The sequence below is a fragment of the Pararhizobium sp. LjRoot255 genome, assembly GCF_964252905.1.
GTDB lineage: Bacteria > Pseudomonadota > Alphaproteobacteria > Rhizobiales > Rhizobiaceae > Pararhizobium.
The window spans coordinates 1-41351 of sequence record NZ_CAXUPQ020000005.1 but is presented as its reverse complement, the minus strand read 5'-3'; the positions used below and the strand labels follow the sequence as shown (position 1 = coordinate 41351).

The 41351-nt window shown below is 57.0% G+C and carries 32 protein-coding genes and 2 pseudogenes; 10 read left to right on the top strand and 24 right to left on the bottom strand.

Features of this window, described 5'->3' with window-relative positions:
- Positions 1-586: 586 nt before the first annotated feature.
- The 7 genes from ACSQ2W_RS27030 to ACSQ2W_RS27000 form a co-directional block, all read right to left on the bottom strand.
- Positions 587-1519 (bottom strand): MurR/RpiR family transcriptional regulator, encoded by a 933-nt coding sequence (locus ACSQ2W_RS27030; RefSeq protein ID WP_436089246.1) that lies wholly within the window; start codon positions 1517-1519, stop codon positions 587-589.
- Between the two features lie 159 nt (positions 1520-1678).
- Positions 1679-2566: a fumarylacetoacetate hydrolase family protein gene (locus ACSQ2W_RS27025; RefSeq protein WP_436089245.1), complete on the bottom strand. Its 888-nt coding sequence runs from the start codon at positions 2564-2566 to the stop codon at positions 1679-1681.
- Between the two features lie 133 nt (positions 2567-2699).
- Positions 2700-4286 (bottom strand): GMC family oxidoreductase, encoded by a 1587-nt coding sequence (locus tag ACSQ2W_RS27020; RefSeq protein ID WP_436089244.1) that lies wholly within the window; start codon positions 4284-4286, stop codon positions 2700-2702.
- Between the two features lie 80 nt (positions 4287-4366).
- Entirely contained in the window at positions 4367-4786 is a 420-nt protein-coding gene (locus ACSQ2W_RS27015) for a nuclear transport factor 2 family protein (protein WP_436089243.1), read from the bottom strand.
- 57 nt (positions 4787-4843) lie between these two features.
- Entirely contained in the window at positions 4844-6583 is a 1740-nt protein-coding gene (locus tag ACSQ2W_RS27010) for a hydantoinase B/oxoprolinase family protein (RefSeq protein WP_436089242.1), read from the bottom strand.
- Positions 6584-6695: 112 nt separating this feature from the next.
- Positions 6696-8771, bottom strand: a complete 2076-nt coding sequence (locus ACSQ2W_RS27005) for a hydantoinase/oxoprolinase family protein (protein WP_436089241.1) — start codon at positions 8769-8771, stop codon at positions 6696-6698.
- Between the two features lie 71 nt (positions 8772-8842).
- Positions 8843-10282 carry an aspartate aminotransferase family protein gene (locus tag ACSQ2W_RS27000; RefSeq protein ID WP_436089240.1) on the bottom strand — a complete coding sequence of 480 codons (1440 nt, stop codon included), beginning with the start codon at positions 10280-10282 and terminating at the stop codon, positions 8843-8845.
- Between the two features lie 990 nt (positions 10283-11272).
- Here ACSQ2W_RS27000 and ACSQ2W_RS26995 point away from each other — a divergent pair.
- Both ACSQ2W_RS26995 and ACSQ2W_RS26990 read left to right on the top strand, forming a co-directional pair.
- Positions 11273-12931: a GMC family oxidoreductase gene (locus ACSQ2W_RS26995; protein ID WP_436089239.1), complete on the top strand. Its 1659-nt coding sequence runs from the start codon at positions 11273-11275 to the stop codon at positions 12929-12931.
- Positions 12932-12934: 3 nt separating this feature from the next.
- Positions 12935-13369 (top strand): hypothetical protein, encoded by a 435-nt coding sequence (locus tag ACSQ2W_RS26990; protein WP_436089238.1) that lies wholly within the window; start codon positions 12935-12937, stop codon positions 13367-13369.
- Positions 13370-14025: 656 nt separating this feature from the next.
- Here the strand turns inward: ACSQ2W_RS26990 and ACSQ2W_RS26985 are convergent.
- The 3 genes from ACSQ2W_RS26985 to gloA all read right to left on the bottom strand — a co-directional run bounded on the left by ACSQ2W_RS26985 (position 14026) and on the right by gloA (position 17152).
- Positions 14026-15435: an FAD-binding oxidoreductase gene (locus tag ACSQ2W_RS26985; RefSeq protein ID WP_436089237.1), complete on the bottom strand. Its 1410-nt coding sequence runs from the start codon at positions 15433-15435 to the stop codon at positions 14026-14028.
- A 235-nt stretch (positions 15436-15670) separates the two neighbouring features.
- On the bottom strand, positions 15671-16624 hold the full coding sequence (locus ACSQ2W_RS26980) for a C-terminal binding protein (protein WP_436089236.1): 954 nt from the start codon (positions 16622-16624) through the stop codon (positions 15671-15673).
- A 117-nt stretch (positions 16625-16741) separates the two neighbouring features.
- Positions 16742-17152, bottom strand: coding sequence for a lactoylglutathione lyase (gene gloA / locus ACSQ2W_RS26975; RefSeq protein WP_436089235.1), 411 nt, complete (start codon positions 17150-17152; stop codon positions 16742-16744).
- Between the two features lie 825 nt (positions 17153-17977).
- On the opposite strand from gloA, the gene ACSQ2W_RS26970 reads away from it, so the two are divergent.
- From ACSQ2W_RS26970 to ACSQ2W_RS26955, 4 genes are read left to right on the top strand one after another with little or no spacing between them, the layout of a single operon-like run.
- The gene (locus tag ACSQ2W_RS26970) at positions 17978-19090 is read left to right on the top strand and encodes an ABC transporter ATP-binding protein (protein ID WP_436089234.1); all 1113 of its coding nucleotides are present in this window, start codon (positions 17978-17980) and stop codon (positions 19088-19090) included.
- A gap of 34 nt (positions 19091-19124) precedes the next feature.
- Positions 19125-20624, top strand: a complete 1500-nt coding sequence (locus ACSQ2W_RS26965; protein WP_436089233.1) for an ABC transporter substrate-binding protein — start codon at positions 19125-19127, stop codon at positions 20622-20624.
- Between the two features lie 14 nt (positions 20625-20638).
- Complete coding sequence (locus tag ACSQ2W_RS26960) at positions 20639-21586, top strand: carbohydrate ABC transporter permease (protein WP_436089232.1); 948 nt, start codon at positions 20639-20641, stop codon at positions 21584-21586.
- 48 nt (positions 21587-21634) lie between these two features.
- Positions 21635-22504, top strand: a complete 870-nt coding sequence (locus ACSQ2W_RS26955) for a carbohydrate ABC transporter permease (protein WP_436089231.1) — start codon at positions 21635-21637, stop codon at positions 22502-22504.
- A gap of 1 nt (position 22505) precedes the next feature.
- On the opposite strand, the pseudogene ACSQ2W_RS26950 reads toward ACSQ2W_RS26955, so the two are convergent.
- A pseudogene (locus ACSQ2W_RS26950) lies at positions 22506-22833 on the bottom strand (UPF0149 family protein); the annotation flags it as partial.
- A 10-nt stretch (positions 22834-22843) separates the two neighbouring features.
- On the opposite strand from ACSQ2W_RS26950, the pseudogene ACSQ2W_RS26945 reads away from it, so the two are divergent.
- Together ACSQ2W_RS26945 and ACSQ2W_RS26940 are read left to right on the top strand one after the other, a co-directional pair.
- Positions 22844-23079, top strand: a pseudogene (locus ACSQ2W_RS26945) (IS3 family transposase); the annotation flags it as partial.
- A 243-nt stretch (positions 23080-23322) separates the two neighbouring features.
- Positions 23323-24282: a MurR/RpiR family transcriptional regulator gene (locus ACSQ2W_RS26940; RefSeq protein WP_436089230.1), complete on the top strand. Its 960-nt coding sequence runs from the start codon at positions 23323-23325 to the stop codon at positions 24280-24282.
- Positions 24283-24384: 102 nt separating this feature from the next.
- Here ACSQ2W_RS26940 and ACSQ2W_RS26935 read toward each other — a convergent pair whose 3' ends face one another.
- Positions 24385-24687, bottom strand: a complete 303-nt coding sequence (locus ACSQ2W_RS26935) for a hypothetical protein (protein WP_436089229.1) — start codon at positions 24685-24687, stop codon at positions 24385-24387.
- Positions 24688-24809: 122 nt separating this feature from the next.
- On the opposite strand from ACSQ2W_RS26935, the gene ACSQ2W_RS26930 reads away from it, so the two are divergent.
- Complete coding sequence (locus ACSQ2W_RS26930; RefSeq protein ID WP_436089228.1) at positions 24810-25826, top strand: glycosyltransferase family 2 protein; 1017 nt, start codon at positions 24810-24812, stop codon at positions 25824-25826.
- Positions 25827-26221: 395 nt separating this feature from the next.
- Here the strand turns inward: ACSQ2W_RS26930 and ACSQ2W_RS26925 are convergent, their stop codons facing one another.
- From ACSQ2W_RS26925 to bhcA, 5 genes are all read right to left on the bottom strand, one after another.
- Complete coding sequence (locus ACSQ2W_RS26925) at positions 26222-26755, bottom strand: VOC family protein (protein WP_436089227.1); 534 nt, start codon at positions 26753-26755, stop codon at positions 26222-26224.
- Between the two features lie 113 nt (positions 26756-26868).
- Complete coding sequence (bhcD, locus tag ACSQ2W_RS26920; RefSeq protein WP_436089226.1) at positions 26869-27834, bottom strand: iminosuccinate reductase BhcD; 966 nt, start codon at positions 27832-27834, stop codon at positions 26869-26871.
- Positions 27835-27852: 18 nt separating this feature from the next.
- Complete coding sequence (bhcC, locus tag ACSQ2W_RS26915) at positions 27853-29016, bottom strand: 3-hydroxy-D-aspartate aldolase BhcC (protein WP_436089225.1); 1164 nt, start codon at positions 29014-29016, stop codon at positions 27853-27855.
- Positions 29017-29028: 12 nt separating this feature from the next.
- Positions 29029-29976 (bottom strand): beta-hydroxyaspartate dehydratase BhcB, encoded by a 948-nt coding sequence (bhcB, locus tag ACSQ2W_RS26910; protein ID WP_436089224.1) that lies wholly within the window; start codon positions 29974-29976, stop codon positions 29029-29031.
- Between the two features lie 12 nt (positions 29977-29988).
- Positions 29989-31179, bottom strand: a complete 1191-nt coding sequence (gene bhcA / locus ACSQ2W_RS26905) for an L-aspartate--glyoxylate aminotransferase BhcA (protein ID WP_436089223.1) — start codon at positions 31177-31179, stop codon at positions 29989-29991.
- Positions 31180-31367: 188 nt separating this feature from the next.
- Here bhcA and bhcR point away from each other — a divergent pair, with 188 nt between their 5' ends.
- Entirely contained in the window at positions 31368-32177 is an 810-nt protein-coding gene (gene bhcR, locus ACSQ2W_RS26900) for an HTH-type transcriptional regulator BhcR (protein ID WP_436089222.1), read from the top strand.
- Between the two features lie 24 nt (positions 32178-32201).
- Here the strand turns inward: bhcR and glcF are convergent, their stop codons facing one another.
- The 7 genes from glcF to ACSQ2W_RS26865 are packed head-to-tail and all read right to left on the bottom strand — an operon-like array spanning position 32202 to position 41254.
- Entirely contained in the window at positions 32202-33509 is a 1308-nt protein-coding gene (gene glcF, locus ACSQ2W_RS26895) for a glycolate oxidase subunit GlcF (protein ID WP_436089221.1), read from the bottom strand.
- Position 33510: 1 nt separating this feature from the next.
- Complete coding sequence (locus tag ACSQ2W_RS26890; protein ID WP_436089220.1) at positions 33511-34668, bottom strand: FAD-binding protein; 1158 nt, start codon at positions 34666-34668, stop codon at positions 33511-33513.
- Positions 34665-36119: an FAD-linked oxidase C-terminal domain-containing protein gene (locus tag ACSQ2W_RS26885; protein ID WP_436089219.1), complete on the bottom strand. Its 1455-nt coding sequence runs from the start codon at positions 36117-36119 to the stop codon at positions 34665-34667. The genes ACSQ2W_RS26890 and ACSQ2W_RS26885 overlap by 4 nt, the downstream gene beginning before the upstream one ends.
- Before the next feature lie 31 nt (positions 36120-36150).
- Positions 36151-37170, bottom strand: a complete 1020-nt coding sequence (gene lipA / locus ACSQ2W_RS26880) for a lipoyl synthase (RefSeq protein ID WP_436089218.1) — start codon at positions 37168-37170, stop codon at positions 36151-36153.
- Between the two features lie 19 nt (positions 37171-37189).
- Positions 37190-38899 carry an acetyl/propionyl/methylcrotonyl-CoA carboxylase subunit alpha gene (locus ACSQ2W_RS26875; protein ID WP_436089217.1) on the bottom strand — a complete coding sequence of 570 codons (1710 nt, stop codon included), beginning with the start codon at positions 38897-38899 and terminating at the stop codon, positions 37190-37192.
- The gene (locus tag ACSQ2W_RS26870; protein WP_436089216.1) at positions 38896-40488 is read right to left on the bottom strand and encodes a 5-oxoprolinase/urea amidolyase family protein; all 1593 of its coding nucleotides are present in this window, start codon (positions 40486-40488) and stop codon (positions 38896-38898) included. The genes ACSQ2W_RS26875 and ACSQ2W_RS26870 overlap by 4 nt, the downstream gene beginning before the upstream one ends.
- A complete protein-coding gene (locus ACSQ2W_RS26865) occupies positions 40481-41254 on the bottom strand; it encodes a LamB/YcsF family protein (protein WP_436089247.1) in 774 nt (257 codons plus the stop codon). The genes ACSQ2W_RS26870 and ACSQ2W_RS26865 overlap by 8 nt, the downstream gene beginning before the upstream one ends.
- Positions 41255-41351: the final 97 nt, after the last annotated feature.

The window sequence follows — 41351 nt, the reverse complement described above, 5'->3', positions numbered from 1 at the left end:
GCCATCCGGCTTGACCCGGATCTTCACGTTGTAGTCGACGACCCGTTTGACGGTGACCAGAACTTTCATGCGCCCATCCTCTCTACCACGCCAGAACCGCCGTCTCGTGCGGCAGCCTTGAAATCCCGAGGCCAGTTGGTCGGGTCAGACCGCTTGACGGACGCCAGGGATCAGCACTCGGTTCGCGCTCACGCCCGGGGATTCGTTAGCCATCATGGCCATTTTTACCGTTTAAGTGTCGCTTGTCCTTGATACGGACCATGCGAAAACAGCCATTGTTTACTTGCAAACGAACATTGTTTCGGGAGCGGCGCGAAGTCGAAGCTTTCCCGCACTCGATCCGCTGTCTTACGCAAAGATTGAACAGATGATCCGTGAGAATGTCAAGTGGATCACATGATCCAGCTGTATTTTTGTGATTTCGGTCAAGCCTATCCCGCATCTTGCCAGTGCCGTCATGCGCTAAGGAGCGTCCCAATCGAGTCCACAATCCGAGACGGGCGCCTCATTGCCTGGTCCGAGCGGCGAGCCACCACTTTCTTCCAAAGGTTCGCCTCAAAGGCGCAAGCCCCCGAAGCAATGTGTTTCAGCTACGATTTTCCTGGCGGAAGCTCTTGATGCCGCCGGACAAGAGATATTCGCCGGAGTCCACCAAGAAGTGTTCGTTGTCGCGAATTCTGTGTTGTGCCGCCTCGCCAAGCCTGCTGATGGTCAAGGCGGCGAGAATGTTGGCGATCGCGATTGCTCCGAGCGTGGATTCGGGAAATGCCCGGCCGGACGACTGCGCCACGAAATGCAGCGGCCCCGCAAACTTGCTGATGGGCGCCGCGAAGCTGTCAGTGATCGCGATAATCTTCGCTCCTGAAAGCGACGCCTTTTCAGTCAATCGATGCACCAGGCGGTTGAATGGCGCGAAGGTAACCGCGACAAAGGCATCGCCGGGCCGGATATCATCCAAAGCGCCCTCCGGCGCACCTCCGGGAGTGTCCAGCAGGACGATGTTCGGACGCGCCTTCCGCAGGGTGTAGGCGAGGGTATAGGCAGGCGTGAACGCCGTTCGCCGGCCGACGATATAGACTTTCGGGGCGCGGGCCAGCAGTTCGATGGCACTTTCAAGTCTGTCCTCTGACAGATGCGCTCTTGCCTGGGCAACGACGGCCCGCTCGGTCGCAAAGAAGGAATCGACGAAAGCCTTCAGTCCGGAGCTTTTGCCCATTTCGGTGATGAGCGTCTGCGCGCTCAACTCGTTTCGGTGTATGGACTGGCGATCCCGTTGACTGCCTTCCGGTGTCGTGTCGATGAACTGTTGCCGCAGATCGCCATAACCCGACAAACCCAACTTTTGAGCCAGCCTGACAAGGCTTACGGGCTGAACATTCGCGCGTCGCGCGATCTCCCGCATCGAGTAAAATGGAATTTCATCCGCATTGTTGATGATATAGTGCGCCGCATCCACGGTCTGTCCCGACAGTTCGACGCATATCACCTTAATTCGCTCGATCAGATCTAGCTTATCCATTGCTCTCTCTGGAAGATCGACTGTTGGTTGCGGCTTTGAATGCTATCCGGTCGCCGGGGATAGCCCGGCGACCTAACGAATGATTCCTATATTTCGCGATCCTGCGGCCGCGACCGCTTGAGTCGGATCGAGCACTAGATAGCCACAACCAAATGTTCGTCAGCGCACAACGTTGCGCAGGATGCCCACATTCTCAAGCTCCACCTCTACGGTGTCGCCCGGCTTCAACCACATCGGCGGCTGCCGCTTTGCACCAATGCCCTGGGGGGTGCCTGTCGTAATGATATCGCCGGGAGAAAGAGCCAGGAAATAAGAAACATAGCTTACCAAATGGCGAACCGGAAAAATCATGAGATGTGTATTGGAGGATTGGACCTGCGAACCGTTGACGCGGGTCTGGATATCGAGGTGCTGAATGTCCCCGACTTCATCCAGTGTCACAAGTGCTGGACCACATGGCGTCGAACCATCCACAGCCTTGCCTGCCAGCCACTGCGTTCCGCGATACTGAAGATCACGTGCCGTGATGTCATTCAAGACGGTCACACCGGCTACGAAATCCAGGGCGTCCTCTGCAGAGACGGAGCGGCATTCCTTTCCGATTACGATTGCGAGCTCGCCTTCAAAATCCAGGTTCGGTGTGATGTTGGAGCAGCATATCTCGTCGAAAGGACCGATGAGAGAGCTCGCGAATTTCGCGAAAATGTCGGGGTGCGACGGTAACGCGCGCCCGGTCTCCGCGACATGATCGTTATAGTTGAGGCCGATGCAAAGGATTTTGGACGGATCCGTAACCGGCGGGCCAAGCCGCACCTTGTTAAACGGCCCCACCTCAGCTTTCGGATTCTTCCGGGCTGCCGCGGTAAGCCGCACCGACAGCTCTGACAGCGCTCCTCCGTGTTCCCGCAGCAATTCACGGACCGATAAGGCCGGTCTCGCGTTCTCACCGTGTTCGCTTTTAAGCAGCGTATCCACGTCGAAGATCGACGCATCCACCACAACACCTGCTCGCCAAGAGCCAGCTGAGTCATAGGTAACGAGTTTCATTGGTCCTCCCGCACCATGTTGGTGCTTTCGTGAAATTAACAATATTCAACCATCGGGCGAGGACCGCAGCTTGAAACCTATCCGTCCACTGCTGAAAACTGGTCGACCTATGGAGGCTGCACATAGCTGGTATTTAGATCCGGTTCCCTTTCATAAAGTCGGCAGCACGCTCACCGATCATGATCGCCGGAGCATTTAGATTGCTCGATGAGACGAACGGCATAACGGAGGTATCGGCGACCCGAAGACCGTCGATGCCATGGACGCGCAACTGGGGATCGACGACGGCCATCTCGTCCGTTCCGATCTTGCAGGCACCGCTCAGATGATATGCTCCCTGCGTGTGCTTCCTGACGAAAGCCTCGAACTCTGCGCGGCTTTTCAACGGTTTGGCAGGCAAATGTGACTCGCTGACGAACTTCTTCAACGATGGCTGTTCCATGATCTCCTGTCCAAGCCGGATCCCGTCGACAAGCCGATCTACGTCATACTGATGACTGAGATAGTTAGGGTCTACAATCGGCGGAACACTCGGATCCGACGAGCGAAGAGCAATACGGCCGCGCGATTTTGGCCGGCAGGCATACACGTTAAGGGTGCATCCGCTGCCGCTGGCCGTCGTTTCCACACCTTCCTCAATGCCGGCGCCGGCCAGGAAGTGATATTGGAGATCCGGTGTGGGATCTGTTTGATCGCCCCACCAGAAGGCTCCGCCCTCGCAGATATTTGACGTAATTGGCCCGGTTCCAAAAAGCGCATACTGAGCCGCTGCGGCCAGCTGCCACCGCAGCTTTTTGTACTTGTCGTAGCTCGTGTTCGACTTCAGGTTATAGATCAGGAAGCAATCGGTATGGTCTTGCAGGTTCTGCCCAACGCCAGGAAGGTCGTGAATCACCTGAACGCCTGCGCGCTGAAGCTCGGCGGCAGGCCCTATCCCTGAAAGCAAAAGGAGACGCGGAGATCCCACCGCTCCGGAGGATATAACGACTTCGCGTTCCGCCCGCATCGTTTCAACGCGGCCATTCTCCACGTACTCAACGCCGACGGCGCGACCGCCCTCAAGCAGAATCTTCGTGACCTGCTTGTCGGTTACAATGCTCAGGTTCCGGCGCTTTCGGGCCGGGCGAAGATAAGCGTCGGCCGAACTGCACCGCCGACCATTCTTCGTGGTCAGCTGGTAAAGCCCCGCTCCTTTCAGCTCACCAGAATTGAAATCCGGATTGTAGGGTATTCCCGCCTCTTGGCAGGCCTTTACCCAGGCTTTGGTCAGCGGCAACGTATACTGCTGGTTCGACACGCTTAATGGCCCGTCCTGGCCATGAACGTCGTTCGAATACACTTCGTTGTTTTCTGCCTTGCGGAAGTAGGGGAGTACATCCTTGTAGCCCCAACCTTCTGCTCCATGATCGACCCAACGGTCGTAGTCCGATGGCGCGCCCCTCATATAAATCATGGCGTTGAGCGAGCTGCCACCGCCTAAAACGCGCGCTTGTCCGACTTGTGGCTCGGTATCGTATTGATGCTTTAGCTTTTCGACCTTGTACCAGTGAAGCAAAGAGCTTTTGAAGGATTTGTAGAATGTTACCGGAAAGCGGATCCAGAGGCTGCTGTCCCTGGGTCCGGCCTCAAACAGCGTGACCGATACATCCGGATCCTCGCTCAGCCGGCCCGCAATAGCGCATCCCGCGGATCCCCCACCTACCACAATAAAATCGGGCATCACACTATCCTAATTTGAATATATACCGCAAACGGCCCGCACACTGATGCGTGCGGGCGCTGAGCAGTCTTTTTCGGCGCTTATCGGACACCAGCGAAGAACGCATCAACTTCGGCCTGACGCATGTCGCAGAACCAGCACTCCACGATCTGCTCGTTTTCGAAACGATAAGCTGCGAGGCGGTCAGTACGAACCTGCTTGTCACCACGCGTCCAAATCTCATGGACCATGATCAGGATCGCCTCATCCGACTCTGCGATGAGCTCGTCATGTCCCGCCTCACCGCCGACGATCCACTTGTCGGTGTAGGCTGCGACCTTGTTTACCCAGCCTTCGACGAAGCCGTTGGCGCCGTGGAAATCGCCGGAAAGGACGGGGTGCGTGCCCCCCATGTGCACGACGAGATTGTCTGCATAGTAGCTGCAGCCCTTTTCAACGTCGCCGCTCGACCAAGCTTCGTGATATTCACGAAGAATGTCCTTCGCACGTTTCTTACTCATGTTAGCTCCCTCAATCGTTATACGGGAATTTCATCGATTTGAACCGTAAGGTGAAACTCACGCCGCCTTTTGTCTTGCCTCGGTCGAGAGAATGGATTTTCCATCGGCCGAGATCGCGACCCCATAAGTCGCGAGTGCTGCCTCTCGAGATACGACACCGTCGCGGACATCGCGCAGGACGGACGCGGGGTCGCGCTGGTGAGGATGCCCCCAGCCACCGCCAGCCGTAGCCTCAATCACCAGGTGAAATGGCTTGACCTCTTCGACGCCATAAGGCGGGCAGTAAAGCTCTTCACCGGTAGCCAGATCGAAAGCCTTGATCGATCCCTTCTCACCCCAATGTCCGCCATTGACGCCTGCACCGCTTTTTTTGCGGGCGCCCTCACCTCGCAGCAGATGCTCGCCACCAACCAAAACATCGACCACATAGTCGACGCCGGTTCCACCCCGGTACTGGCCCGCCCCCCCGGTATCGCAGCGCATCTGGTAGCGGTGCACGCGGATCGGATAGGATTGCTCATAGGTTTCCACGTTCGGAATGAACATGCCGCCGAGCGTCATCTGGTGACTGGATGTGGCAAAGCCATCTCGCCCTTTCACTGCGCCGCCACCAGAGCTGCCGTGCCAATGGTAGAGAACAAAGACACCCCCGTCAGGTTTCGTGCCTGACGAAATGCCAAATACCGATTTGCCCCAACCTGCGCAGGCGCGTTCGGGGTCGGCTTGGGCCAGTGCACCCCAGCACGCATTCATGATGTCGATCGCCGGGAATACCGTATTCATCGTCATCGGCGCCGGCGCCAAGGCGTTCACGACAGTTCCTTCGGGCGCTATGATCTTGACACAACGGTAGGTGCCTTCGTTGTGCGGAATTGCGGGGTCCAGAAAAGCGGAAAGAGCGCAATAGACGGCCGAATGCGTGTTGGCTATCCCGCTGTTCTTAAAGCCTTTGATTTGCGGCGACGTACCGGTAAAATCAAAGGTGATCTTGTCTTCGTCGATGGTCATCTTTATGCGCGTTTCGATGTCGACAAGATCAAAGCAGTCGGTATCGCTGAAGTCCGAGGCATGCCATACGCCGTTCGGAAGTTCGGAGATGGCTTGGCGCATCCGCCGCTCGCCGTAGTCGAGAAGAGCGTCGAGGTAAGCGCGGCCCTTCTTGACACCCAGTTGGGCGATGACGTCAGCCAACCGCTGGCCGCCGATCCGTGTCGAGCCGATCATCGCACCAAGATCGCCTTCCAGCAGGTCCGGGCAGCGCGAGTTCAGGAGCAGCATGCGCCACAGGTCGTCGCGCAGCTGGCCTTTTTCGATCAGCTTGAGAACAGGCAGGCGAATTCCCTCGTGGAAAATCTCGGTAGCCTTCGCATTGTAGGTACCGGCTGCGCCTCCACCGATATCGGACTGATGCGCACGGTTGCTGCAGAAGCCGACCAGCTCGCCGTCCACGAAAACCGGGCGAATAAGGGTCCAGTCAGGCAGGTGATTGCCGCCGGCCGCATAGGGATCGCTCAGAATAAAGACGTCTTCCGGCTCAATGCGCCCGGCGAAATCCCTAAGGACCGCACGCACGGCAAATCCGCCACTGCCGGAGTGGATCGGCAGACCATCCGCCTGTGCGATCGTCTCACCATCGGCATTGCTCAAGAAGCAGGAAAAATCATGACTCTGGCTGAAGATCGGACTGCGCGCCGTCCGAGTCATGATGGTTCCCATCTGCAGACTGATATGATCCAGCTGTCGCTGCAGAATTGCAATAAGAACCGGATCGTTTTCGGGAGACAAAACAGTGCTCATAGTTTGACCTCATCAATTCTTGCAATAAACAACCGGCCTTGTGGGGAATTTGACTGCCGTCGCGCCAACGATGCGGCGGTTTTCAAATAGTGCCAAAGGATGCTTCGCTTGTTCATGCTGCCTCGCCCTGCAGGATGTCGACATGATAGTTGCCGGCATCAGTCATTGTGAGCTCGTCGCCGGCACCAAGAATGAGTGTGGTAGTGGCTTCCTCGATGATGGCAGGCCCAGTCAACCGCTGGCGGGGGGTTAGAACCCTACCATCGTAAACGGGCGTTTCAACAAAGCCCATCTCCTTGTTGATCCATACCGGCCGGCGTGCAATCGCCACTGGATCGGAAACTGCAGCGGAAGCCGTGGCAACTTCCAATGCATCCAGCTTGCCAATCGCCGCTAATCGCAGATTGACTATTTCAATTGCACCAGCGGGCTGCACGTAACCGAAAAGCCGTTGATAGACCTGTTCAAACGCTGCCCGTATCGTCGCGGCATCCGTCGAGGAACATTCCACGGGGATGGTCCATTGCTGGCCGAAATAACGAAGGTCGTAGGCACGCTTTAGAAGCGCCTTGTCCCCCGTGAATCCTTCGCGCGCCAGAACATCACTCGCTTCCGCCTGCATCTCGACATAAGCGGCTTCGAGCTGACTCGGTCCCGAGGTCTCCGCATTGTCCAGCTCTTTGAGCCAGCTTCGCACATAGTCATGGCGAAGGTCGGAATTGCACATCCCAAATGCGCAGAATACGCCCGCAAGCCGCGGAATATAAAGGCTTGAGCAGCCGAGCAACCTTGCCGTCGAAGGGCCGTGCAAGGGACCCGCTCCACCGCAGGCTACGAGCGTAAACGCCCGCGGATTGTAACCTTTCTCAAGCGAGGCTTGCTCCACTGCGTGAAGAATATTTTGTTCGACGAGCTGAATGATGCCAGCCGCCGCATCCGTGACGCTGAGACCAAGAGGTTTGGCGACATGCGTCTCAATTGCCTCGACCGCCTTTTCGAGGCTCAAGGTGATCACTCCGCCGGCATATGGACCCGGCTTGAGCCGGCCGAGCACGAGCTGCGCGTCGGTAACAGTCGGCCGTGTGCCGCCGCGGCCATAGCTTGCCGGTCCGGGCGTGGAGCCCGCACCCTCCGGCCCAGCCTTCAGAAGGCCGGCACCGTCCACGGATGCGATCGTACCTCCGCCTGCACCTACGGTGTGAATATCGACAGACGGAATGTTCAAATGGTAACCGTCGACCACGATCTGGTCGGTCATTGAAACCATACCGTGCTCCATCAGTGTAACGTCGCAGCTCGTTCCACCGACCTCGATCGACATCAGTTGCTCGGACCCGGTGTCCTGGCCGAAGAACTTCAAGGAACCGACGCCGGCAGCCGGGCCCGATAGAACCAGACTGGCGGGCGCGTGACCGATCTCATCGATGGAAATCGCTCCGCCGTTCGACTGGATCATCAACAGCTTGCGCTGCAAGCCGAGCGAGGCGAGCCGTTTTGAGAGGCTTTCAAGATAAGGGACAACACGGCGCGCAACATATGCGTTGACGACGGTCGTCGACGTGCGTTCATATTCACCGATCGTTGGGGCGATTTCCGACGAAGCGGTGACCCAGACATTTGGAAGAAGCTTCTTCAGCTCTGCCTTGGCCGCCCGTTCGTGAGCCGGATTCGCGTAGGAATGCAGGAAGCAGATCGCAACGGCCTCAACACCCTCCTCCTCGAAGACGCGCGCTGCGGCCGCGACGGAAGCGGGATCGAAAGGTATCCTCACCGTGCCATCCTGCTCCAGGCGTTCGACGATAGGGAGGCGCAGATAGCGGGGAACCAGGACTTCCGGAAACGGCTTTCGATGGTCCCACACGTACTCACGCATGGAGCGCCTGATCTCCAGCGAGTCCCGGAACCCGTCCGTGACTAGGAGTCCAACCTTTGCGCCCTTCTTTTCAAGCAGCGTGTTTGTAGCAATGGTCGAGCCATGGACAAACAGCTCAGTATTGGAAAGTAAGGCTTCTATGTCGATTGCCAAGGCACCGGCCGCCAGTCGGATCGCCGAAAGTACGCCTTCGGTTGGATCGGAAGGCACTGAAGGAGCTTTGAACGCGCGCACGGCTCCTCTGGAGTCAACCATCACCAGGTCGGTAAAGGTACCACCGATATCAACTCCGACGCGGTAGGGTGCAATTAACATCGGCTGTCCACTCATCGTTGCTCACCATATCCTTCTATCTTCTGTCAGAGGTTCAACTGAACTCTCCGGCCTCAAGCTGCCGAGCCTTGATGAGCGCCGAACTCCCTTTCGACGACGCGCACCAGTTTGTCTGCTATCGAAAACACTTCGACTTCGGTCATCGGACTGGAAAGCGACCCCGAGCAATTGGGCGTCAGGAGCACGTTTTCGTCCAACATGGCCAATTGAATCCGACGGATGAGCTTTGCGGCCTCTGCAGTCGGAAATGCGCTCCGATAACCAGTGACTTTGCCCGCTCCGATATGAAGCCGGAACAGCGATCCCATTCCGGTTACCGTCGCCGCCACGCCAGCTTCCGCAAGCCCTTTGCTGATTTTCTCGCGCAGGGTGTGTCCGAGTTTGTTGAGCCGGTCTACCACCGGCCGCGAGTAATGCTCCAGAGAGGTCAAGCCCGCAGCCATGCTAAGAGGGTTGGCACTGAACGTACCTCCCATAGATACTTTTGGCTTGCCGGCAGAGTGGTCGAAGACCGACATGCAATCGGCGCGCCCGGATACCGCGCCAATCGGCAGTCCGCCGCCAATGATCTTGGCTGTCGTGATCAGGTCCGGCTCGAGACCGAAAAGAGGAGAAGCCCCTTCATAGGACAGACGGAAGCTGATCACTTCGTCGGCAATGAGAATGATGCCATCGCGGCGGCAGGCCTCTTGTATGATCGCAGCCGTTTCCCTTGACATTGGCACCGTGCCGGCCCGCGAGGCATTCGGATCAACGATAACAGCCGCCAGCGAAGCTCCTTCACGGCGCAGGATATCGGCGCAACGCTGTGGATCATCGTAGGGAAGCACCACCACCTCTTGCAATACCGAGTCCGGCGTACCCGCATTGCAGCGGACAGATGCGGGATTGCCATTCTCGTCGTCCCAATTGGAGGGCGTCGGATCAAGGCTCACCTCCACCCAATCATAGGCTCCGTGATAGCAGCCCTCGAACTTGGCAATTCGGTGCCGGCCGGTCAGACCGCGCGCACCTTTGATTGCGGCCAGCACCGCCTCGGTTCCCGAGTTGCAGAAACGGGTCTGCTCCATCCGCGGGTTTCTGGCAGCCAGCGCTTCGGCCAGAAGGATTTCGCCCTCGGTCGGCATACCGAACGCTGTTCCCCTGGTCATTGCGTCGCTCACCGCGTCCAGAACAGGGCCAAATGCATGGCCATGAATGAGCGAGAAGAAGTTGTTCGCGCAATCAAGAAGCCGCCGTTCATCAATGTCGATGACCCAGCAACCTTCACCACGCGCTGCATAGGGCGGATGCGGCTGAAACCACGACGCCGCGCGCATCGAGCCCCCTGGAACCACTTTCCGCTCTCGCGAGAACGCGGCTTCGGAGCGCTTGCCGATAACGGAACCTGTTCCACCGCTGTTGTGCCCTAAGCTGAGTTTCATTTCATTCTCCATCCAGTCTTGAGTGAGTGCAATAAACACCATGATCCAGCAAGATGTCAACAGGATCATGTGATCCAGCGCTTTTTGCTACGCGGCAGCTCTGGAGGCATCCAAAACACTGGAGTCGCCGAAGTGGTTGCTGGCCGCCTAAGCCATTGCGGCCGGGCATATCTGAGGATCATTGTGTAAGATGAACGCAAATCTGCCGACGATTGACTGCTGATTTTCGCTGTCTGACGTGGCGTGGCCAAGTTGGTTCGAGCGCACGATCTGAACCGACGTTGCTGCGCGCTATCATGCTCGGAGTTCAACATCGTCACACGAGAGACTGAATGAGCGAGTTCGATAATCCGATGTGCCACGCCGAAACAGGCCAGATCTAGCTACCGTTTCGCCCGATACGTTGCGCCTTTTCGCAGGCAGGCTCTCATTGCTGAGCGATCACCGTCCATCCCCGCCCCAGCAGACCCACACTGCAAGCGCTCCGCACGGAACGGTGAGCCATGTGGGTGGGCAACCCACGAGTTGTTCTTGAAGATTTTGCCTCGTGGGGCACTGGGACCTTTCTCCGACCAGGTAATCAAGCCGGTGCGGGGCGGACAAAATTTCACTCGGATCACTTGATCCACTTGACACGCATCAGGATCATGATGTTGACTGTGGTGGATCAGGCTCGCGTGGAGATATTTGCGGAGGACTTGGATTCGGCCGTGAAAATAGGATCCCATGCGTGCCCAGGGAGATGAACCTATTATGAGCGGCGACAAAAGTGGAGGTCTTCGCTCTTAACGGACAAATACCGCCCGGAGCTACAAGAAACGCCGTTATCACTGGTCCCAGTCGTCCGAGAAGCAACAAGATTTGAAGCGCAGCTGACCCCAGGGCGTAAAAGTAGGTCGCGAGGAGAATTCCGAGGACTTGTTGATGCCATCGCTCTGGGATGTGCAGATTTGCCTGGTGTCCAAATCGGACCAATCCGCGGCAACTGCGAAGAGACGACACTCGGCAGGAAATCCCGCCGCCGCACAGGCACTGCGTAAAATTTAAGGAGTCAGTTAGATGACCAATGAAAGCCAAACGACTGTTTATGACGTTGTGATTGTTGGCGCCGGGCCGTCCGGGGCAGTGGCAGCAAAACGCCTTGCAGAAGAGGGAATGTCTGTCATCTGTCTGGAACAGGGCAGCTACCCTGACTACACGAAGCTTCGCCACTCCGGTCTAGAGTTCGAACTGACGAAAGCCCAGCATTTTTCTTCAAATCCGAATAGGCGGAAGTCACCGTCCGATTATCCCATTAACGTCACAGATTCAGACATCGAGCCGTTAATGTGGAATGGCGTAGGCGGGAGCTCGATCATCTATACGGCTGCTTGGCATCGGTTGAAACCGAGTGATTTCCGAGTGCGCACGGTGGATGGCATCGCGGACGACTGGCCCCTGAGTTACGCCGATCTTGAACCATTTTATGCGCGTGTTGAGAACGATTTTGCCGTTTCTGGTGTCGGGGGTGATCCAGCGTACCCTCCGGGATTTGATATACCGCTTCCACCCTTTCCTTTAGGAAAGATGGAAAAGAAACTTGCCGAGGCACATGACCGGCTTGGATGGCACTGGTGGCCCGGCAGCAATTCAATAGCGACAGTGAAACACAACGGGCTATTGCCTTGCGTGCGTCGCGGGGCGTGTGCCTGGGGTTGCTTCGACGGCGCCAAGGCGTCAGTCGACAGAACGCACTGGCCCACATGTGTTAGGCTCGGGGTTAAACTCGTTCAAAATGCACGTGTATTGCGCGTTGAGACTGGATCTGATGGTCTTGCAACGGGCGTAACCTATGTGGATCGCGAGACAGGGGCTACGCATTTTCAGCCGGGGCGCATCGTGATTGTTTCAGCCAACGGTGTCGGCACACCCCGGCTGCTCCTTAATTCAACTTCGAATGACCATCCCAACGGATTGGCGAATTCCTCGGGCCTGGTCGGCAAGCGGTTAATGATGCACCCTTACGGGACCGTGAGCGGCCTGTTCGACGACTTCTTCGAAAATTGGCAAGGACCCTACGGCCAGCGCGCCTACTCCCTCGAATTTGCAGAGACCCGCAAAGATACGAATTTCTACCGAGGAGCAAAATGGCAACTCATGGGAATGGGCGGCCCTCTGGCATCGGTTGGCAGTTGGCCATGGGGCAACAACGGCGACGTCTGGGGCGAGAATTTTCATGCAACGGTGCAGAAACGGTTCGGTCGTTCAGCCTATTGGGGGATTATGGCCGAGGATCTACCGAGTGAGGAGAACATGGTAGCTCTCGATCCCGATGTGACCGATGGTCAAGGCATGCCTGCCGTGAAAGTGACGTACAAGGCATCGCAAAACACAATGGATCTGTTGGACTTTAACCTGTTGCGCGCCGCGGAGTCCATGAAGGAAGCGGGTGCATATGAAGTCTCGGGAACACCATTAATGCGAGAAACCGGCTGGCACATACTCGGAACAGTCCGTATGGGCAACGATCCGCGCACCTCAGTCGTTGACTCGTTTGGCCGCTCGCACGACGTGCCAAACGTCTTCATCATGGACGGGAGCGTAATGCCCACCTCGGGTGCAGTTAATCCAACTGGCACCGTTACCGCGCTGGCACTGCGAAACTCCGAATCCATCATTGAAAACAGGCGCTCACAGCCGGTCAGCCGGGCTGCCGAAGCGCGAAAGGTTGGACTCTAAGCCATGACCTACAACATCGAGGACTTTCAAACCAGGATCGCATGGGTCGCCGATACCCTAATCCCGTCAGACGCGAAATTCGACATGCCCTCTGCCACGGAAGCCGGCATGCTGGAACGTCTCTTACCCCGTGCTTTAAAGGAGCGTGACGATATGGCGCCGTCATTCTTTGAGGCAATTTCGCGCCTGCCTGAGACCCGTCCAAATGATCCCATGGACGCAATCCGCGCTCTGGGCACCGATGGCTTCTATGTGATTTCGTTCCTGATCGCGGGCGCCTATTTCTTGGACGAGGCGGTATGCCGAAAATTGCGCTATCCAGGGCAGGAAGCCTTGTACGAAACGCCGGATTACGACGAGATAATGGAGACGATAGAGCGGGTGCAGTCAAGGGGAGCGGTTTACCTGGACGTGCCGGATGGGTCGGAATCTGTCTAGGTCGAAGCGGCAGAAATCGTGGGTGCCCCGTTGGGCGTAGGCGAGGCAAACCTGGCCTACTTCCTGGTTGCAATCAAAGGAGCTTCTCAGCAGAGCGATTTACGCGATGCATGATATCAACGTGAAAATCACGGGCTGGTGACGATTCATGAGCTCTCGCTTACTCGGCAAGGTAACGGCCGAGATTTTTGTCACGAGCCGATCTGCCATTCGCACAGAGTTTAGGCGCTTTTTTTCATGTATCTCGGTGACTTGGGCATATGTCCGTCTTGTGGGTTGAGGTGGCTCTTGCCGCCCCCCCCGGCGGTGGGAGGATAGAGCCGGGGCGGGCGAAACCGAAAATGGTATCTCTGTTGAGCGACGGCTGGAAAGTGAAAGCGACGCCGGTCAGGTCTTGATGGCGGCAATCCTACTCATCCTAGCTGCGGTCTTGATGCCACTTCTCTCGCGCAAGGCTCTACGTCGCGCAGTTATGCCTGCTGAGGTCGGTTATCGACAACAAATAGGAGCTGATGCTTGTTTCCGGTTTCCGTTCAGTATGCTGACGGGCGGGAAGAAGCGGCAGCCCGAAGGAGCAAGCCCTTGTGACGGATGGCAGGGCCGAGACAATGATGGGGGTCATTTACGTGCCTCAAGTTTCTCCCCGCGCACGACTATCAAGGAACGACCTTGCCGGGGTTGAGCAACCCGTGCGGATCGATCGCCGTCTTTATCCGCTTCATCAAGTCGACTTTCCCTTTCGCGCCATAGCGCTGAAGCAAGTCAAGCTTGACGCGCCCTATCCCATATTCAGCGCTGAATGTCCCCCCCATTTCGAACGCCAGCCTGTAGATTTCGGGGGAAATGTCCTGCTCCACACTGCGTTTGAAAATTGCCTTGTCCGTCCCGTCAGGGGGGACAATGTTAAAGTGGACGTTGCCATCGCCGACATGGCCGTAGACCGAAAGAATGGCATCACTCCGATACTTGCGAACAAGTTGACACGCCGATTCGATAAAAGCAGCAAGGCGGGAGGTTCGCACCGCAATATCATGCTTGACCGATCCGCCATGGTGCACTTCAGCCTCGGGTATGTTTTCGCGCAAATGCCACAGGTCTGCCCGTTGCTGCTCGCTTGCGGCTATTGTGCCATCGCTGATCAACGCAGATTCGTAGAGCTCGGCAAGAAGCGCGCTCATACATTCTTCGAGGTTTAGTACGGGAGAGGCGGTCGCGGCCTCCAGAATAACATAGTGTTCGCTTTCCTGCTCAAGGGGATGCCGAAGATGGCCCTTTGCACCGAGGAGCAGATTCAAAGACACTCCCGAAATGTATTCGAATGACGTAATCGCCTCTCCACTTTGTGTTTGGGCGGCATCTAGGATGGTAGCAAGCGAAACGATGTCGCGTACCGCCAGAAACGCTGTAATCGTCTGGCGCGGTCTCCTCACCAGCTTAAGGGAAACGCCGGTGACAACGCCCAGGGTTCCTTCCGCCCCAATGAAAAGCTGCTTCACGTCATAGCCTGAATTGTTTTTCCTAAGCGGGTTCAATTCGCTAAACAGCGAGCCATCCGGTAATACGGCTTCAAGTCCGAGCACTAGATCGCGCGTCATGCCGTATCGGACGACATTGATTCCGCCGGCATTGGTCGAGAGGTTGCCGCCAATGCGACAAGATTGTTGTGAGCCGAGTGCGAGCGGTAGCATCAGGCCCACATCAGCAGCGGCCCTTTGCAAATCGCTGAGTATCATGCCTGCTTCTGCGGTGACGGAGAGATTTTCAGCGTCAAGCTCGCGGAGCCTGTTCATTCTCTCCAGGCTAACGAGCAATTCCTGCCCGTCGGCGCTTGGCGTTGCCGCCGTGCAATAGCTCGTGTTGCCGCCCTGGGGAACGAGACCAACCTTGTGCTTTGCGCATGCACGGATAATCGCCTGAACTTCAGCCGTATTGCGTGGACGCAACAGGGCGGCAGTCGCTCCGACGTACTGGCGACGAAAATCTGTGACGTAGGAAGATATGATATCCTGATCTTTCGTCACCACCCCCTCAGGCAGATCCAAAAGCACGCTGTCGATACATTGCATCGCTCAATGTTCCGTTTGTCGAAGGCAGACCTTGCGCCTTGTTTCCACTTACACGCTTGCGACAATCGCAAGCCGTAGCATGCACCCTTCAAACAGTTTGCCCGCATTGAGGCGCCACCCACCAGTGGCGGCCGCACTTTTGGTCTATTGCCCGCAAAGCGTTGGCGCTTGAGCCAAGGCTGTCTTCTCGATCAAGGTGAATCTGCGGATCAACTATTCATGAGCGGCGAGCACATCACCGGGTTACGAGATCCGGAAGGGCCTCTCCCTGCAGTGCGCGACGCGCCCTTTCGACTGCTTGTTCTTGCAATGCATCCAATGAAGTGTTGGAGCGCCAGGCAACATGAGGCGTGAACACCGTATTTGGTGCTTCGCGGAGCGGATGGCCAGCGGGCAAGGGTTCCTGCGCGAATGTATCGAGCCCTGCGCCTGCTATGCTTCCTGCGCGAAGAGCAGCGGCAAGCGCTTCCTCATCGATTAGCCCACCGCGCGAAACGTTTACAATCACCGCATTGCGCCGCATGCGCTCAAGTGCCTCGGCCGAGATGATGTGGCGGGTTTCCTCAGTGAGAGGCAAATGAAGCGAGACAACATCCGACTCCTCCAACACCAGCTTCAGGGTTGCCGCGGGGACGTCTGAAAAAGTTGAGATCGGGTCAAAAGCATGGACCTTCGCGCCAATAGCGGTCCACCATTTCGCGACCAGTCGTCCGATGCGACCCATTCCAACTACGCCAACCTGCAGGTTCGATAGTTTGGGCGTATCCAGACCAATCACTCCCGCCCACTCGCCCGCGCGGATGGCTGCTTGCCCCTGCGGAATGCGACGAGCCAGGTTTAGCCCCATCGCCAATGCATGTGATGCGACTTCCTCGGAAGCCGTATCGGGAACAATAGTCACGGGCACGCCCACTCTGTTGGCCGCCGCCACATCAATGTTGTCGTAGCCGACGCCATAGCGCACGACTGCCTTGCAGCGCCGCAACATCCCGAACTCCTCCGCCGTCATCTTGGCGTAGGGCGTGACCATTACGACCTCCGCCTCAGCCATGCGACTGCGGAATGACGCCTGATCCTCAGCAACCACGATCTCTCGGCCGAAGCGTTCAGCTAATGCACGTTCCCTGTTTACGTTCGGGAAGCGGTGGGGCGCGACCAGGATAATCCCCGCCTCGTTTGCCATAGTCATCTTATCAGTTCTCCACATTTGACATGAAATCGGTGGACGCAATCGGTTGCGTGTCGCAATCGATGTCCAAGGTTCGCATCACGATCGTCGGAAAGTCGCAGGGCTTCTTGACGACCCTCAGCTCATTGTGTCGAGGTCGATCAGCTCGATCTTGTACCCATCGGGATCCTCGACAAAGGCAATCGCGGTCGTACCGTGCTTCATGGGTCCTGCGGGTCGGGGTATCCGAGCTCCGTTCGCCGCCAACTCATCGCAGATGTTGTAGATATTCCTGACGCCGAGTGCGATGTGCCCGTAGCCGGTGCCGAGATCATAGTCGGTTTCTTGATCCCAGTTGTGGGTCAGCTCGATGACCGCATTGGATTCTTCCGGGCCGTAGCCCACGAAGGCGAGCGTGAACTTGCCTTCGGGGTAGTCCAACTTGCGCAGCAACTTCATTCCCAGGAGCCGCGTGTAGAAATCGATCGACCTGTCGAGGTCTTTCACCCGCACCATTGTATGCATTACCCGAAATTTTGGCTCACTCATCCGTCTTTCCCTCTCGATTGTCCGTCTCGTAGCTAGCGCCCGATGGCTTACTTGGGCTTGCCGGCAAAAAGGCCTGTTTCCAGCGCCCGTCTTGGCGACGCCCTTGCGCGCATCTCAGTGTAGGCAGGCGGGTCTGGTCGGTTCTTGTCTCTATGGCACCTGGCCACAGGCCGCTGACAGCAGTGGTCCACCAATCTTCACCATTCTTTGCATATGCCAGGTCCGCCCGGAAAATAGTGGATACACATCTCATGAATTGCCAAGCCGCTGACGATACCGCGCCTGCGCTGAAACCCAATTTCCGCTTCGCTCCACACCCAGTTCTTGACGTCAGTGAACACTATGATCCAGAGATATGTCAATAGGATCATGTGATCCAGATCATTTTTCTCTCCCGTTGTCGCCGAAGGCATGTGGGAAGCGACCGGTGACGTCGCGAAGTCCCGTCTCTTTTGGAACGGCATCACGAAGGGGCAAAGCCTTCGACGTCGTTGCCATGATTGGCCTCGCTCCAGCCGTGGATGAGTATGCCATGGCCCCCTCCTCTAAGTGGCGTCTCGCTCGCACGCGTCACGCTGGCACCTCCCGACGTGGAGGTGACCGCGCGCAGATGGAATGACAAAAAAACAGCGTGGATCACATGATCCTATTGACATGTATCTGGATCATGATGTTCACTACAGTCAATAAGAAGGGGATCGAGGGCTAGAGAAGTTTCTGCGCCTTATAGCGATTTAGCACGGTACGTATCCGCGAGCGCTCCGAAGGCAATTGCCTGTCGGCTCATTCAGTTTCACCAGCAAGACGCCCTCTGAAGGAGAGCTTATGACTTCCGTCACTTTTGCAAATGTCTGGAAGCAATTTGGTACGCACACGGCCATCGAAGACCTCAATCTTGAAATCAAAGATGGTGAGTTCATGGTGTTCGTCGGGCCCTCCGGATGCGGAAAGACGACCACCCTTCGAATGCTTGCGGGCCTGGAAACCCCGACATACGGCAAAATCCTGCTCGGGAATGAAGATGTCACGCTAACGCAGCCCGGGCGCCGTAACATCTCGATGGTTTTCCAAAGCTATGCGCTCTACCCGCACATGACTGTTCGTCAGAATCTAGCATTTGGCCCCGAAATCCGACATGAAAAAAAATCTGACATTTCCGCTGGTATCGACAGGGTCGCGAACCTTGTCGGGCTTCAGGCGCTGTTGAACCGCTTTCCAAGCGAGCTTTCGGGCGGGCAGCGCCAGCGAGTGGCTCTCGCGCGCTCGATGATCCGTCGCCCGCGCATTTTCCTTCTCGATGAACCTCTATCAAATCTGGATGCCAGCTTACGAACCCACATGCGCACCGAGATTGCCGAGTTGCAGCGCCAGTTGGGTGTCACCGCGGTTTATGTCACGCATGACCAAGTTGAAGCGATGACAATGGGGCATAGGATTGCGGTGTTTGATCATGGCCGCATTCTTCAGGTTGCAACGCCGGCGGAACTGTATCAAGCACCAGCCAACAAAGTTGTCGGCATGTTCATCGGTTCCCCCCGAATGAACATCCTACCTGCCACGGTTAGCCTTGATGGCGGTACGGTGACGGTTCGCTGCTTTGGCACGGCCTTCTCCATGGAGGGACGACACTTTGCCATGGATCGTTTTTCGGACAAGGTCGAATTGGGCATTCGGCCAGACGAGATCCAATGGGTGAAGGATGCCCCTTCAAGATGCACCCAAAAAATCACGGGCACTGTGACATCACTTGAGACGACGGGATCTGACACCTTCGTCCTGGTTGATGTCGAGGGAACGGAAGTGAACTCCAAATTTCCAAGCTTTGCTCCTGTAAGGCGCGGAGACACGGTCGATTTGGTCTTTGATCCAGCAGACCTGCATTTTTTTGATGCAGGGACTGGGGCGAGCCTGAAGGTCACTTTGACCAACTATCACTAACCGGAAACGCATTCTAAACTGGGAGAAAGAGTTTATGTTGACATACCGAGTTGGATACACTTCCTACGCGACGCCGAATCATGAATCTGACGATTGCGCGCAAGCCAATCACGACAGGAGTTCATCGCGGCTTCGCTCAAACCGCTTGACAATCGCGAAAGCCTTCAATCGGGCATTCCGCAACTATTCTTTGGCCGCCACCCTAATGGCCACAACGGTTTTTTCAACCGCATATGTGGACGTCGCCCAGGCTGCAAATGTGAAGGTAGCCTTCAGTCTGAACTGGACCTTCGCTGATCCCAAGCTCGCTCAAAAATGGTTCGCCGACGTCAAGGCTCAATTTGAGGCGAAGCATCCCGGGGACACGATGGAACTCATCCCCGTCCCCGGCACCTATGACGACTTCATCACCAAACTAAGCCTCCTTTACAACTCGCCGGACACCAAGCCGGATGTGGTCCAGTATTTCGATATCAACGTCGGACAATTCGCTGCCAGCGAACTTCTCTCGCCGCTCGACGAGAAGATTGCGAACGCACCTTGGTGGCAGGACACTCCGGAAGCCGTAAAGGAGTCAGGAAAATACGATGGCCATGTTTATTCAGCAGCCCAAGGGATCAATACCTACGGCATCCTTTTTGACCGTACTCTGACCGAAAAGGCCGGGATGCCGAAGGATTGGGAGCCGAAAAGCTGGAATGAAATCCTTGACGCCGCGCGGGCGATCAAGAAGACGTCCCCCGACGCTTCGCCGCTCTACATCATAACAGGCACGTCGCAGGGCACCTTCGGCGTGGTGGCGGGACCGGGCTTATTACTGTCCGCATCCAGCACGCCGACGATCTATGACACAGCTACCAAGAAATGGGTGGTTGACAGCAAGGGCATCAGGGAAGTTCTCAACTTCTACAAGACTGCGGCAGCGGAAGGTCTTCTCGCGCCCACCTCGCAGATCATGGATCCCAACGGCGCAACTCATCCCGCGCAGGCTCTGCACGATCATAAATTCGGTATCACGTTTGCAGGAAATTGGATCCCGGTCTTCTGGGGCAAGGATATATGCGCCCCCTGCTGGGATGATAAGGAAGAAACGATCGGTTTCGCCAAGGTGCCGACGTCTGAAGGCCAGACACCGGGAACGGGAGCGAGCTTTAACGGCGTTGTCCTGTCCATGTCCAAAGACCCGTCGAATCCTGATCTCGCCTGGTCTGCAATCGATATCATGCAGCAAAAGCAAAATATGCTGAATATTGCAGCCTGGGTAGCGGTTGCTCCGTCCACGGCTTCCTTGAAGGCCGATCCAAATTATGTTTCCCTCAGCCGTCCGCCTTTCCAAGAAGCATTTGCCGAGTTGGGTTCAACCTCGAGAAGCATGCCTTCGCAGGCCGAGTTTCCGATCTGGGGCAATGCGTTCCAGCAAGCTACTCAGGCAATGGTGCTGAAGCCAGAGACTACGATTGACGAAGGTGTCGAGATCCTCCGATCGAACATGGCAACCCAGGTGGGCGAGGACAACTTGGAGACCTTGCCTTGAATTCGAAGCACTCAATGAGCGCCAACCAGGGGCCGGTCGCCACAACCGGCCCCCAGGGTGGAAGCAATACGGGTAACCAGGCTCGCGCACGCGTGCGCCTGGATGAGCCTCGAGTGAATCCAATCAGCTTTGTTTTGCTTGCTCCGGCTGCGTTGCTTCTTGGTACGCTGTTTCTGGGGCCGGTACTATACGCAATCTATCTTGGGTTCACCAATCTACAATTGATCGGCATCCACGCCATCAACTACAGATTTACCGGGTTGAGCAATGTCGCGTTTCTTCTAAACGACGCGATCTTTTATAAATCCCTGTGGCTTACGGTCATTTTCGTTGTCGGATCGGGTGCAATCGCAACGACCTTGCTTGGGCTTATCTTGGCTCTGGCGCTGCAGAACTGTGTGGCGCCGATAAGATGGATCACCAGCGCTACCGCTATCCTGGCCTGGACACTGCCCCCAACAACAATAGCTTTTCTATGGATGGCGACGAGTACGCAATCTGGACTTATCGCTCTCCTGGCAGGCAATCAGCGCCTTGATCTTCTGTACCAGCACGCCATGCTGGTCGTCTCGACCGCAAATGCTTGGTCATTGGCCGGCCTCGCAATGACAATGTTCTCGGCAGCCCTTCGCAACATACCAGGCGATCTAATGGAGGCCGCCCAGTTGGAAGGTGCCACCTCGGTTCAGTCGTTGATGCGGATAACGCTGCCAATGCTGAAGCCAACGATAGTAACGTGCGCTCTGCTGATGATGTTGATGACGTTCGGCAATTTTACCTTGATATATCTGATGACAGGTGGAGGACCGGGCAACGATACGAATATTCTACCCGTTTATACATACCAACAGGGCTTCAAGTTCCACAACCTCGGCTATGCCGCTTTGTTGGGCAATGTCATGGTGCTGTTGTCGGCGTTTCTCGGCGGTCTATTCGTTTGGGCAACCACCTCTCGTCGCTAGGCGTACCCCAATAAAGGCCCGTCGATACTCCAACGAAAGGTGACTGTAATGCAGACAACCTCAGTCGAGCGCACTTCAAGCCCACCACCAGGGCAGAAGGCAAACAAACGGAACAAGATTACTGCGGATCGGGTTGTCAGTAATTCCGCTGCACTGGTTCTGGCAGCGTTCTTCGCATTGCCCATGCTGTGGATGGTGCTCGCTTCAGTCGATCACGGTGCGACGAATCAGCTAAGGGCCCCGGACTTGACGGCCGAGCACTACTGGGTTGCTGTCCAAGCGGACAATCTTGCGGCGCTCGGAAATAGCCTTCTTATATCGACAGTCGCCACCGTGGTTGGTACGGCTGTCGCGTTCATCGCCGCTTACGTATTTTCGAAGCACAACATTCCGTTCAAAAATCCCCTTTTGCTAACCGTACTGTTCCTCTCCGGCGTACCGATCTCGATTTTGATCGTTCCCGTCTACAAAATGTTTGCAACACTGGGGTGGCTGTCCATTATCCCCACGGGGATCTTGCTCGGGGTAACCGCTATTCCCTTCCAAATTTACCAGCTGAAGAACTTCGTAGATGCGGTACCGCCAGAGCTTGAGGAGGCAGCCGCACTTGAGCAAGCCAGTACGCTTCAAATATTGTTCCGTGTGATCCTGCCCCTGACCAAACCAGGTCTCGCTTCTGCTGCGATTTTCGGTTTCGTCAACGCATGGGGCAACTTTCTGATGCCAGTGGTTCTTATCAACAGCCTGGCTGATCAACCGGCACCCGTGCACCTTTTCGGATTCATGGGCTCAAACTCGATCAATTATGGTGTCATAGCCGCCTATTCCATCGTCTATTCGTTCCCGCTAATCATTCTATTTCTGGGAATGTCCCACCAATTCAAAGCAGGCTTCTCTCTCGGTGGCGCTGTAAAATAGCCGCGCCCCCACTACTTTCAACTGACGACGCGGATGATATCGTGATATCGCCGGTAACGGCATGACCGCGAATGACGGGTCGCCAATGCATTTCGGCGAAGTCAGTGCCCATCAGGAAACTGATGGGCCAATTGATACTGTCAAATCGACCTGGCTGATGCAGTCGCTGTTTTCCGGGTGATTCCGCAATGCTCGCCGATATCCGGTTCCGCAACGATGGTTTGCACGGCCTGGTGTTCGGTTGTTTCCATCGGCGCGTTTAGGGCTTCAGCGCCGGTGAGCAGCGGGATCCACTCGCGCGGGTCGATGATCATGGCAGTGAGATAACCTACACGCTGACAATCGCTGCTGCTGGACATCGGGATAGAGCCTTGTTCGGCGCCGGTTCGAGACCCGCCAATGGATAAGCCTTCGTCAAAACCTTCAAGCGCGGCTAGCTCTCGGTCAATCCCATGCCAGATGTCGAAACGGTCATCGCCTGACTGCCATTGTGGTTCGAGCACTAAACTACGCTTCACAAGACATTGGGCTATCGGTCGCCGCGTGGGTTCTTAAACCGTCAAACAGAAATCTGATCCTCCGGATTTTATGAGGCAACTCCAGCCATTCTGCCGTTGACCGCTCGAAACGCGCCGTTATCGTTATTGTCAACGAGCCGAATGCTACGTACACCATCTCAGCCGAGGATGAGGGCCCTGCTAACCAATGATTACAGACAGAGATCGAAAGATGGCTATCATTAGTGACTTCTCCCGGCCGATCGCCGACAACACGTCCGCCTCATATACGCGTAAGTCCTCGATGTTCCAGAGGGTCGTATGACCAGACCGGACCTGATAGAAAAAGTTAAGAAGGTATGCGTCGAACTTTCCGGGCAGATGGTAGACGCGGCCCATTACGTCATCAACAATCCCGACGAGATTCCATTTTACTCGATGCGGGAGATCGCGCGACGCGCGAATGTTCAGCCCGTAAACCTTGTCCGGCTGGCTCAAAAGTTGGGTTTGTCGGGTTATGGCGATCTGCGGCAACAGTTCATCGACACGACACCGGAAGGCCGTCAACGGGATCGCCAGTCCATACACCGCAACGAGTTGAGCGCCCAGACGCTCATCACCGAAATGGGCAAAAGCTCTGGACTGAAGGCTTTCGTCGATTCCTTCTTTGCGACCGAGCAAGGCGTCGTTGCCCAGGCAAGAGCGCATCTGTCAGAGGACAGACTTGAAAGTGCCGTCAAACTGCTGGCCCGCGCCCCGAAAGTCTATGTCATCGGCCGGCGAACGGCGTTCACGCCTGCCTATACCCTCGCCTACACCCTGCAGAAAGCGCGTCCGAACATAGTCCTGCTGGACACTCCAGGCGGTGCGCCGGAGGGCGCTTTGGATGATATCCGGCCCGGCGATGCCTTTGTCGCGGTCACCTTTGCGCCATTCAACCGCCTGGTGCATCGATTGACTGAAAAGGCGTCGCTTTCAGGAGCGAAGATTATCGCGATCACTGACAGCTTCGCGGCGCCCATCAGCAAGTTTGCGGGGCCGCTGCATTTCGTGGCGCAGTCGTCCGGCCGGGCATTTCCCGAATCCACGCTCGGAGCAATCGCGATCGCCAACATTCTCGCCGCCTTGACCATCAGCAGGCTTGGCGAGGCGGCACAACGTAGAATTCGCGACAACGAGCACTTCTTGGTGGACTCCGGCGAATATCTCTTGTCCGGCGACATCAAGACCTCGCGACGGCGCCCGAAGACAGGTGATGCAACGCCACTCGAAGAAGGATGAACGAATACGGTCTTGGCAGCGCAGGTCCTCACGGACTGCCGGAAAATGGAGCAATGGCTTTCGCCGATCATCCTACCGCGAACAATAAGTCTCTGATACGGTTCATACCAAAAGAGGTTCGTCGCCGGGGCGGCGACTTAAGTGCTGCTGCATTTGTTCATTTTCACTGAGAATGACGGAGTGGATGCCCCTCCCGGCGGCATCGCAATGTGCCAGAGCGATGTTCGCCAGAAAGTCACTTAGCCGAGTATGAAGGAAGTTGAGACCTGTGCGCGGGCAGTTTATCGGTTGATACTGCCGTATTTTTTGGCGATATGAGCGGCTTCGAACAAAACGTTGCGCGTTGTCGCCAAGATGATGTTGCGCCACCCACACCACGTGCCGGGACACGATCGGTTTGGCCACTGAAAATTCCAAGGCGACGTGCTGACGACATAATTGTCCAGCAACCTCATGCCACATTTGATAGCGCAGAATCGCTAACCGCCAGCACAGGACTGCGTCGATGGGGAACGCTGGCAGTTTAGTTGGAGATCGATTTGGCAAAAAATTCCTTGAACGACGTTTGTGTCATAATTGCCGCCAAAAATGCCGCCACCACAATTGCAAAGTCTGTTAGGTCTGCCCTTGCTCAGCCTGAGGCAGCTGAGGTTGTTGTCGTGGATGATGGCTCAGACGATGCGACGGAGGCAGTTGCTCGCAGCATGGATGACGGTACCGGTCGTCTAACGGTGGCCCGATTTAAGGAGAACCGAGGCCCATCTGCCGCGCGTAATTATGCATTGTCGATAACGAGCTCTCCTATTTTGGGGGTGTTGGATGCCGACGATTTTCTATTACCGGGTCGTCTACAACGGCTGCTTTCCGAGGATAGCTGGGACCTGATCGCTGACAACGTAGCTTTCATCGATGCTGAACAATCCTCAACGATCGAGCATGAGATTCGTTACTTCGATCCGGATCCCCAGTTGCTTGACTTCATCTCCTTCATAGAAGGAAATATATCGCGACGACATGCGCGACGAGCCGAAATCGGGTTCCTTAAACCACTGATGCGGCGAGAATTCCTCCAGCGCCACAGGCTTCAATACAACGAGACTTTGCGGCTGGGTGAAGACTACGATCTGTATGCGCGTGCGCTTGCGGCGGGGGCCCGCTATAAAATTCTTCGAAGCTGTGGCTACGCCGCCGTAGTGCGCGGCAACTCCCTCAGTGGCAGTCATCGTACGATCGATTTGAAACGGCTGTATGAGGCCGACCAGGCCATTTTGGCTGAAAATACGCTACCCGCCGCAGCGGCAGCTACGTTAGCTCGCCACGCTCGCCATATTCGGGACCGCTATGAGCTACGCCGCTTTCTCGATATCAAAAATCATGAGGGGTTGGCAAATGCGCTCAGGTATTTGCTGACCCACCCGTCCAGCATACGTCCCGCTATTAGCGGTGTTATCAGGGACAAAATCGAAGTGTTCGCAAGCAAGCCGTCGTCCGCTCCAACTTCACTGGGTGGTACTGGTGGTATCCGTTACCTTCTAGGGGAATGAATTCTCGAGCAGCAGGTTTGCTCCAGCCAAGGTGAGCGCCCACCATCGAGTTACCTGCAAGTTGGATCTCAAGATGCATCCCTTGGCAGTGCGTCTTGAGATGGTATTCGCTAATTCTTGTTAGCGGATTTTGTCGATGTCGGAAGGCATGACCAGCACGAGAGAATTCAGACCGAGGAAGGCTGCGGTGTCTCAAGTGAACAACAACGCTTCAATGGGAACCGAACCCAAAAAGTCGCTCTCAATTGCGAAATGGCGCAGGAGTGAGCTGCGCGAGCTACAACGGTGGGCGAGCGTTATATTCACAGATGAGACAGCACGAAAAATCGCTGTGATCGCCGCGCCCATCGGAGCCTTACCGAGGTCTCGTCGCAGATCGGTCCACTTCGGTCAGATCATGTGGGGCGCGGGTCCCAAAGCCGGGCTTGTGTATCGGCCTCATAGGCCTTCCCATTCGGATAATGGATTAGTTCCATCTGAAGGCCCCAAGGTGCCAGGAAATAGAACCAGGTGACACCTAGGTCCGGTCCTTCTGATTCAACAACCGGCTTGCCCAGCAGGGAGACATTGTGGCTGCGGAGATGTTCAACGGCCTTTTCCATATCGTCCACGTAGAACGCAATGTGGTGCCCGCCAATATCACTGTTTTTGGGTGGCGCATCATTCTGGTCGGGAGAACTGTACTCGAAAAGTTCGAAGTTCGAGTTGTTCCAGCACCGCAGGAACGCCACGCCACGAATATGCGAACGCGGATGGACATTCAATTGATCCTTCATGAATGTGCCTTCGTCATCACCAAACGACGCCGTTGTGCGATAGACGAGCTCGCATCCGATCACATCACAAAAGAATACGATTGCCTCGTCAAGATTTGGCACGGTAATACCGACGTGATCGGTGCCGCGAAATCCGGGTAGTCCCCTGCTCATCGAAAACCTCCTTCTCTAGGTAATCATCTAGTATAGCAGGCAAAACACGAAGGTCGTCTAGCCAGGAGGCCCGCGGCGTCCAACCCGGATAGCAACGATCCAATGGGAACGAATCAAAAATCGACCTCAATCGCCACACCTTGCGAAATGGCCAAATCTACAACGGCGGATGCCACGGCGAGATCCTGCAGTCCGACGCCTGTCCCGTCAAACAGAGTGATCTCCTGGGGCGAGAGACGCCCCTTTGCATCACCAGCGATAACCGCGCCAAGTTGAATGATATCTTCTTCTGCAATGAGCCCTTCCGCGATAGCGTGCTGGCACTCGCCAATTGTTATTGCCTGGCCCACTTCGTCGGTGAAGAGCGCGGACGCAGCAACCAGTTTCGCTTCAACCTCCTGCTTGCCCTTGGTATCGGTCCCCATGCAGGCGAGGTGAGTGCCCGGACGGACCTGCGATGCCTTCAAGATCGGGCTGAATGACGACGTAATAGATATGATCACATCGGCCTCCGTGCCGAGTCGGTCCAGGTCTACGGTCTCGAATGGCAAGCCGATTTCTCTTGAGACCTGCTCAAGTCGACCCAGCATTTCCGGGTGATAGTTCCAGGCGACAACCTTCTCGAAGGCTCTTTGCTGGACAGCGGCTCGCAGTTGAAAGGTCGATTGATGGCCGGCACCGATCATCCCCAGAACCTTTGCGTCTTCACGAGCAAGGTATTTGATCGAAATAGCTGACGCCGCTGCGGTGCGCAGCGCAGTCAGGAGATTGCCGCCCACCATAGCGCGGCACCGCCCGGTATCCGCGTCGAAGAGGAATACGGTCGACTGGTGATTGGTCAGTCCCTTTTTCGCGTTGTTCGGCCAAAATCCTCCCGCTTTCAGGCCGAGAGTGAGGCTCTCGCGGTCAAAACCCGATTTGAAACCGTAGAGCGCGTCGGCATATCCAATCGATTCCCGGACAACGGGGAAATTATAGGCTGAATTTCTCGCCATGGAGGCGAAGACCTGTTCAACCGCGGTGAAGCATGCTGCCGAACTGATCAAGTCCGCAATTGCCCTCTCCGGAACAACAATCATATCAGATATCCTAGGTTATCAGTACGCCTTGCCTCTGGCCGAAACCGGCCAAAGTGTTTCGACTTTGCCGTTACGTACACCGACATACCAGTCATGGACATTGCAGGTCGGATCGCAGTGGCCAGGAACAAGACGAAGTTTTTCATTTATCTTCAGGATCCCATCCGGATCTTCAATGACGCCATGTTCGTCGGAGCACTTGACGTATTTGACATCGGTGCGACCATAGATGAACGGCAGACCAGAATCGACGGACTGTGCCTTGAGACCAGCGTCGCAAATTGCCTTATCCGCCTTAGCGTGGCTCATCACGGTTGTTAAAAGGAAAAGCGCATTTTCCCATTCGCCCTGGTCAATTCTGTTGCCGTCCTTGTCTAGAATGCGACCGTAGTCCGCATCCATGAAGGCGTAACTTCCGCACTGCAGTTCGTTGTAGACGTCGGAATTGCTCTCGAAGTAATAGCTCCCGGTACCACCACCACTTACAAATTCAGGCGCCAAACCAGCGCTCTTTAGCGCCTCCACAGCATCCCTCACCTGCGCAATGGCCGCGTCGAGCTTGGTTTTCCGATCCTCATATTTGTCGATGTGCTGCATGGCACCCTGGTAGGCCTGGATGCCTGCAAATTTAAGACCAGCAGCAGCGTCGATGGCTTTGGCAAGTGCCACGACGGCTGAACTCGTGGTGACCCCGCACCGGCCGGCGCCGCAGTCGATTTCAACAAAGCATTCCAGAGATGTGCCATGTTTCTGGGCCGCGACGGAAAGCTGTGCGACATTGTCCAGATCGTCGATGCACACGATAATCCTGGCGCCCAGCGTGGGAAGACGCGCCAGACGGTCAATCTTCAGTGGATCGCGTACCTGGTTCGACACAAGCACGTCCTTGATCCCGCCTCTAACAAATACTTCCGCTTCAGAGACCTTCTGGCAGCAAACGCCGATCGCTCCGCCCAATTCCTGTTGGAGGCGCATGACATCCACGGACTTGTGCATCTTTCCATGCGCGCGGTGGCGCATGTTATGGGCTTTGGCATAATCGCCCATTTTTCGAATGTTTCGCTCGAGTGCATCAAGATCGAGGACCAAACACGGCGTCTGAATCTCTTCGACGCTCATTCCAGGTAGAGCGGGTACATCATAGCCTACCTGCAGACCGGCGAAGTTTGCTTGCATGTTCATTTTCTCTCTTCCTTATTGCCAAGGCAGCGTGTCGAGGTCGACGTTGCCACCGGTGACGATGACGCCGACGCGCTTGCCGGCAAACAGATGCTTGTTCTTTAGGATGGTCGCGAGAGGAACCGCGCTGGAGGGTTCCATGACGATTTTCATCCGTTTCCAGATGAGCTTCATTGCGTCGATGATCTCCGGGTCCGACGCGGTGAGGATGTCGCTGACATTGCTCTTGACGAAGTGCCAGGTCAGGTCTTTCAGCGGTACTTTGAGCCCGTCAGCGACGGTGTTTGGCGCGTCATCTGCGATGATGCGGCCGGCCTTGAAGCTGCGATAGGCATCATCTGCCTGTTCAGGTTCGGCGGCATAAATCTTCGCTTTGGGTAGGAGGTTCGACAGGGTTAGGCATGTGCCGGATACCATTCCGCCGCCGCCGATGGGCGCAATAATGGCATCCAGGTCATCGACTTGCTCGATCATTTCCTTTGAGCATGTCGCTTGACCTGCGATAACGCGGGGGTCGTTATAGGGATGAACGAATTCGGCGCCCGTTTCAGCGACGACTTCGGCAAAAACTGCCTCGCGCGATGATGTGGAAGGCTCGCATTCGACAACCCTGCCACCATAGCCACGAACTGCATCTTTCTTGGCTTGCGGCGCCGTCCATGGCATCACGACGGTGCACGGGATCCCCCGACGCCCGGCTGCGTAGGAAAGGCAGGTGCCATGGTTGCCGGACGAATGGGTGGCAACGCCCTTCGCCGCTTGTTCGTCACTCAGCCCAAACACCGCGTTGGAGGCACCACGGGCCTTGAAGGCGCCCGCCTTTTGTAAATTTTCGCATTTGAAGAACAGCCTGGCGCCGACAAGCGTGTCAATGAACGTTGAGGTGAGAACGGGCGTGCGATGTATGTGTGGTCTGATACGCTGATGAGCGTGAAACATGTCTGATAGTGTGGGTATGTACATTCTGATTTGCCCTTAGGCAGCAGTGCGGACAGGTGATGCCGCCGTGTTGCGGTAGATTTCTTGCGCCGCCGCAACTCCAGAGCCGAGCTTGATGTTGAGTCCAAGGTCGACCATGACCATCTCGGCTGTTGCAATACCGGATAGCGCCATTACATCGGTCATGCTGCCAACATGCCCGATGCGGAAAACCTTGCCCGCTACGTCACCCAGACCAGCACCAAAGGCGACGTCGTATTTTGTTGCGGCGTGCGTAACGACCAAGGACGCATCGAACCCGCCAGGCGTTTGCACCGCGGTAACCGTGTCGGAATTGAGGTCCTCGCGCGCTGCACAAAGTTCAAGTCCCCAGGCCTGGACAGCCGCACGAACGCCTGATGCGATGCGCCTGTGCCGCGCAAAGACGTTGTCGAGACCTTCGCGGAGCAGAAGCTCCGTTGATACTTTGAGACCATTCAGGAGGCCAACGGATGGTGTATAGGGGTAACCGTTCACCAAATAGCCCTTGACCATATCGCGGACGTCAAAAAAGGTCCGCGGCAGCTGTGCCGTTTCCAGTGCCGCCATTGCCTTCGGAGAAAAAGCAATAATTGCCAGACCGACAGGCAGCATGAACCCCTTCTGGGATCCTGTTATGGCAACATCGACGCCCCACTCATCCATTCGAAAGTCCATTGAAGCTATCGAACTTACGCCATCGACGAGCAGCAGAGCGGGATGATTGGCGGCATCTAGAAGAGCTCGAACCGCTGCGACATCTGATTTAACACCGGTCGCGGTCTCGTTGTGGGTAACGAGCACAGCCTTGATCTCGTGGGCCTTATCAGCGTTGAGAATTTCCTCGTATTGCGCCAATGGAACGCCCTCACGCCAGGATGTCTCGACGGCGTCGACTCTCAGCTGATGGCGTCGGCACATATCGATCCATCGATGGCTGAACATGCCGTATCGACCTGCCACCACACGGTCGCCAGCGCTTAGTGTGTTTGTGATCGCCGTCTCCCAACCTCCGGTACCCGTGGAAGGAAACACGAAAATGGAAGCCGTTTCGGACTTGAGAACTTGCTTGACGCCAGCCAGAGCAGGATGGAGGATCTCACCGAACATCGATGAACGATGGTCTATGGTCGGCATGTCTGATGCTTTTCGCAAAATCTCAGGCATGTTCGTCGGACCTGGAATGAAGACCGGATTCTGTCCGTACATGTGATGCATCCTCCTGTGCTTTCAAAATAGATAGCATGACCCGGAATAGACGTATATTTTTTTGAAATGATTTTTCATAATCGGATACATTCACATAATAGTATTATATATCAGTCTCTTATAATTTTTCATTGCATGAATGTGTTTTTCAGGCAACCATGGTTTATGACGTAGTGGATATATCTTTGATGCAGAACACAAACCGACGGCGAGGACGCCCCAAGTCCTTCAATGAACCCCGGTCTCAGAGCGTGATACAGTCACTCGATCGCGCTCTCGACGTGCTGGAGGCCTTGTCTTCGCCCGAGGGCATGACGCTGTCCGAACTTTCCGCGCACCTGGATCAATCGCCTGCGACGATGCATCGCGTTCTGGCAACTCTCGAACGCCGCGAATTTGTTGAGATAAGCCCCGATCGCCAGATCTGGTTCATAGGACCAGAGGCTTATCGATTGGGTGCGGCATTTCTTCGGCGCTCCAATGTGGTCGAACGAAGTCGACCGATTATGCGTGAGTTGATGCTCGAAACAGGAGAAACTTCAAATCTGGGAATAGAAAAAGGCGGGAACGTTCTCTTCATCAGCCAGGTCGAAACACATGAATCCATACGAGCCTTTTTCCCGCCGGGTACGCTTTCTCCGCTCCATGCCTCGGGGATAGGAAAGGCATTGCTTAGCACCTACGACGAAGACCGTTTATCGTCTTTGTTCAAAAATCCGGCGCTGGAGCGGTTCACCGAAAACACCTTGCGATCAGTCTCCCAGCTGAAAGAGGAGTTGCTCGCCACTCGAGAGCGCGGTTACGCTTTTGATGATGAGGAGCGGACGAAGGGCATGCGTTGCGTCGCCGCACCGATATTGAATGTGCATGGCGAGGCCGTGGCTGGCATATCTGTGTCGGGCCCAACGCATCGAATGCCAGACCGGCTAACCCGGCAGATTGGCGAGCGCGTCGCGGAAGCGGCAAAGACTGTATCTCGCAGGCTGGGCAGCGCGTAATTCTCAACCAGAGCAACGCGAATCTCAGACGGCTCTGGTTGATGCCTTGGATAGACTCGGGGGCTTTGGGCCGCCGGTTGCCCAATCAAGCAATTCGACGGTGTGGACGATGGGAAGACCGGTGCCGGACCCGATCTGCATCATACAACCGATGTTGCCGGTGCTGATCAACTGCGGGCGAACAGCTTCAATCGATGCAACTTTGAGTGACTGCAATTGTTTCGAAACTGCCGGCTGCATCAGGTTATAGGTTCCTGCAGAGCCACAACAGATATGGGAATCACGGGGCTCGACCACATCGAAGCCAGCGGACTTCAGGAGATCTTTCGGCTGCGAGCGAATTTGCTGACCATGCTGCAAGGAACACGCCGCGTGATAGGCGACGCGAAGCGGGTCAGCAAAAACGGCGTCTTGGAGCCCGATACCAGCAATGACTTCTGTCACATCCTTCGCAAGCGCCGCGATGCGCGCTGCATCAGCTGCTATCGGATCGTTTCGGAACATGTGTCCATAGTCCTTGACAGTGGTTCCGCATCCGGAGGTATTGATGACGATAGCGTCCAGCCCTGCCCCATCAAGCTCCCGAACCATGACGCGAATGTTGGCGCTTGCCATGGCATGACTTTCATCGGTCTTTCCCATGTGATGCGTGAGCGCTCCACAGCAACCAATGCCTTTTGGAATGACGACCTCGCAGCCGTGACGGGTGAGAAGCCTGATCGTCGCGTCGTTGATGTCGGTGTTCAGCGCACGCTGTGCGCAGCCGATCAGAAGGGCTACGCGTTTGCTCCGGGTGCCCTTCGCGGGGAAAGTTTGCGGCCTGTCGCTCTTGCTGCTTTTCGGAATGCAGTCAGGAGCCATCTCCAGCATTGCCCGCAGTCGTGCATCAGGGATGAGGTGTCTGATCGGGCGTACCAGTTTTGCAGCCGTCAGAGCCAAACGAAACCGGTAAGGATACGGCAAGATACGGGCCAGCAACCAGCGTAGTGCCCGATCGTCCCATCGACGCGTGTATTTCTTCTCGATATAGTCGCGCGCGTGATCGATGAGATGCATGTAGTGCACGCCGGAAGGACATGTGGTCATGCAACTGAGGCAGCTCAGGCACCGGTCTATGTGCTTTACCGTGGCGTCGTCAGGAACCTTGTCGTTTTCCAACATGTCCTTGATGAGATAGATCCGGCCCCGCGGACTATCGAGTTCATCGCCCAACACGCGGTATGTTGGGCAAGTCGCGGTACAGAAGCCACAATGGACGCAGGAACGCAGGATCTCGTTTGAAGTTTGCGTGTCCGGGTCTGAAAGCTGGGTCTCGTTGAAATTCGTCTGCATCCTAACTTTCCATCAAACCGCGGTTCAAAATTCCCGCAGGATCGAACCGTTTGCGCAATGCGTCCGAAAGCTGAGCGACCGCACCGAGCTCGGGCGGGAACATAGTGCCGGTAACCGCACTCCCAAATCGTAGAAGCATCGCCCGCCCCGCGCCGGACACCCTGCGAACCTCGATGGGCTCCGCAACGCCCGCATACCAGATCAACCCGCCTCCCCAATCGAGCGATACAGTTCCTCCGAGCGCCTCCAGCGCTGAAGCAATTTTAGGCGCATCTGTCGGCTTTATCAGGATACGCCACAGCGGCAGCTGCGGGTCGGCAAAATGATGCAGGTCCCGCAGTTGGACCCATAGGGCTTTGCTATTGGTCTCATAGAGGAAGTCGACGTTATCGTGAGAAGGAAGGAGGGCGAATATCTTCTCGCGCCGGTAATCGACTTGCTTCGAACGGCCTTCAATTCGCAGCCAAGCGGTGCCCGACCGGAAGGCGGCACCGGATATCTCGAACGGAGTGGCAAGCGCAGTCTGGAAAATCCTGCTCGCTTCGGCAACAGACACGTTGTTGAAGCCAATTGATAGCTCGCATTCGGGCGCAGGCAGGGTCTTGATGGCCACTTCCGTCAAAACGCCCAAAGTGCCAAAGGAACCACAAAGAAGTTTGCCAAGGTCCAGGCCAGTGACGTTCTTCATCACCCGACCCCCGGTTTTGATGATCCGGCCCTGGCCATCGACGAAGCGCACCCCAAGCAGGTGATCTCTGCATGCTCCTGCCTGGACGCGCCGAGGACCTGAAGCGTTGGTTGCGACTGCGCCGCCGATGGTAGGAGAACCAAGCGTGCCAAGGACGGTGCGATAATCCATGGGTTCGAATGCCAGTGCCTGCCCTTCTGCGGCAAGCGCTGCCTCGATTTCATCGATTGGCGTCCCCGCGCGGGCAATCAGCGTCATGGCGCCAGGTTCGTATGTCACGATTCCGCGGAGGCGGCGTGTCGTCAGCGTGCCGGTCTCCGATGGAAAACCTGACGTCAGACGTGTGCCGCTGCCCATGACATGGAGCGATGTTGCGCTTGCGCAAGCTTCCACAAGGAAAGCGGCTAGTTCAACTTCATCTAACGGGGCGTGGGTGGTCGAGAGCGGGGCAAGCGCGTTGCTGTGTGTCATCGTGCCAAAGCCCTTTCGCGGTAAGGCTCACTTACCTCAAGGGGAAATACCTTGGCGGCATTCAACAACCAGGCGGGATCGAAGACCTCTTTGATCTCCATCTGGATGGCCATGTCTGTCGTGTTGAACTGCGTGGTCATGAGATCTCGCTTTTCGATACCCACCCCGTGCTCCCCCGTCAGGCAGCCGCCAACGTCAACACAAAGGCGCAGAATGTCGGCACCAAAGGCTTCAGCGCGTTCCAGTTCACCCGGCGCGTTGGCGTTGAAAAGAATGAGAGGATGCATATTGCCGTCACCAGCGTGAAAGACATTGGCGACCTCCAAGCCATGTTGCTTTGAGAGCTCACCGATGCGCTTGAGCGTAAAGGCAAGTTTTGAAACGGGGACCGTCCCGTCGAGGCAGAGGTAATCACCGAGGCGACCCATGGCGCCGAATGCAGACTTGCGGCCCTTCCAGATGGCCAGCGATTCTTCGGCATTTTGGCTGCTGCGAAATTCTACCGCTCCCAGCTCGTCCGAAATTGCTCGAATGCGGTCCGTTTGGTCGCTGATTTCGTCCTCGGACCCCTCCACCTCAACGATCAAAACGGCGGCGCAGGCGGGATATCCGGCTTTGGCGAAAGCCTCGACTGCACGCAGACAGACATCGTCCATATACTCGATCGCCACCGGCAGAAGTCCCGAGCGGATTATGCACGCGACGCATTCGCCCGCGACTTCTGCGCTTTCGAAGCCGATCAACATCGGTCGAGCGCCTTCGGGTTTGGGAACGATCTTGAGGGTCGCCTCTGTAATGATGGCGAGCTGGCCCTCGGAACCGCACAAGAGTCCGAGGATGTCGAGCCCTGTCGTCCCCAACAACGGCCCACCAAGATCGACGACCTCCCCACTCGTCAACACCATTCGGATGCCCATGAGGTTGTTCGTTGTGACGCCGTATTTCAGGCAATGCGCGCCACCTGAGTTCATCGCAATATTGCCTGCAATCGTGCAGGCAAGTTGAGACGAAGGATCGGGCGCGTAGAAAAATCCGTCTGCGTCGAGCTCGGCGCTCACGGCTAAATTGGTGACGCCCGTCTGGACCCGGATGAACCGGTTTGCCATGTCGACTTCGATGATCTCCCGCAAACGGATGGTACTGATCACGACACTGTCTGCCGTCGGCAAAGCACCTCCTGCAAGTGATGTGCCCGCGCCGCGGGGTACGACAGGGACGCGATGTTCATAGCAAACACGCATGGCCGTCGCGACTTCCTGGGTACTACGCGGCAAGATGACCGCAAGCGGCGGGCACCGATATGCCGTCAGTGCGTCACATTCGTAGGCCCGGGTTTCCTGCGGGTCCGAAATAACGGTGTCTTGAGGCAAGGCCGCTTTAAGCGCAGAGATGATCTGCGACGATCGCGCCAGAACATCAGCGCGTGGCTCCGGCATTGCTATCGTTGACATCGGGTTTCCTTCGCGCGTTGTTTCGCCGTCGTCAAATTGCGGCACTCTCACAATTGACGGCCGTCCGCTCATCGCAAATTGGATCGCGTTGCGACCGTTTTGTTGTTTCGCGCGCAGCCTTGAGGCGTGCGAAATCGTCGCCGGCGTGATGCGACGAACGCGTCAGCGGGCTGGAGGCGACCATCAGGAAGCCCTTGGTATAGGCGACGGTCTCGTAGGACTTGAACTCCTCCGGTGTCACGAATTTTTCGACCTTGTGGTGCTTGCGGGTCGGCTGCAAGTACTGGCCGATGGTCAGGAAGTCGACATCGGCCGTCCTGAGGTCGTCCATCAGCTGCAGCACTTCGTTGCGCTCCTCGCCAAGACCGACCATGATGCCGGACTTGGTGAACATCGTCGGATCGAGTTCCTTGACCCGCTGCAGAAGCCGGATCGAATGGAAATAGCGCGCACCGGGGCGCACCGTCAGATAGTTGCCCGGCACTGTTTCCATGTTGTGATTGAAGACGTCGGGCTTGGCGGCAACGACGCGTTCCAGCGCGCCGGGCTTCTTCAGGAAGTCGGGCGTCAGGATTTCGATGGTCGTTGCCGGCGAAGCGGCGCGGATCGCCCAGATCACCTTTTCGAAATGCTCGGCGCCGCCGTCGGCCAGATCATCGCGGTCGACCGAAGTGATCACGACATGGGATAGACCCATCTGCTTGACGGCCTTGGCGACGTTTTCCGGCTCGTCCATGTCGAGCGCATTCGGCTTGCCGGTCGAGACGTTACAGAAGGCGCAGGCGCGGGTACAGATCTCGCCCATGATCATGAAGGTGGCGTGCTTCTTGTCCCAGCACTCGCCGATGTTCGGGCAGCCGGCCTCCTCGCAGACCGTGACGAGCTTGTTCTCCTTCACGATCGACCGGGTCTCCTGATAACCCTTCGATACCGGTGCCTTGACGCGGATCCATTCCGGCTTGCGCAGCATTTCGGTGTCCGGCTTGTGGGCCTTCTCCGGATGTCGGTGTCGCGCAGATCCGGGGCGAACGGTGTCTAAGATCGTAACCATCCGTTTTTGCTTTTTTCCGTCACTCTATTGTTGCCAGTTCCGCGCCAAGCGCGACCACTGTGCCCGATTGGATCTTGATGCAAATGCGGCCTGCCTTCGGCGCCAAGACCCGGGTTTCCATCTTCATGGCTTCGATCATTGCCACCGCGTCGCCTTCGGCTACGTGGTCCCCATCCTCGACGTTCCATTTTTGCAAGGTGCCGGGGATCGGTGCCGTCAGTGCGCCTTCGCTGGCCGGCGCCCTTGAGGCGGTCGACGTCGTTGGCGCAGCAATTCCGGAGAAAAGCGCCGCCGGGAGCCCGAGTTCATGGCGCTTGCCGTCGATCTCTATGAAGCTGCGCACCAGCCCACCTTCGACCGGGTCAACCCGAGGAGCCGGCTCGACGCCGCGAAATTCTGTTTCGATCCAGTTCGTGAAGACCTTGAACCCATCCTCGCCGGTGAAGGCCGGTTCCTCGAGTACGGCGCGATGGAAGGGAAGCACAGACGCGACGCCCTCGATCCTGAACTCTGCAAGCGCTCGCCGGGCGCGGATCAGAGCTTCCTCGCGAGTCGCCCCGGTGACGATCAGCTTGGCCATCATGGAATCGTAAATGCCGGGAATTTCGTAACCTGTCTCCACGCCGCTGTCGATCCGCACGCCAGGACCGGACGGCGCGCGGAAGCGCGTGATCAGCCCCGGCGTCGGCAAAAAGCCGCGGCCCGGGTCCTCGGCATTGATGCGGAATTCAAAGGCATGTCCGCGCGGCGCGGGCGTTTCCGTGACCGAAAGCGGCAGGCCATCGGCGATGCGCAACTGCTCGATGACGATATCCACGCCGGTCGTTTCCTCCGTCACCGGATGCTCCACCTGCAGTCGGGTATTGACCTCGAGGAATGAGATGACGCCGTTCTGCGACAACAGGAACTCAACCGTGCCGGCGCTGGTGTAACCCGCCGCAGCGCAGATCGCCTTAGCGGCATCATGGATACGGGTGCGCTGGTCCTCCGATATGAAGGGCGCAGGAGCCTCCTCGACCAGCTTTTGGTTGCGCCGCTGCAACGAGCAATCGCGGGTGCCAAGCACGACCGTATTGCCATGGCTGTCGGCAATGATCTGCGCCTCGATATGACGCGGCTTTTCCAGGAATTGCTCGGCGTAGCATTCGCCGCGCCCAAAGGCTTCCTTGGCTTCGCGAACCGCGGATTCGAAGAACTCGCCAACGTCCTCGATTCGATGGACGACCTTCATGCCTCGCCCGCCTCCCCCGAAGGCAGCCTTGATCGCGAGCGGCAGCCCGGCCTCCTGAGCAAAGGCGACAGCTTCCGCCGTCGAGGCGAGTGGGCCATCCGACCCCTTGACCAAAGGGGCGCCCACCTTGTCGGCGATGCGTCGGGCCTCAACCTTGTCGCCAAGTGCCATGATAACTTCTGGCTTCGGGCCGACCCAGATCAGACCGGCATCGATGACGGCGCGGGCAAACTCTGCACGCTCCGACAGAAAACCGTAGCCGGGATGGACGGCATCCGCTCCAGCGCGCCGTGCGATCTCCAGGATCTTCTCAATATTCAGATAAGTGTCCGCCGGGCGGCCTGCGCCCAGCCCATAGGCTTCGTCGGCGAGCTCGGCATGCATTGAGCCGGCATCTGCATCCGAATAAATCGCGACCGAGGCAACGCCGTAGTCGCGGGTAGCGCGGATGATGCGGATGGCGATTTCGCCGCGATTGGCAATGAGCAGTTTTTTCATCGATTTGTTTCCCTGACGAGCGGGTCGAATGCGGCGACGACGTTGAAACGGATGTTGGCACCGATTGGAATCTGGCCGGCGAGATCGAGATGGTGGCGTGCGACGACGCCGATCACCGGATAGCCGCCGGTCAGCGGATGGTCGGCGAGGAAAACCACCGGCTGGCCGTTATGCGGCACCTGGATTGCGCCGAGCGCGGTACCTTCCGAGGGTAGCTCAGCCGTGTCGCGCCGTTCCAGCGGTTCGGCCCCAGCAAGCCGCATGCCGACCCGGTTCGACTCAGCCGTCACCTGCCAGGGTTGCGCTGAGAGGGTCTCGACGCCTTTATGCGTGAACCAATCGGTGCGCGGGCCAAGTACAACGTTGAGCGTCACGGTGTCCCCGGCCCTCGGCAGCGCTTTAAGCGCGCGCCGGAAGGGATCGACAGCGGCGGCTGGAGCATTCGCCGGCACCAGCACGTCGCCTGCAGCGATCGGTGCGGGCCCAACCTTCGCTAAGGTGTCAGTCGCAGCCGAACCAAGCACGCCCTCGACCGCGAACCCGCCCCGCAGCGCTATGTAGCTGCGCATGCCTTCCGGCGGCAAGCCGAGGACCAGTTCGTCGCCGGCATCGAGCGCAAAGGGACGGTGAAATGGCGCAGCAACAGTGCGGCCATCGGCGGTGCGAATGACAAGCGGCGCACAGGCTCCCGTCACAGCGAGCGTTGCTGGCCGATCTGCCTTGAAGGCAAAACCGCCAAACGCGATTTCCAGGACGGCAGCATTGCGCGGATTGCCAACGCAGAGATTGGCCTCTACCAGGCTCGAGCGGTCGAGCGCGCCGGACTCAGAGACGCCTTGGTCGACCCGCCCGGGCCGGCCGAGATCCTGAAAGAGTGCTGGTCGGTCAGCACGGGTGACGACAAGCCCCGCGGATGGTCGCACAGCTTGCGGTTCTGGCAGAGCGGCACGCGGCACAACGGGATCGTTGGCGATATTACGAAAACGGACGCGATCACCCGGCGCAAGAAGCGCGGCTCGCGGTCGGTTGGTGTCCCACATCTTCAACGGCGTGCGGCCGATAAGCTGCCAGCCGCCTGGACTGTCCGACGGATAGATACCGCCAAACTTCCCCCCGAGTGCAACGGACCCGGCCGGAATGCGGACACGCGGGCTCTTGCGGCGAGGGACGTCGAAATCCGGATCGTCCGAAGTCATGTAGGCAAAACCGGGCGCAAAGCCGGTAAAGGCGACCGTATAGGTGGCCTCGGCATGGCGGCGGATCACCTCCTCCACCGAGCAGCCGAGGATTTCGGCGACATCGGCGAGATCCTCGCCGTCATATGCGACCGGGATCTCGATTGAGTCGCCCTCGCGGGAGGTGCGCTGGTCAAGCTCGATCGTGCAGATAAGCGCGGACAGCCGCACGCGGTCAGTCACATGAGGGTCGAAGCGGACCATCACTGTTCGAGCGGCGGGCACGAGTTCGACGATGCCCTCCGGACGGTCAGCGAGAAGGCGGTCGAGCAACGTTAGCGTCGTTTCCAAATCGTCGAGTTCGACGAGGAAAGCATCGCTGCCAGCGGGCAGAAAGCGCAGCCGCTCAGTCATGGGTGGCATCCACGAAGGATTTCAGGTCGATTCTATTGGCAGCCAGCGCTTCGCGCAATGCCCGGGCGATGGCGACTGCCGCCGAGGTATCGCCGTGCACACAAATCGACTGCGCCTCTAGGTTTATCTCCGTGCCGTCAATGGCGGTTATGCGGCCCTTCAGAACCAGTCGCAGCATGCGTTCGGCAATCGCTTGCGGATCGTGGATGACAGAGCCGACCAGGCGACGACTGACGAGGCTGCCGTCGGCATTGTAAGCGCGGTCGGCAAAGGCCTCGCAGACGACTTTGAGCCCGGCCGCTCGGGCCTGCTCGACAATGGGCGCTCCGGAAAGCGCCATTAGGACGAGCGAGGGATCGACCGCCTTGATGCCTTCGATCACGTCTGCCGCCTGGCGTGCGTCGCAAGCGATGGTGTTGTACAGCGCGCCATGCGGTTTGACGTAGCGAACACGAGTCCCTGCGGCTTTCGCCAAGCTTTGCAGGGCGCCGATCTGGTAGATGGTATCGCCGACGAGTTCTGTGCTGGACGGGTCCATATTGCGCCGACCGAAACCGACAAGATCGCGATAGCCGATATGCGCCCCGACCGAGACACCGTGTTTTGCCGCTACTTTCAGCACGGACAGGATTCCCGCCGGATCGCCGGCATGGAACCCGCAGGCAATATTGGCGCTGGTAACGATCGATATCATCGAGACATCGTCACCCATTGCCCAGGGGCCGAAGCTTTCGCCAAGATCGCTGTTGAGATCGATGTGTGTCATATTCTCCGTACCGTCCGTCGCGGTCGCCGTGAAGTTTCGAAACGCCCCATTTTCGGGTCGGTTTGCTTGGCCGTCATACCTGTCGGCGTTCATGTTG

What these genes read in the sequence shown, in the direction of transcription:
- ACSQ2W_RS27020 (WP_436089244.1), bottom strand. Translation starts at nt 4,286, where the DNA reads ATGCCCGATTTTATTGTGGTAGGTGGGGGATCCGCGGGATGCGCTATT.
- ACSQ2W_RS27010 (WP_436089242.1), bottom strand. Translation starts at nt 6,583, where the DNA reads ATGAGCACTGTTTTGTCTCCCGAAAACGATCCGGTTCTTATTGCAATT.
- bhcR (WP_436089222.1), top strand. Translation starts at nt 31,368, where the DNA reads ATGCAGAACACAAACCGACGGCGAGGACGCCCCAAGTCCTTCAATGAA.
- ACSQ2W_RS26940 (WP_436089230.1), top strand. Translation starts at nt 23,323, where the DNA reads ATGACCAGACCGGACCTGATAGAAAAAGTTAAGAAGGTATGCGTCGAA.
- lipA (WP_436089218.1), bottom strand. Translation starts at nt 37,170, where the DNA reads ATGGTTACGATCTTAGACACCGTTCGCCCCGGATCTGCGCGACACCGA.
- ACSQ2W_RS26865 (WP_436089247.1), bottom strand. Translation starts at nt 41,254, where the DNA reads ATGACACACATCGATCTCAACAGCGATCTTGGCGAAAGCTTCGGCCCC.
- ACSQ2W_RS26925 (WP_436089227.1), bottom strand. Translation starts at nt 26,755, where the DNA reads ATGAGCAGGGGACTACCCGGATTTCGCGGCACCGATCACGTCGGTATT.
- ACSQ2W_RS26870 (WP_436089216.1), bottom strand. Translation starts at nt 40,488, where the DNA reads ATGACTGAGCGGCTGCGCTTTCTGCCCGCTGGCAGCGATGCTTTCCTC.
- glcF (WP_436089221.1), bottom strand. Translation starts at nt 33,509, where the DNA reads ATGCAGACGAATTTCAACGAGACCCAGCTTTCAGACCCGGACACGCAA.
- ACSQ2W_RS26990 (WP_436089238.1), top strand. Translation starts at nt 12,935, where the DNA reads ATGACCTACAACATCGAGGACTTTCAAACCAGGATCGCATGGGTCGCC.
- ACSQ2W_RS26890 (WP_436089220.1), bottom strand. Translation starts at nt 34,668, where the DNA reads ATGACACACAGCAACGCGCTTGCCCCGCTCTCGACCACCCACGCCCCG.
- ACSQ2W_RS27015 (WP_436089243.1), bottom strand. Translation starts at nt 4,786, where the DNA reads ATGAGTAAGAAACGTGCGAAGGACATTCTTCGTGAATATCACGAAGCT.
- ACSQ2W_RS27025 (WP_436089245.1), bottom strand. Translation starts at nt 2,566, where the DNA reads ATGAAACTCGTTACCTATGACTCAGCTGGCTCTTGGCGAGCAGGTGTT.
- ACSQ2W_RS26955 (WP_436089231.1), top strand. Translation starts at nt 21,635, where the DNA reads ATGCAGACAACCTCAGTCGAGCGCACTTCAAGCCCACCACCAGGGCAG.
- ACSQ2W_RS27000 (WP_436089240.1), bottom strand. Translation starts at nt 10,282, where the DNA reads ATGATCCTGTTGACATCTTGCTGGATCATGGTGTTTATTGCACTCACT.
- ACSQ2W_RS27030 (WP_436089246.1), bottom strand. Translation starts at nt 1,519, where the DNA reads ATGGATAAGCTAGATCTGATCGAGCGAATTAAGGTGATATGCGTCGAA.
- bhcD (WP_436089226.1), bottom strand. Translation starts at nt 27,834, where the DNA reads ATGATTGTTGTTCCGGAGAGGGCAATTGCGGACTTGATCAGTTCGGCA.
- gloA (WP_436089235.1), bottom strand. Translation starts at nt 17,152, where the DNA reads ATGAGTGAGCCAAAATTTCGGGTAATGCATACAATGGTGCGGGTGAAA.
- ACSQ2W_RS27005 (WP_436089241.1), bottom strand. Translation starts at nt 8,771, where the DNA reads ATGTTAATTGCACCCTACCGCGTCGGAGTTGATATCGGTGGTACCTTT.
- bhcA (WP_436089223.1), bottom strand. Translation starts at nt 31,179, where the DNA reads ATGTACGGACAGAATCCGGTCTTCATTCCAGGTCCGACGAACATGCCT.
- ACSQ2W_RS26965 (WP_436089233.1), top strand. Translation starts at nt 19,125, where the DNA reads ATGTTGACATACCGAGTTGGATACACTTCCTACGCGACGCCGAATCAT.
- ACSQ2W_RS26970 (WP_436089234.1), top strand. Translation starts at nt 17,978, where the DNA reads ATGACTTCCGTCACTTTTGCAAATGTCTGGAAGCAATTTGGTACGCAC.
- ACSQ2W_RS26885 (WP_436089219.1), bottom strand. Translation starts at nt 36,119, where the DNA reads ATGTCAACGATAGCAATGCCGGAGCCACGCGCTGATGTTCTGGCGCGA.
- ACSQ2W_RS26875 (WP_436089217.1), bottom strand. Translation starts at nt 38,899, where the DNA reads ATGAAAAAACTGCTCATTGCCAATCGCGGCGAAATCGCCATCCGCATC.
- ACSQ2W_RS26960 (WP_436089232.1), top strand. Translation starts at nt 20,639, where the DNA reads ATGAGCGCCAACCAGGGGCCGGTCGCCACAACCGGCCCCCAGGGTGGA.
- ACSQ2W_RS26985 (WP_436089237.1), bottom strand. Translation starts at nt 15,435, where the DNA reads ATGCAATGTATCGACAGCGTGCTTTTGGATCTGCCTGAGGGGGTGGTG.
- bhcB (WP_436089224.1), bottom strand. Translation starts at nt 29,976, where the DNA reads ATGTACATACCCACACTATCAGACATGTTTCACGCTCATCAGCGTATC.
- ACSQ2W_RS26995 (WP_436089239.1), top strand. Translation starts at nt 11,273, where the DNA reads ATGACCAATGAAAGCCAAACGACTGTTTATGACGTTGTGATTGTTGGC.
- ACSQ2W_RS26980 (WP_436089236.1), bottom strand. Translation starts at nt 16,624, where the DNA reads ATGACTATGGCAAACGAGGCGGGGATTATCCTGGTCGCGCCCCACCGC.
- bhcC (WP_436089225.1), bottom strand. Translation starts at nt 29,016, where the DNA reads ATGAACATGCAAGCAAACTTCGCCGGTCTGCAGGTAGGCTATGATGTA.